Here is a 55,879-nt window from a genome sequence, read left to right on the forward strand (position 1 = left end):
CAGATCGATCCCCTTCTATTAACCGCCCTGCGGTTTACGTTTGCCGCCCTGCCGTGGGTTTTCTTTATCCAACGCCCGGCAGTAGCCTTGCATTGGGTAGCGGCCTATGGCCTGATTTTTGGCGTGGCGATGTGGGCGCTGATCAATCTGGGCATCGCGTTTGGCGTGCCGCCCGGCAGCGCCGCCTTGCTTATCCAGCTCAGCGCCTTTTTTACCCTGGGCTGGGGTGTTCTGCTGTTTGGCGAACGCCTTACGCGCCCGCAGCGCTGCGGTATTGTTCTGGCGACGGCGGGGCTGCTTGGCGTGGTGCTGGATAGCGCCGGCAGCGCAACGCTAACCGGGTTGATACTGATTGTGATCAGCGCGCTGGCCTGGAGCGCCGGGAACATCATCATCAAACTTTCCGGCGTGAAAGAGATCTTTGCTTTTGTGGTGTGGGCCAGCCTGTTTCCCCCTGTGCCGCTGGTGCTGCTGACCTGGGCCTGGCACGGTTCCGCGCCCTTCACTTCGCTGGCGCAGAATATCGATAAACAGGCCGTGTTTTCGCTGCTGTTCCAGGTTTATGCCGCCACGCACTTCTGCTACTGGGGCTGGAATACCCTGCTTCACACATACCCGGCTTCCCGCGTGGCACCGCTTTCTCTGCTGATCCCGGTCTTCGCTATGCTCAGCTCGGCGCTGATTCTTGGCCAGGTTCCCGATCTCACCAGCGCGCTTTCGCTGGCGGCGATCCTGCTGGCCTTGGCCATCGGCATGAAAAAGGAGCGCCCGCTCAGCCGCTAGTTATGCAGCGTCACGCTGTCGTCCACGCTCTGGCGCCACATGCGAACCTGAGCAGAAGGCGCGTCCGGATCGGCATAGCCGAAGGAGATCCCGAACAGCAGGCGATACTCGTCCGGCACGCCAAGAATTTTACGCGTCGCATCGGCATGGAAGCCGAGCAGCGTTTGCGGAATTCCGGCAAAACCGCGCGCTGCCAAAGACAGAAGGAAGCTCTGCCCGTACATACCGATGTCGGACGCCACGCGCACGTTGTCGCCAAACGACGGCATAAACAGGAACGCTACATGTGGTGCACCGAAGAAGTTGAAGTTACGCAGATACGCTTCGCGGCGCTTCTCTTTATCGTCACGGGCGATGCCAAGCGCATCGTAATAAACCTTCGCCTGGCGCTGGCTACGCTCGTAATAATCTCCGTGAAAATCGTCATAGCTGAAGCTGAAATCTGGCGTGACGTTACCCGCCGTATCGTTCTCAATCATCATCTTTTGCAGCGCATCTTTGGTTGTGCCGGAGGCAATATGGACGTTCCACGGCTGCGTGTTGCAGTTGGACGGCGAATGCTGGGCATCCTGCAAAACATCCCGAATTTGTGCCTCAGTCAGCGGCGTAGGCAGAAACGCTCTGGATGAAAAACGCTGACGTACGGCTTCGTCAAAAGCCAAAACTGTATTGCTCATACCATCCTCTCTGTGCTTGCCCGGCGAAACCGGACATCGTTACTTGCCGGGGAGGATAACGCTGCCGGACGTAGCGAAAAACCGTATAATCCATTAAGGACTTTTGCGGAAATTGCACAAATGAAAGATCTGAGCCAGATAAATGCGCGCTCAATGCGCCTCTTCCTTGCCGTTATCAGCGAAGGCAGCTTTTCAGAAGTGGCCCGCCAGGAGAACCTTTCCCCCTCTTCCGTTTCCCGTACCGTAATTCAGCTTGAGCAATCGCTGGAGACACAGCTGCTTTACCGCAACACGCGAGCCGTGGTTGCCACCGAGGCGGGGAATATTTACGCCGCAGCGTTCAGGCAAATGCTGAGCCAGCTTGAGCAGGCGCAAAACCAAATTGGCGAGCGCCGCCAGCAGCCCGGCGGCGTGCTTCGCTTCAACGCGCCGGTGTCTTTCGGCCTGCGTCACATCGCCCCGTGGATTGCTGAATTCAGCGAACGTTATCCGGCGCTGCGGCTGGAGCTAAACCTGACCGATAACTACATCGACCCGCTGGCGGACGGCACCGATCTGCTGCTGCGTATCTCGCCGATGCAGGACAGCTCGCTGCACGGGCGTTTTATTACCCGCCAGCGCGCTTATCTGGTCGCCAGCCCGGCCTATCTCGCACGCTACGGCACGCCGCAAAAGCCCGAAGAGTTGCACAGCCATAAACTGCTGGCTTACCGCGGCCTGATGGGGCTACAGCGCTGGTATTTCACGCAGGGCGAAGAAAAAGTACAGCTCACGCCGGAGCCTAAAATCATCTCCGGCAACGCTGAAATGCTGGTGAAAGCGGCAGAAGATGGCGCGGGGATCGTGCTGTTCCCGGACTGGCAAATCAGCGATGCGCTGCGGGCCAGGCTGCTTATCCCGATGATGACGGATTACACCGCGTCCTACAGCGCCACCGACCATTCACTCTATATGCTCTACCCCGGCGGGCGTTTTCCTTCGCTCAACACCCGCACCGCGATAGACTTTTTTATGGCGAAGTTTGGCTCTCCGCCCTACTGGCAGGACGCTTAACTCGTTTATCGCCAATCCATTGCATAAACTCTCCGACGTGATTAGCCCACAGATCCGGGCGCGTCATGGTGAAATGCCCCGGCGATGTTGGCGTGCCTGCCTGCACCACGTAGCGGCCCTGTTTTAGCTTCGGCACTTCGGTTTCCAGCACTCGCAGGCCGTCCGGATTGAACTCGTCATCCGAAAAGTTCAGCGCATACAGTTTGGTGGTGATTTTGTTCAGGTCAGGCTGCGGGTTATAGCTGAAGGAGGATTTGAGCGAATAAATCACATCGTTGGTGTCGATATGGTTGGCGGTGAAACGGTTGTTCGCCAGGAACTTGTCCGCCGCGGCCTCGTCCGGGATCGTTCTTTGCAGATCCGACGCGCTGTCGATCATCATTCGCAGGATGTTGTAGCCCTGAAGCCAGCTCTCGGGTGCCTGAGTATAATTGCCGTTGTGCCAGGCCGGATCGGCTCGTACCGAGTCCACGATCATTCTGCGCCACAGCAGATTACGCCCGGAAACTTTGATCGGCAGCGACACCACCGGCATGACGCCGTCCATCATGTTCGGATATGCCACCGCCCACTGCCAGGCATTCATGCCCCCCATCGACATCCCTATCACGGCATGCAGATGTTTAATGCCCAACGTTTCGGTCACCAGCTTGTGCTGCAAATCAACCATATCGCCGTAATCGTAGTTGGGGAATTTTGCCTTTAAGCCGTCACTCGGCTTGCTCGACTGGCCGTGACCAATGCTGTCGGCAAAAATCAGGTAGTAGCGACTCGAGTCCAGCGGGCGGCCTGGTCCGTAAAGGGATTTAGTCCAGACCGGACTCAGCAGTGCCCGGCTGTCCGCCCCCGTCCAGTGCAGCACGAGGATCGCATTATCAATCTCTCCCTGCGCATTTCGGTGTGCCTTCCCGAGCGTGGCGTAGTGTAACTTCACCTGAGCCAGCGTTTCACCATCCCGAAACTTGTAGTCATTGAATACGGCATTGGCCTGATGTGCCGCCTGGTTGAGCTGAGTATCCCAGGGCGCCGCGGGGGCTGCTGCGGGGGCGGCAAATACGGGGCTGGAGAGCCCGGTACCGGCCAGCAAAAGGCTTAACAACAGACTGATTTTCGTAAGGGTACACGTAGATTTCATCAAGATTCACCTGGGTAAATGAGCGACGGTTCTCTGGCATCGGGCTGTTTAAAACTTGCCCTTTCACCATTAACTCTTATAATAAGAGTAACAATAAAAAGATCAACTGCAGCGTAACCATTGGCCGGAGGCAGAGATCCGGCTATAGACTGTTACCGGGTCCACGTTGATGAAAAATAAGGAACGCTATGCGCTCGAAAGGTTTTGAAGGTATGACCTGCTCCATCGCCTGCGTGATGGGAGCCTTAGGCGACCGCTGGGGAATGCTAATTATGCGGGACCTGTTTTTAGGCCTCCGCCGCTACGACGATTTTCGCCGCTCCAGCGGCATCACCAATGCTACGCTGTCCGACAGGCTAAAAGTGCTTGAAGAGCAAGGGTTAATTACCCGGCAGCGCTACCAGACGAGACCGGAACGCTACGAATATTTGCTCACCGAAAAAGGGCGGGATATCGGGCTGGTGCTGCTGAGCATGATGCAGATAGGCAGTAAGTGGAATATCCCGGGCCTTGTGGGGCCGTCGCTTTTTATGGTGGACGGCAGCAGCGGCCATAAAGTGAAAGTTGCCCTCGTGGATACCGAAACCGGGCAGCAAGTTTCGCCGCAGGACGTCATGGTGGAGTTGGGGCCAGGCGCCGACGACCTCACCCGCTGGCGTTCGGCGGGTCGAATCAGAAACCCCGAACCCAGCGAAAGCTAAGTCGGATAATATCAACGTAAACTCAGCGAGAAAAGTAATGAAAATACTGGTGGTTGGGGCAGGTGCAATCGGGGGTTATTACGGCGCAAGGCTGATTCAGGCCGGCGCTGACGTGACTTTTCTCGTTCGGCCAAAACGGGCTGAGCTGCTGGCAAAGCAAGGGCTACGGCTGGAAAGCAGTTTGGGCGATTTTAACGCCCCGGTTAACGCAGTCACCCGGGAGAGCCTCCGGCCGGACTACGATCTGATTTTGCTCAGTTGCAAAACGTACGATCTGCAGGCGGCTATCGAGGACATTACGCCCGCAGTTGGCCCTTCTACCGCCATTTTGCCTTTCCTCAATGGCCTCTCGGTTTACGACGAGCTTGACGCTCGCTTTGGCCGCGACCGGGTGCTCGGCGGCGCGGCTTATATTGCCACCACGCTTAACGCCAACGGCGAGATCAAACAAATGGGTGCGGCGGATCAAGTTGTTGTCGGCGCGAGATCGCCCGCAACGCTTGATGTAGCAAAAGCGGTTTACGCGCTTTTAGCCTCTTCCGCAGGCGCACGCGCCCTGTCAGATAACATTATGCAGGCGCTCTGGAACAAATGGGTGATGCTGGCTTCCGGCGCGTTAATGAACTGCCTGATGCGTGGCACGGTGGGAGATATCATGGCGACACGGGACGGAGAGGCGCTGATGAAACAGGCGATTTCGGAGAGCCTGAGCGTCGCCGCAGCGGAAGGCTATGCGCTGCCGCAGACGGAAATCACCAGCATCGAAAACGCCTGCTGGATCCACAATCCGCCTGGGCCGCCTCGATGAGGCGCGACATTGCCAGCAACGCGCCACGCCTGGAAGGTGATGCCATCGTCGGCGATATGATTACCCGCGCCACTCGACACGGCCTGAACGTCCCCCTTTATCGGGCTGCGTACTGCCATCTCCAGGTTTACGCCCACCAGCACACGCCAGGCGCGGCGGCCCAGCAGCCGTTCAAATAACGAGGTCATATGGAGCTTCTCGCCAACGAGTGGACACAGTTCGTCGCGGCGCCGTCGCAGGGGCTCCAGGGCCTGCACGCCCATTTTAATAAGCACCGCTACGAGCGCCACTCCCACGATTACTTTGTGATCGGCACTATGGACGTCGGGGCCTCTAAAGTGGGGCTGGGCCGCGGCTCGATTATCGCGCCTGCCGGCAGTGCGATGATCGTGAATCCGGGGGATGCCCACGACGGCAGCGTTTATTCCGAGCAGGGCTACACCTACAGCATGCTCTACGTCCAGCCCTGGGTTGTGGACGGCATTGCCCACGAGCTGGAACTGGATCCCGGCCACGGACTGTGCTTCACCAGCCCGATCCTGAGCGATCCTGATATCGTCGCCAGGCTGCAAACGCTACACCGCACGCTGTTTCAATCGCAGGATAACTTAGCGCTGGAAGTGCTGCTGATTGACGCGTTGAAGCCGCTGCTAAGCCGCTATTCCACCCGCCGGTTTACGCCGCAGGAAGAACGCCGCGAGCCGCGAATTGCCAAAGTCCGCGACCTGATTCATGCCAGCTTTGCCTCCCCGCTAACCACGGAAGATATGGCGCAGGCATCCGGCCTGAGCCGGGTTCGGCTGAACCAACTATTTCGCGCCGCTTATGGCCTGTCGCTGCACGCCTACCTCAACAGAGTCCGCATGGACTCCGCCAGGCAAATGCTCCGCGCGGGCCAACCTGCTTCGGACGTCGCCACCGCCGTTGGCCTGTTCGATCAAAGCCATTTGATTCGCCGCTTCAAAGGCTGCTTCGGCATCACGCCCGCACAATTTGTTAGCGCACACTTTTCAAATATCCAATACCGCCGCCGCTGACCTTTTCATACTCCTGCGTTTTAAGGTTCTTACTTTCTTCGGAGCAGAGTATGTCTCATTCCACGGATTCACCGTCCGTCAGCCAGGCCAGCGCGCGAGTGTCCGCCTGAGTCATGATTGTGATTGGCGCGGGAAGCGTGCTGTCGTCGCTAGACCTGTTTGTCGTTAACCTCGCTTTCCCGGCTATTCGCGATAGCTTTGCCGGGGCCACTAACCAGGCGCTGTCCTGGGTGATCAGCGCGTATTCCATTGCCTTCGCTGCGTTTCTGGTGCCCGCAGGCCGAATAGCGGATATTTACGGCCGCAAGCGTATCTTCAAGGCAGGTCTGGCGGTGTTTTCGGTGGCGAGCATAGCCTGTGCTTTTGCCCCGGATGTTATCTCGCTGATTTGCGCTCGGGGCCTGAAAGGCATTGGCGCAGCGCTGATGATCCCCACTAGTCTGGGGCTGCTGCTGGCGGCGTACCCAAAAGAGCGCCATAAGCAAATGGTAGGGATCTGGGCCGCTACCGGCTCAGTTGCCGCCGCGCTTGGCCCAATGCTCGGCGGGGCGCTGGTGAATATCGACTGGCGATTGATCTTCCTGATCAACCTGCCGGTGGCAATCCCGACGCTGTGGCTGAGCAAGCACCTGACGGAAACGGAGGTCGTAAAGAGCCGTTTCCCGGATATTCTCGGCTCGCTAATGCTGGTTGCGGGGCTTGCGCTGCTGGTGGCCGGGATCTCCTGGGCCAGCGACTGGGGCTTCGCCAGCGCCAGGCTATGGACGGTGTTGGGCGGGGCGTTCGTCTTCCTGACGCTGTTCGTTCGTCGCTGCCTGACGCAGCCCGCCCCGGCGCTAAACCTGCGGGTATTCCGCGTGCCTGCGTTTACCCTGGCCACGCTGGGCATGGCCTTTTTCTACATGGGATTTGCCATCATGCTGCTGGGCGGTAGCCTGTATCTGACCCAGGTCTGGCACTGGCCGACCATCGAGGCAGGCGCCGCTTTTGGCCTCGGCCCTGGCACCGCCGTTGTCGCGGCGTTGATCGCAGGCAAAACGGGGGTCTCCCCTAAAAAACTCACCATCGCCGCCGGTATTTTGTATGTGATAGCCGGCCTCTGGTGGTACAGCGCCCTTAGCGCCGAACCGGACTATCTGCTGGCCTATCTGCCTGCGCTGGTGCTGACCGGAGCCGGAGCGGGTATCGGCCAGACGGGGTTTATCGCAGGCGGTACGGCGGCGCTCCCGGCGCAGCAATATGCCACCGGCACCGGGATCATTAACACCTCACGGCAAATTGGGGCCGCCATAGGCGTGGCGGTGTTTGTGGCCGTGTCCGGCAGCGCCGTTGCCAGCGAGCAGTACCACACCGCGTGGCTGCTGATGTCACTCTTCGGGCTTATCGCCTCGCTGTCAGCGCTGCTGCTAAGCGCGAAGCGGTAGCGCTTATTTTTCCAGTAAGCCCAGGCGAATAAAACTTTCGGCGGTGGCCACAATCGCTTCTTCCGGGGAACGCGGTGCCCAGCCGAGCAGGTTCACCGCTTTCGCGTTGGTCACGTTCATGTCCACGCCCAGCAGAGTCAGCGATCCTTTCATGCCCGGATTTTTGTGCGCAGCCAGGCGCACCATCCAGTCGGGCAGCGCGAGGGTAGCGACTTTGCTGGCGGCTTCGCCGAGGTGTTTACGCAGGATTTTCGCCACCTCAACCATCAGCAGGCTGTGGCCGGAGCTGGCAAGGAAGCGCTCGCCGTTGGCGGCAGGGTGCGTCATCGCCAGCCAATGCAAATCGGCCACGTCGCGCACATCCACAAAACAAGAGTTGATGTTCGGATTGCCTTTTTGCCCATCCAGCATGTTTTTCACCAGCCGCGTGGAATGGGAAAAATCAGGCCCCAATACCGGCCCCATTACCGCCACCGGGTTCACCGCCGACAGCTCCAGGCCACGCCCTTCTTTCTCCACAAAGTCCCAGGCGGCTTTTTCCGCCAGCGTTTTCGATTTTTGATAGGGCCACACTTTGCCGGACACATCGCTCCAGTCCGTTTCATCAAACGGGCGGCGATGGGTTGCCGGGTGCCCGACGCCAACGGCCCCAAAGGCTGAGGTGAGGACGACGCGCTTAACCCCGGCAAAGCTTGCGGCGCGGAGCACTCGCAGGTTGCCGTCCACCGCAGGTTTGATCCAGTCCTCGTCGGTGGCGTGGTTGCCGGAAGGCGTCGGCGATGCGCCATGCATCACATAACGGCACCCGGCCATCGCTTCAGCCCAGCCTTCATCCGCCATTAAATCAGCGATGAAAAAGGAGAGGCGCTCCCCGGGCTCACAGCCGCCCTCTTTCAGGTTTTGGAGCACTTCTGCTTTGCGGTCAGCGGAACGTACGGTGGTGCGAACTTCATAGCCTTTTGCCAGCAGGGTAATGATGCAGTGCTGGGCAATAAATCCGGTTCCACCGGTAACTAATACAATATCTTTTGTCATGCTTTGGTCCTCTGTGGCCTGGCAAGCAGGCGGCATACGTTCACTTGCTGCGCAGAATAAAGCCGGTCAGCTGGATTTTGAATGCTTGATAGTCCGTTCTACTTGCGCGATAGTACGGAAATGCACACCGATCCTTTTTCTGAAATCCTCAAATTTGCCGACGCCGAGTCGCTGGTCACCGGCGGCTTTACCGCGGGCGGCGACTGGGCGCTTCACTTCCCACCTCCGGACAAAATTAAGTTCTTCGCCATCGTCAAAGGCAGTTGCTGGGTGATGCTCGAAGGCCAAGCGGAACCGATTTATTTTTGCACCGGCGATGTCGGCCTGCTGAATGCCAGGCGGGCGTTTATTGTCGCCAGTTCACCAGAGATCAAACCGGTCGATGCGATGAGCGTTTTTAAGGCCGGGGAGCGGAATTACGCCGCTCTGGGAGAAGGGAAAGAGTTTGAGTATATGGGCGGCCACGTCCTGCTGGATCCGCATCGCGGGCAGATGCTTGCTCAGGTGTTGCCGCAGTGGATTCACATCCCGGCCGCATCCCCGCAGGCGGCGTCTTTCCGCTGGCTGCTCGATCAGCTGATTGCGGAAAGAGAAACGGCCCAGCCCGGCACCCAGCTCGCCTCCGCGCAGCTTTCGCAGTTGCTGTTTATTCAGATCCTTCGTGCCCATTTGCAAACCAGCAGTTCGCTTCCGGCAGGTTTGCTACGCGCATTGGGAGATGCCCGCCTAGCCCCGGCGCTGCAGCTTATCCACGCCAACCCGGCTCGGAGCTGGCGCCTGGAAGATCTCGCCCAAGCCTGTGCGATGTCGCGCACCACATTTGCGGAGTATTTCCGTAACGTATCGGGCATTACGCCTGTGGCTTATCTTACCCAGTGGCGTATGCGGCTGGCGGAGAAAGCACTGCGCGAGCAGGCAGACCAAATTGCCATGGTGGCCCAGTCCCTCGGCTACACCTCCGAAAGCGCTTTTAGCAACGCCTTTAAGCGCGAAACCGGGCTGTCACCCAAAGCCTGGCGTAACGCCGCTCGCAACACGGTAAGTTGAGAATAAAAAAACGCCGCACAGTGGCGGCGTTCAAACCGCCCTAACGTGGACCACTTTTATTTAGCAGTTAAAAACCGTATTTCAGTACAACAAATAAACCATCACCAAACTTAAACAGCCTCAAGAATGTCTATCTGATGTCACGCAGATGAGTCGCAATCCCCCATTTGGCCAGGCTGATACATTCCCCTTCAATATCCACGATGCTATAACTGCAGTTTTGATGTCCATATTGTCTGAGATCGTCGGTAATTAAAGCGCCTTTCAATTGCCAGAGGACAATTTCCAAAGCATGGCCGTGAGTCACAATAATCACCGTGTCGTTCCGGTGGCGTTCATTCAAATCGTTCAGGCAGGAAAACAGGCGGCGACTAACGTTATCCAGGCACTCCCCTTCAGGAGTCACCCGATGTGGCTCGCCCGATAGCAGGGTATTAAACAGCTCGGGATGTGTTTTTTGCGCCTCGATAACATTTAGCCCCTGGAGTGGGCCAAAATCACGTTCCTGTAGACGTTCATCCACGGTTGTCTGGCTGCGCAATTCACTGGCCAGCACATTAGCCGTGCCCTGTGCACGCAGCGCCGGTGACGTATAAATATGGGGGACGGATAAATCGGCCAACTCGGCAGCCAGCGCAAAGCTCTGCCGGAGCCCCCGCGCCGTGAGCTGGCTTTCCAGCCTTCCCTGAATAATCCCCTGTTGATTCCCCTCACTTTCGCCATGCCGTACCAGAATTGCCCGCACGCTCTTTCCTTTGTTGAAAATTTAATTTAGCATTTACTAAATTTAGAGTTATCTAAAGTAAAAATCATGACACCTGAACTTTCCCAGCTTCAGTCCAGTGCGGACGAAGCCGCCAAATTGCTAAAAGCCATGAGTAATCCCCGGCGTTTGCTGATCCTCTGCCTGCTGCTCGACTCCCCAGGCACCGGGGCCGGAGAACTTGCCGCCGCCGCAGGATTGAGCCCCTCAGCGACCTCCCAGCATCTGGCGAAAATGAAGGATGAAGGGCTCATAGCGCACCAGCGTAATGCTCAGCGTGTGCTCTATTTCATCAAAAATAGCGCGGTACGCGAAGTGATCGCGACGCTGAAAACCATTTACTGCCCCTGAGGAACATCATGACTATTTCATCCATCTTGCCAGAAGAAGCGAAAAAGCTCATTGCCGGCGGTGCCGCGCTGATCGACATCCGCGAACCGGATGAACATGCCCGTGAGAACATTCCAGAGGCGCATCTGATGCCGCTTTCCGCCATTGAAAACGGCGCCAGGCTGGGGCCGCTAGATCCTCACGACGTGGTGATTTTCCACTGTCAGTCCGGAATGCGTTCTTCTCAGCATGCCCAAAAGCTGGCGGCGCTTGCCGAACCGGCCCAGGTCATGCTGCTGGCCGGGGGCCTCGAAGCATGGAAAAAAGGCGGGCAGGAGATTCTGGCGGATAAAAGCCAGCCTCTGCCAATCATGCGGCAGGTACAAATTGTGGCGGGGACGTTAATCCTGCTTGGGGTCGTGCTCGGGTACAGCGTTAATAGCGGATTTTTCCTGCTTTCCGGCTTTGTTGGAGCAGGTTTGTTGTTCGCAGGTATCAGCGGATTTTGCGGTATGGCACGTCTACTGGCCTGGCTGCCGTGGAACCGGCGCTAGCGTATCTTACTTTATCCGCCTCGATTTCTGATCTATGGTTATCAGGCGGCAAAACCGCATTAAATTCCCTTAGCATTCAGAGGTTTTTCTATGTTCAAACCAGGTGATGTGGTGCAGCCCAAACAGGGCGGCCCTAAGCTACAGGTGGTTGAGGTTCAGGGAGAAGATTTGATTTGCGTCCCGGCCGCGACCTTAGGTGCGGATCAACTGACGCTGAAAGCAGATTCGGTTTCGCTGTACCAGGAAGAAGGCGATTTCGGCGTTTGCTAAGCAACAAAAAACGGCGTGAGGTTAATCACGCCGTTCTTCTCAATAAAAGTGCCCCTATCCTTGTCGTCGCCATTCATAAACAACCGGGCACGGCGGCAATCCAGGCCAGCAATCAATAGCCCTTCTCATAACCCGCAAAGAAACATCGAACCACAACGTCCGCGTTGACCTCTTTCAGAAAGTCAGCCACAGACTCTTTATCCAGCTGATAGCGGCGAGTTAACACCCCGGCTTCCCAGGCTGCACGCTGGCGATCGCCGGTCTGCTCGGCCATATGGTGAGTAAAGCCCAGCACAAAGCCGCGTTTGTAATCCGCGCAGAAACGCTCCACGTTAACTGCGCTGTCGGCCTGTCGGGCTTTCATTCCGGCCATCAGGCCCTTACCAAAATGGTTATCCATCAGCGACTCCTCATCACTCGCTATATAAATAATTATATAACGATTCTAAGCGCGATGGATATCCCTAAAACCCGGAGTTTTTGGGGGATGTTGTGCATTAAGACGTAATTAAATCATCTCGTTGATAATCAATAAGAAATTAAAAACGGAACCACAAAATCAGGAAATGCCAGCGGCAAAGTGTGTTTCAACGCACTTTATCGACAAAAAACCTATAAATAAAAATTTATAGCTAATTGATGAAAACATTGCAGTGACATACTCTACGCCCAGTGATTTACATGTTTTATAACACCAATAATTAACCATAAAAGTAGCGCAAGCGACTACTTTTAAACCGGAGTCAACATTATGTTTTCCCCTGAGTCACGCTTACGCCATGCCGCCGCAGATATTTTTGCAATGGTAGTGTATTGCTCGGTAGTGAACATGATGATTGAGATCTTCCTCTCAGGCATGACCTTCGAGCAGTCGCTCTCTTCCCGCCTGGTCGCCGTGCCGGTCAACATTATTATCGCCTGGCCCTATGGCTTCTACCGCGATGCCTTTATGCGTACCGCGCGCCGCATGACCCCGGCGAGCTGGGCGAAAAACCTGGCTGACGTGCTGGCTTATGTGACTTTCCAGTCCCCGGTTTACGTGCTGATTTTATGGAGCGTTGGCGCTGACTGGCACCAGATTGTGGCTGCCGTGACCTCTAACCTGTTGGTGTCGATGATGATGGGTGCCGCTTACGGCTACTTCCTGGATTTCTGCCGCCGACTGTTTCGCGTCAGCGGCCAGATGGGCGTGAAAGCGGGCGCCTGAGTCCCGACATGCAAAGGCGACTGGCCTGAAGCCAGTCGTTCACTTATTCAGACTCGCCAAATAACCCTGTCAGATATCTTTCCAGCGCAATACGGGAACTGAAACCATGCGGAATACCGTAGTGCTCGTGCGTTTCGCCGGCAAGATAGAGCGGGAACTGCTGGTAGTGATCGCAGGTTTTCATCTCTGAAGCCGGTTCGGCCAGCGACTGGCTGCGCTCTCTCAGGGTAGGGTGAATAATCAGAGCGGTGCGCCCCATGCGCGCTTCGCGGTTAACATAAACGTAATTCTCACCACGACGGTAGCCGTAGGTTTTTGCCGTTACCACATCCATGGTAAAACCCGATTTCTCAAGCACTCGGGCCACCTCATCCGGTCGTAAATACATAGATTTTCCTCGTCATCATTTACTGCATCGCAACCATACAATAAGCAGCATTGGCAACGCTTTCGGAATTGTCCAGAAAGGCCGGCAAAGGCTTTGAGCCGGCCCATAACTAAAATCCATGGTCTACACTTAGCGTTACATCTTAAAAAGGGAGACAATAATGGCTAGCCGAGCAAACAAAAATAACGTTGACGATCAGGTAGACGAAATCAATAACGATGTCAGTCAGCTGGCAGATACGCTGGAAGATGTATTGAAATCCTTCGGTAGTGATGCGAAAGATGAAGTTGATGCCGCACGTAAAAAAGCCGAAGCGCTTCTGAAAGAGACCCGTGCAAGGATTAACGGTAATCAGGGCCGAGTGACGCAAGCCGCGCGAGATGCTGTTGGCTGCGCAGATTCCTATGTTCGCGATAAACCCTGGCAGAGCGTGGGGATTGGCGCAGCGGTAGGTATTGTCCTTGGGGCATTGCTGGTGTCACGCCGCTAACCCCAGGCGTTTAACAGTCGATAAATGAGACTAAATGCGCGTTGTAACCCCGGCCCCATTCGCCGGGGTTTTTACTTTATGGCCAACCGCAGTTGAAGCGCATAGCGCTGGGCCATTTCATACGAACTGATATTGGTAAAACTCAGCAGCAAACCACCGGGCCCATGATGTTCAATTCGCCAGTGGCTGAGTGCCTGGACGGCAAGTCCTGCGGCTCTGGCTTTGCCCTCGATAATCAACTCGTCACCTTCGACTTGCATCACCATCTGAATGCCGCCTTCCTGAGGCACAACCGTAAACCCTTGCTCACGTAGCGCCTCCTCGAGCCATAACCGGCGTTCGGCGTAGCACTGACGCATTTTTTTTAAGTGCCGCCAGAAATGCCCTTCCCGCAAGAAGTCGGCGATAGCCTGCTGAATAAGTATTGGAGCGGTACAGGGTTGCCTGCGAGCCTGACGCTGAAAATCTTCTACCGCGTGGGAAGGCACCACCAGCCATGCAACACGCAGGGCCGGAAACATCGACTTACTGAAAGTCCCCGCGTAAATAACCCTCTGCGGGCTGTCCAGACTTTTTAGCGGCGGCAAGGGCTTGCCGTGGTAGCGAAACTCGCTGTCGTAATCATCTTCAATGATCCAGCTTTGTTCCCGACTGGCCCATTCCAGCAGCGCGTGTCGCCGTGAAAGAGAGAGCGCCACGCCTGACGGGCTTTGGTGCGCAGGCGTCAAAAGTGCAAAACGGGCATTGGGAAAATGGTTCACGCCGTAATCAACCTGCATGCCCTCATCGTCCACGGGGATCGCCCGGATCGCCATCCCCGCTTTTACAAAATCAGGCCGAACAAAGCGGTAGCCCGGATCTTCCAGCCAGATGCCATCCCCGGGCCGTGCAAGCGTGGCGAGGATCAGGGCAATACCAGCCTGGAAGCCGGGGGTAATAAAGATTTGCTCCGGCTGGCAGTCAATGCTGCGGGAGAAGCGCAGGTAATCCACAATCGCCTGCTTCAATGAGGCTTCCCCGCTGGGTTCCGGCAGCATCAGGTCAAAACGAGTTTGCTGCCGCAAACGCCGCCCCACAAGCCTCGCCCAAATAGCCCGAGGGAAGAGATCCAGCGCGGGCAGCCCCATCTGAAAAGGCCTGTGCGCGCCCTGCGGGTGAGCGGCCGAAATGTTTTGACCACCGGGATCGTGCTTCACCGATGGACTCACAAAAGTGCCCGCCTGCCCACGTCGCTCCAGCCAGCCCTGAGCCACCAGGTCGCCATAAGCGTTCTCAACCGTGGCTCTGGCAACCCCCAGTTCTAGCGCCAGCGTCCGGCTGGACGGCAGGCGACTCCCTGCCGCCAGTTCACCGCTGTTTATCGCCTGCTTTAGCTGACGGGCAATTTGCTGGTAGCGCGGCTGAGCGGGATGAGAGGTCACGGTAAGCGGCGCAAATTTTTGTTTCATGGTCTGGTTTTTTAGTTAATTTATGGCTCTCTTTGATAGTCCATCATAGTGGTAAATTGCCCTCACACCAACCTGAGGAGCCACACCATGATCGAATTACGTCAGCCTTACTATGAACTCTCCCCCAACGTGATCAAACCGATGCGGCAGGCGCTGCAGGGGCTGGAAAATGGCCCCTTGAGCAACGAGCTGATCGAGCTGGTTTTCCTGCGTGTGTCGCAGATTAACGGCTGCGCCTATTGCCTGGAGATGCATGCCAAAGCGCTGCGTAAATCCGGCGTTGACCAGGTGAAGCTGGATTCACTGGCGGGCTGGAAAGTCAGCCACCAGTTTACGGAGAAAGAACGTGCGGCGCTGGCATGGGCAGAAGCGCTCACCCTGATTGCCGACAGCAATGCCGAAGATGATGTGTACCAGCCGCTGCTGCAGTTTTTCAGCGCCGAGGAGATTGTAGATTTGACCCTGGCGGCCAGCATGATGAATGCGTTTAACCGCGTTGCGATTGGGATGCGGCAGTAAGAGATTTTTTTGTCTTTGAGACACAAACACGTTCTATGTAGCCTGGAGAATATTACGTTCACTTCCAGGCCTGTTTGATATGCAGCCACTGTACCGGTGAACGTCTTAGGGGAGTCACCGTCACTCCCCTAAGAACCCGGACTCCCGGCGAAATAAATCGACCGCTGAAGCGGCAGACCTCCGTTTTATCTCCCAGTCCTGGGTCGCCTGAGATGCGTTCCCGACGTCCGGACCCTGGCCAGTCGGAGAGAAAACAGAGGCGATTTAAGCCGGAGCCGAGCCTCGCTTTTAACCTGCAGCCACACGGGACGTTAACGTTGCTGCAAGTCTTACAGCCACGCCCTTGTTCCCGGCTCTCAGCGCCCCCGGTTATGACCCAACTCAGACGGGGTTGAGCTGTCGGGAACGAATCGCGAACGACCCCGAATATTTGGGTGATAACCGGTGGGTTTACCGCTTCAGCGGCGATGAGATCGCCGGGCGCCGGGGGTTGTCAGGGGGCATGGCGTAATGCCACCTGACACGTTCACGTGCTTTGAACGTGCAGAGGAAACAGGATTACAAGTGAACGGAATCTCAACCGTTCTTTCATAGATAAAGCTCTTTCTACTGAAAAAGATCCCCCTTCCCCTACACTTTTCAACCCCCTACAAAAAATCACAGAAACACTATATCTTGCGTGGTTGCAAATTTTAAAATCAACATCTAGTATTCCTTTCAGTACGAACACACCACCCGCTGTCCACTTTATGCGGCGTTCCATTATTCTAAAGGGAAATACGAATCATGCGCATTACTATTTACACTAAAGATGACTGTGTTCAGTGTCATGCTACAAAACGGGCGATGGAGAGCCGGGGTTTTGCCTTCGACATGATCAACCTCGATCAGTATCCGGAAGCGGCTGACGACCTGCGGGCCAAAGGCTTTCGTCAACTGCCGGTGGTGGTGACCGAAGCCGAAAGCTGGAGTGGTTTTCGCCCGGATATGATCAATCGCCTGTGCGTTGCTGCCAGCGCATGAGCACCCTCGTCTACTTCTCCAGCGAGTCGGAAAACACCCTGCGTTTTATCGAACGCCTGGGACTGCCCGCCTTACGCATTCCCCTGGAGGTAAAAGCGCGCCTGGAAGTGACGGAACCCTACATTTTAATCGTGCCCAGCTATGGCGGCGGCGGCATTGCCGGGGCGGTACCGCCGCAGGTGATCCGCTTCCTGAACAACCCGAACAATCGCGCGCTGATCCGCGGCGTGATCGCCAGCGGTAACCGCAGTTTTGGCGAAGGGTTTTGCCGGGCCGGGGACGTCATTTCACAAAAATGCCAGGTGCCTTACCTCTACCGTTTTGAGCTACTGGGCACCCCGCAAGACATCGACAACGTGCGTAAGGGAGTAAGCGAATTTTGGCAACGACAGAAGCAGTCCGTTTAGCAACGGAAAGCGTGGACTACCACGCCCTGAACGCCATGCTCAACCTCTATGACAAAGAGGGAAACATCCAGTTTGATAAAGATAAACAGGCCGTGGAAAGCTTCTTTGCACAGCACGTCTTACCGAACACCGTTAGCTTCCCTAGCCGGCAGGCGAAGCTGGACTATCTGGTGGCCGAGCACTATTACGACGATGCCGTGCTAACCCGCTATTCGCGCCCGTTTATCCTTGAACTGTTCGACAGAGCGCACGGCAGCGGCTTTCAGTTCCAGACCTTTTTAGGCGCGTGGAAGTACTACACCAGCTACACCCTGAAAACCTGGGACGGAAAGCACTATCTGGAACATTTCCCGGACCGTGTTTGCATGGTGGCCCTGACCCTGGCGCAGGGAGATGAGCCGCTTGCCACACGCCTGATGGAAGAGATGCTCAGCGGCCGTTTCCAGCCTGCCACGCCAACGTTCCTCAACTGCGGTAAGAAGCAGCGGGGCGAGCTGGTTTCCTGCTTCCTGCTGCGGATTGAAGACAATATGGAGTCGATTGGCCGCGCGGTTAACTCGGCGCTCCAGCTGTCCAAACGTGGCGGCGGCGTTGCCTTCCTGCTTTCCAACCTGCGTGAATCCGGGGCGCCCATCAAACGCATTGAAAACCAGTCATCGGGCGTGATCCCGGTAATGAAGATGCTGGAAGACGCGTTTTCCTACGCCAACCAGCTTGGCGCACGCCAAGGCGCGGGCGCGGTTTATCTCAACGCGCACCACCCGGATATCCTGCGCTTTCTCGATACCAAGCGGGAAAATGCCGATGAGAAGATTCGCATTAAAACGCTGTCGCTCGGGGTGACTATTCCGGATATCACCTTCCAGCTAGCCAAAACCAATCAGCAGATGGCGCTGTTTTCGCCTTACGACGTGGAAAGAATCTACGGCAAGCCGTTTGGCGACATCAGCGTCAACGATCTTTATCAGCAAATGGTGGAGGACGATCGGATTCGTAAGAGCTGGATCAACGCTCGCGACTTCTTCCAGACGCTGGCGGAGATCCAGTTTGAGTCCGGCTATCCGTACATCATGTTTGAGGACACGGTTAACCGGGCCAACCCGATTGCCGGGCGTATTAACATGAGTAACCTCTGCTCGGAAATTTTGCAGGTAAACAGCGCCTCGACCTACGATGAAAACCTGGATTACGCGCAAACGGGCAAAGACATATCCTGCAACCTTGGTTCGCTGAACATCGCCCATGCCATGGACTCTGAGAATTTTGGCCGCACCGTGGAGACCGCCATTCGCGGCCTGACGGCGGTGTCTGATATGAGCCATATTCGCTCGGTGCCGTCGGTTGAAGCCGGGAATGCCGCCTCCCACGCTATTGGCCTCGGGCAAATGAACCTGCACGGCTACCTTGCGCGCGAGGGCATTGCCTACGGCTCAGCCGAAGGGCTGGATTTCACCAATATCTACTTCTACACCATCACCTGGCACGCGCTTCGCGCTTCCAACGCTTTAGCCCGGGAGCGACAGCAGCGTTTTGCCGGTTTCGAACAGTCGCGCTATGCCAGCGGCGAATATTTCCGACAGTATCTCGAACAAACGTGGGAGCCAAAAACGGAGAAAGTCCGGGCGCTGTTTGCCAAAGCAGGGATTGCGATTCCAGGGCGCGAACAGTGGCAGCAGCTATGCGACGACGTACGCGAGCACGGCCTGTATAACCAGAATTTGCAGGCTATCCCGCCGACGGGATCAATCTCTTACATCAATCACGCGACTTCGAGCATCCACCCGATTGTCTCCCGGATCGAGATCCGTAAAGAGGGTAAAACCGGGCGTGTGTACTACCCCGCCCCGTTTATGACCAACGACAATCTTGAGTTTTACCAGGACGCCTACGATATCGGCCCGGAAAAGATCATCGACACCTACGCCGAGGCCACCCGACACGTTGACCAGGGGCTTTCGCTGACGCTGTTCTTCCGCGATACCGCCACCACCCGCGACATCAATAAAGCGCAGATTTATGCCTGGAAGAAAGGTATTAAAACGCTCTACTACATTCGTCTGCGGCAGCTGGCGCTGGAAGGCACCGAGGTGCAGGGCTGCGTGTCCTGCGCGCTATAACGCAAAGTACCAGGCTAAAGGACAAGGAAAGAAAATGACGCAACTGACGCGCGTAAGCGCCATCAACTGGAACAAAATCGAGGACGATAAAGACCTCGAGGTCTGGAACCGCCTGACCAGTAACTTCTGGCTGCCGGAGAAAGTGCCGCTCTCTAATGATATTCCGGCCTGGCAATCGCTCAGCGAGCAGGAGCAGCAGCTCGTTATCCGCGTGTTTACCGGACTGACGCTGCTGGACACTATTCAGAATACCGTGGGTGCCCCCGCGCTGATGGCCGATTCGCTGACGCCACACGAAGAGGCGGTGATGTCGAATATCAGCTTTATGGAAGCGGTGCATGCCCGTTCCTACAGCTCGATATTTTCCACGCTCTGCCAGACCAAAGATGTGGACGCCGCCTACGACTGGAGCGAGCAGAATGAAGCCCTGCAGCGTAAAGCCTCGATTATTCTGGGCCATTACCGGGACAACGACCCGCTGAAGAAGAAAATTGCCAGCGTGTTTCTCGAGTCCTTCCTGTTTTACTCCGGCTTCTGGCTGCCGATGTATTACTCCAGCCGCGGCAAGCTGACCAACACCGCCGATCTCATTCGGCTGATCATCCGCGACGAGGCGGTGCACGGCTATTACATCGGCTACAAGTACCAGAAAGCGCTGGCGCAGCAGAGCCGCGAGCGCCAGACCGAGCTGCAAAACTTTGCCCTCGATCTGCTGATGGATCTCTACGATAACGAGCTGGCGTACAGCGAAACGCTTTACCGTGAACTGGGCTGGGAAGACGAAGTGAAGGCGTTTCTGAGCTACAACGCCAATAAAGCGCTAATGAACCTGGGCTACCAGGCGCTGTTCCCGGCGGAGATGGCGGAAGTTAACCCGGCCATTCTCGCGGCGTTGTCCCCCAATGCCGATGAGAACCACGATTTTTTCTCCGGCTCAGGCTCCTCCTACGTAATGGGCAAGGCGGTGGAAACCGAGGACGAGGACTGGGATTTCTAGTAATCTGGCCGTTGAGCATTTTGCGAGGTGGCCTATGTCGTTATTTCGTTGTTCTGTTTTGGCGCTGCTTTGCGGCAGCGCACCGTTAGCCTTTGGCGCCCCGCTGTTGCTGGACACGGCACAGCTGGCGCACAGTAAGCAAGAGATTAGCCAGCAAAACCCGGCCCTGATGCCCGCCTGGCAAGCCCTTAAGCATAAAGCCGACCAGGCGCTAATTCATCCGCTCTACAGCATCACCCAAAAAAGCCCCGGCGCACCGGCAGGCGATCCTCACGACTATTACAGCTTTTCTGACTACTGGTGGCCCGATCCTAAAAGCCCCGACGGCCTGCCGTGGGTGCGAAAAGATGGCCAGATCAATCCCGTCGCCGTCGGCAAGCAAAGCGATAAAGCCCGCCTGAACAGCATGACCGATGACGTATGTAATCTGGCGCTGGCCTGGCAGCTATCCGGTAAAGATACCTACGCGGATAAAGCCCGCCAGCAGCTGGTGAATTGGTTTATCACGCCGGAAACCCGGATGACGCCGAATCTCGCTCACGCCCAAACCATTCCCGGGAGAAAAGGCGTGCGCGGCACTGGTATTCTCGACGGACGCGGCTTTGTGCGGCTTATCGATGCCATTGAGCTGCTGCACGACGGCGGAAAGCTGGATGATAAAACCTGGCGCTCGCTCAGGCAGTGGTACCGGGATTATTACCAGTGGCTGACCACCAGCGAAAACGGCCAAAAAGAGGCTGCGGCTGAAAATAATCATGGCACCTGGTACGACGTTCAGGCCGCCGCGATTGCCCTGTGGCTGGGGGATAAGGTCGCGGCCAAACAGCGTTTGATTTCTGCCACCCAGCGCATTCCGGTGCAGTTTGACGCCAAAGGCGTGCCGGTGACGGAAATTGAGCGCACGCGTTCCTGGCACTACAGCAACTTTATTCTCGATGCCTGGAACCCGTTAGGGCTGTTGGGTGAAAAAGTTGGGGTCAACGTCTGGCAGGCCAAAAGCGGTGAACACAGCCTGCAAAATGGCTACCTGTACATCGCCCAGTTTGTCGATAGCCAAACCCCGTGGCCGTACCCCAATATCGAGCCGTTCAAGCCCGATGAGGCGCTGGAAAATATGGTGACCGCCGCACATGCCTGGCGGGAAAATAATACATTTAAAGACAAAGCCCAATGGCTGCTTAACCGGAATAAAACTGCAGTCATTAATTTAATTGCTCAACCGTAATACGCCTGTCATTTCAGCCTGAATCACCCAAATTCAGGTTGAATATTCACCTCATTGACAAAAAATATTCCACCGCACTTATTCGCTCTCAGGCCAGTGCTCATGGGAAATTTCTCCCACATTCATCGCGCGGATATTTTGACATCACAGAATCGAGGGTTGCCTCAGATTCTTAGTATGTTAGGGTATATACCGGTCATTATTTCCATCAGGAATCATCTATAAATAAATTAAATACAGGAAGCCGTTTATTGCATGGCAATTAAATTAGAAGTGAAGAATTTATATAAAGTATTTGGCGAACATCCACAGCGCGCGTTCAAATACATTGAGAAGGGCATTTCCAAGAGTGAATTACTGGAAAAAACGGGTCTGTCGCTTGGCGTAAAAGACGCCAGTCTGGCCATTGAAGAAGGCGAGATTTTTGTCATCATGGGGTTGTCCGGCTCAGGAAAATCCACCATGGTTCGCCTTCTCAATCGCCTGATTGAACCCACCCGTGGACAGGTACTGATTGACGGCATTGATATTGCCAAAATATCAGACTCAGAACTCCGCGAGGTGCGCAAAAAAAAGATCGCAATGGTCTTCCAGTCCTTTGCTTTAATGCCGCATATGACGGTGTTAAATAATGCCGCTTTCGGTATGGAGCTTGCGGGAATTCCGGTCAAAGAACGGCATGAAAAAGCGTTGGATGCGCTACGTCAGGTCGGACTTGAGAATTATGCCCATGCTTACCCCGATGAATTGTCCGGCGGGATGCGCCAGCGCGTAGGTCTAGCCCGTGCGCTGGCCATAAATCCAGACATATTACTTATGGATGAAGCCTTCTCCGCGCTTGACCCCTTAATTCGGACCGAAATGCAGGACGAATTAATTAAGCTGCAGGCAAAACATCAGCGCACCATCGTGTTTATTTCCCACGATCTCGACGAAGCCATGCGTATTGGCGATCGCATTGCCATTATGCAGGGCGGCGAAGTGGTGCAGGTCGGTACGCCGGATGAAATCTTAAATAATCCGGCCAACGATTACGTGCGCACCTTCTTCCGCGGCGTGGACATCAGCCAGGTCTTTAGCGCCAAAGATATTGCCCGCCGCAGCCCGGCTGGGTTACTGCGTAAAACCAGCGGCTTTGGCCCTCGTTCGGCGCTGAAACTGCTGCAGGATGACGACCGAGAATATGGCTATGTCATTGAGCGCGGACAAAAATTCCTTGGCATCGTCTCCACCGATTCGCTAAAAGCGGCACTGGCGGCAGGCGAAGGTCTGGACCATGCGTTCCTGGCTTCCCCAGAGGCGGTTTCCGCCGAAACCTCGCTGAGCGATCTGCTCTCTCATGTCGGCCAGGCTCCGTGCGCGGTGCCGGTGGTCAGCGAAGAGGGGCAGTACGTGGGCATCATCTCAAAAGGGGTGCTGCTGCAGGCATTAGATCGTGAGGGGGCAAGTCAATGAGTGACGCAACTAATCCATGGGATACCGGCAGCGCGGCAACAGACGCCGCAACCAGTCAGGCAACAGGTTCTGCAGACGCATGGGGCGCTCCGGCGTCGGATGCGGCCACCAGCGGAGGCGCTGACTGGCTGAATTCGGCCCCGGCAGCCGCGCCTGAACATTTCAATATTCTGGATCCGTTCCACAAAACGCTGATCCCTCTCGACAACTGGGTGACGGAGGGGATCGACTGGGTGGTGACCCATTTCCGCCCGGTGTTCCAGGGCATTCGCGTGCCGGTGGATTATATTCTCAGCGGCTTCCAGCAGCTGCTTTTGGGGATGCCCGCGCCGGTCGCGATTATCGTCTTTGCGCTGATTGCCTGGCAAATGTCCAGCCTCGGCATGGGCGTCGCCACGCTGATCTCGCTGGTCGCCATTGGCGCGATTGGGGCCTGGTCGCAGGCGATGGTCACTCTCGCGCTGGTGCTGACGGCCCTGCTGTTTTGTATGGTGCTCGGCCTGCCTCTCGGGATTTGGCTGGCGCGCAGCGAACGTGCAGCGAAAATCGTTCGCCCCTTGCTGGATGCCATGCAGACCACCCCGGCGTTTGTTTACCTGGTGCCTATCGTGATGCTGTTCGGCATCGGCAACGTGCCTGGCGTGGTGGTGACGATTATCTTTGCCCTGCCGCCTATCGTGCGCCTGACTATCCTGGGCATTAAGCAGGTGCCGGAAGATTTGGTCGAAGCGGCGCGTTCATTCGGTGCCAGCCCGCGCCAGATGTTGTTCAAAGTGCAGCTTCCGCTGGCGATGCCAACCATTATGGCCGGCGTTAACCAGACGCTGATGCTGGCGCTGTCGATGGTGGTTATTGCGTCGATGATTGCCGTGGGCGGGCTCGGCCAGATGGTTCTGCGCGGCATTGGCCGTCTTGATATGGGTCTGGCTACGGTCGGTGGCGTGGGGATCGTGATCCTGGCCATTATTCTCGACCGCCTGACTCAGTCCATTGGGCGCGATTCCCGCTCCCGTGGCAACCGCCGCTGGTATACCACCGGCCCGCTGGGTCTTGTGACCCGTCCCTTCATGAAATAAGCCTGGCGGCGGCTTCGGCCGCCCCTCGCCCCATCACCATTAAAAAGGAATAACGATGCGACACAACGCTATTTTAGCCACAGCTCTTGCGACACTCGTTACCACCAGCGCTTTTGCCGCAGACCTGCCGGGCAAAGGCATTACCGTTCAGCCGGTACAGAGCACCATCGCCGAAGAAACCTTCCAGACGCTGCTGGTCAGCCGCGCGCTGGAGAAAATGGGCTACACCGTGAACAAGCCAAGCGAGGTGGACTATAACGTAGGCTACACCTCTATCGCTTCCGGCGACGCCACCTTCACCGCCGTTAACTGGCAGCCGCTGCATGATGATATGTACGCCGCTGCGGGCGGGAGCAAGAAATTCTACCGGGAAGGCACCTTCGTGACCGGCGCGGCTCAGGGCTACCTTATTGATAAGAAAACCGCTGACCAGTACCACATCACCAATATCGAGCAGCTTAAAGATCCGAAAATCGCCAAACTGTTCGACAGCAACGGCGACGGCAAAGCTGACATGATGGGCTGTACGCCAGGCTGGGGCTGCGAGGCGGTGATTAATCACCAGAATGAAGCCTATAAGCTGGCGAATACCGTGACCGTGAACCACGGCAACTACTCGGCGATGATGGCCGACACTATCGCGCGCTTCAAAGAAGGTAAGCCGGTGCTGTATTACACCTGGACACCGTACTGGGTGAGCGATGTGCTGAAGCCGGGCAAAGACGTGGTGTGGCTGCAGGTGCCGTTCTCTTCCCTGCCGGGCGAGCAGAAAGATATTGATACTAAACTGCCTAACGGGGCGAACTACGGCTTCCCGGTGAACACCATGCACATTGTCGCCAACAAGGCCTGGGCCGAGAAAAACCCACAGGCGGCGAAGCTGTTTGCCGTCATGAAATTGCCGCTGGCGGATATCAATGCCCAGAATGCGATGATGCATAACGGTAAGTCTTCTGAGGCCGACATTAACGGCCACGTCGACGGCTGGATTAAGGCGCACCAGGCGCAGTTTGACGGCTGGGTGAAAGAGGCACTGGCGGCGAAATAAACCGCCCCTCACCCTGACCCTCTCCCCTGTACACCCCAAAGGGGAGAGGGGATAAACAGACAAACACCTTTTCTCTTCTCCTTCTTTTCTCCCTCTCCTTTCCTGGTAAAGACCATCGCTCTTCCCAAAAGGGAGAGGGAATAAACAGACAAACACCTTTTCCCTTCTCCTTCTTTTCTCCCTCACCCTTCCAGGGAGAGGGCCGGGGTGAGGGTCAATAACCGCACGATCCGACACCCACCTTCGCTTCTGCTGTCATCATTTTTCGCTATTATTCAGACCTCTCTTTGGCAAGTTGAAGATAATAATGAAAAACAATACTCACGGACTCAGCCCGGCGCTGATCGTCCTGATGTCCGTCGCGACCGGCCTCGCGGTTGCCAGCAACTATTACGCGCAGCCGCTGCTCGACACCATCGCAAACGCCTTTTCGCTCTCGGTGAATCAGGCCGGATTTATCGTTACCACTGCACAGCTCGGCTATGCCGCAGGGCTGTTGCTGCTGGTGCCGCTTGGGGATATGTTCGAGCGCCGGGGGCTGATCGTCTTTATGACGCTGCTGGCAGCCGGTGGGATGCTGATCACCGCCACCAGCCAGTCCCTGTGGATGATGATTCTGGGCACCGCGCTGACCGGGCTCTTCTCCGTGGTCGCGCAGATTCTTGTGCCGTTTGCCGCGACGCTCGCGGCACCGGAAAAGCGCGGGAAGGTTGTCGGGACTATCATGAGCGGGCTGCTGCTCGGGATTCTGCTGGCGCGAACCGTCGCGGGTTTATTGGCAAGCCTTGGCGGCTGGCGCACCGTTTATTGGGTTGCCAGCGTGCTGATGGCGCTGATGGCGCTGGCCCTGTGGCGCGGGCTGCCGCAGGTGAAGCAGGACAGCCACCTCAACTACCCGCAACTGCTGACCTCAATCTTCAGCCTGTTTATTAAAAACAGCCTGCTGCGCACCCGCGCCTTGCTGGGCTGCCTGACCTTCGCCAACTTCAGCATTCTCTGGACGTCGATGGCGTTCCTGCTGGCCTCGCCGCCGTTTAACTATTCCGAAGGGGTTATCGGCCTGTTCGGCCTTGCGGGAGCCGCTGGCGCGCTCGGCGCTCGCCCCGCAGGCGGGCTGGTTGATAAGGGCAAAGGGCACCACACCACCACCATTGGTCTGCTGCTGCTGTTACTTTCCTGGGCCGCAATCGCTTTTGGTCAGTTCTCTGCCCTCGCCCTGATTGTGGGTATCCTGGTGCTGGATCTCACCGTTCAGGGCGTCCACATCACCAACCAGAGCCTGATATACCGCATGATGCCGGAAGCCCGTAACCGACTGACCGCCGGGTACATGACCAGCTACTTCATCGGCGGCGCGGCGGGTTCTTTGATTTCAGCGAGCGCTTACCAACATGCCGGCTGGAACGGGGTGTGCATTGCCGGCGCCAGCGTCGCCCTACTAAATTTGGTAGTGTGGTGGCGCGGATACCAGCGGCAGGCCGATTAGCGCAATATTGTCGCTTCCCGTAAGGGAAATTGAAGATGTAATGGCGGGGACAGTCTGTTAAGGTTGTCCCCGTTTACTAATTCGAGTGACATTAACGCAGGTTATTTATTAACACCCTATATGGATAGACCCGCAACTGTTTCAGCCGACAACCGCCACGGGGCGGAATTGTTCTTCAGTCTGAAAGCAGCCTTTCCATTGCCATTTCTCCTGTCCTCAAGGCACAAAGCCTCCGGCTTCGCTGCCGTTAAACGCCGTTATACCACTCGAAACCCATTTTCTCTCCCCACGCTGCTTAGCACTCTGGGCTACGGCTTAGCGTGGTTTACGCCGATGGTGGCAACAACCAAACGTATATAAACGTATACAAACGTATAAATAATACATTTACTTTATTTGTCACCATCGTTACTATATCGGCTGCAACTAATGAGGTTATGCCAAAATGGATAGTTCGTTCACGCCCATAGAACAAATGCTGAAGTTCCGCGCCAAACGTTATCAGGAGTTCCCGTACCAGGAAGTTCTGTTGACGCGTCTTTGTATGCACATGCAGGGTAAACTGCTGGAAAACCGCAATAAGATGCTGAAGGCGCAGGGGATCAACGAGACCTTATTCATGGCACTCATTACCCTTGAGTCCCAGGAAAATCACAGCATCCAGCCTTCTGAGCTGAGCTGCGCGCTGGGTTCATCCCGCACCAACGCCACGCGTATTGCCGATGAGCTGGAAAAACGCGGCTGGATTGAGCGCCGTGAAAGCGACAATGACCGCCGCTGCCTGCATCTGCATTTGACCGAAAAAGGTCACGAATTCCTGAGACAGGTCCTGCCACCGCAGCATAACTGCCTGCATCAACTGTGGTCCGCTCTGGATGCTGACGAAAAAACACAGCTGGAAACAATCACCCGTAAGCTGCTCAACCGCCTCGACCAGATGGAAGAGGACAAAGTGATCCTTGAAGCTCTGAGCTAAGCTTTTACCGTCTGTACGTCTGACCACAATCCGATTTCAAAACAACGCTCAGGCCAGCAATCTCCTTGCTGGCCTGTCAGGTCTAACAGGTCGGCTCAGCTGACCGGAAATAATAATAACCAGGTGGAGATTAGCATGAGCGCAAATGCGGAGACTCAAGCCCCGCAGCAACCGGCTAACAAGAAGGGGAAACGTAAAAGCGCCCTGATCTTGTTGACCTTGCTCTTTGTCATTATTGCTGTGGCATATGGAATCTATTGGTTTTTGGTGCTGCGTCACTTTGAAGAGACCGATGATGCTTATGTGGCAGGCAACCAGGTGCAGATCATGGCCCAGGTCTCCGGTAGCGTCACCAAAGTCTGGGCGGACAATACCGATTTTGTGAAACAGGGTGATGTGCTGGTCAGCCTCGACCGCGCCGACGCCGAACAGGCGTTTGAAAAGGCCAAAACCCAACTGGCCTCCAGCGTGCGGCAGACTCGCCAGCTGATGATCAACAGCAAGCAATATCAGGCCAATATCGAACTGCAGAAAACGGCTCTGGCGCAGGCGCAAAGCGACCTGAACCGCCGTATTCCGCTGGGCAGCGCCAACCTGATTGGCCGCGAAGAACTGCAGCACGCCCGTGATGCCGTCACCAGCGCTCAGGCTCAGTTGGATGTGGCCGTGCAGCAATACAATGCTAACCAGGCCATGATTCTCGGCACCAAACTGGAAGAGCAGCCCGCGGTTCAACAGGCGGCGACCGAAGTGCGTAACAGCTGGATGGCGCTGCAGCGTACCACCATCGTCAGCCCAATGACCGGCTATGTTTCCCGCCGTGCCGTGCAGGTTGGCGCCCAAATTAGCCCGTCCACGGCGCTGATGGCCATCGTACCGGCCAGCGGTATGTGGGTTGACGCTAACTTTAAAGAAACCCAGCTGGCGCATATGCGCATTGGCCAGTCGGCCACCATCGTCAGCGATATCTACGGCGACGACGTGAAGTACACCGGGAAAGTTGTCGGCCTGGATATGGGCACCGGCAGCGCCTTCTCGCTGCTGCCAGCACAGAACGCCACCGGGAACTGGATCAAAGTGGTTCAGCGTCTGCCGGTACGTATTGAACTGGACGCCAAACAGGTTGAACAGCATCCGCTGCGTATCGGCCTGTCCACGCTGGTGAATGTGGATACCAGCAACCGCGACGGGAGCGTACTGTCCTCTCAGACCCGCACCACGCCGGTTTACGAAAGTAACGCGCGTGAGCTGAATCTGACGCCGGCTAACCAGCTTATTGACCAGATTATTCAGGCCAATGCGGGTTAATAAAGCGGAGGGTGTATGGCACAACAAAAACCGCTAGAAGGCGCCCAGCTGGTCATTATGACCATCGCCCTGTCGCTGGCGACCTTTATGCAGGTGCTGGACTCCACCATCGCTAACGTGGCTATCCCGACGATTGCCGGTAACCTGGGCTCATCCCTGAGCCAGGGGACGTGGGTTATCACCTCGTTTGGGGTGGCAAACGCCATCTCAATCCCGATCACCGGCTGGCTGGCAAAACGCTTCGGGGAAGTGAGGCTGTTCCTGTGGTCGACCGTGCTGTTTGCTATCGCCTCCTGGGCGTGCGGCATGTCCAACAGCCTGACGATGCTGATCTTCTTCCGCGTTATCCAGGGGATCGTTGCCGGGCCGCTGATTCCGCTGTCCCAGAGCCTGTTGCTGAGCAACTACCCGCCCGCCAAGCGCAGCATTGCGCTGGCGCTGTGGTCGATGACGGTGATCGTGGCGCCGATTTGCGGCCCGATTCTGGGCGGCTACATCAGCGACAACTATCACTGGGGCTGGATCTTCTTCATCAACGTGCCGATTGGTATCGTCGTGGTGCTGATGGGCCTGCAGGCCCTGCGAGGCCGCGAAACCCGCACAGAGCAGCGCCGCATTGATGGCGTAGGGCTGGCCTTGCTGGTGCTGGGGATCGGTAGCCTGCAGATCATGCTCGACCGGGGTAAAGAGCTGGACTGGTTTAACTCGACGGAAATCATCGTGTTGACGGTGATTGCGGTGGTCACCATCAGCTTCCTGATTGTCTGGGAGCTGACCGACGATAATCCGATAGTCGACCTCTCGCTGTTTAAGTCGCGAAACTTTACCATCGGCTGCCTGTGTATCAGTCTCGCCTACATGCTCTACTTCGGCGCGATTGTGTTGCTGCCGCAGCTGTTGCAGGAAGTGTATGGCTATACCGCAACCTGGGCCGGGCTTGCGTCCGCGCCGGTGGGGGTCATCCCGGTGCTGCTGTCGCCGATTATCGGCCGCTTCGCGCACAAGCTCGATATGCGCCGTCTGGTGACCTTCAGCTTCATTATGTATGCGGTGTGCTTCTACTGGCGCGCGTATACCTTTGAGCCGGGGATGGACTTCGCCGCGTCGGCCTGGCCGCAGTTTATTCAGGGCTTTGCGGTGGCGTGCTTCTTCATGCCGCTGACCACGATTACCCTGTCTGGCCTGCCGCCGGAGCGCCTTGCCGCGGCGTCGAGCCTGTCGAACTTTACCCGTACGCTGGCGGGTTCGATTGGGACGTCGATAACCACCACGCTGTGGACGAACCGCGAGTCGCTGCACCATGCGCAGCTCACGGAGTCTGTGACGCCGTATAACCCGAACTCGGTTGAAACCTACAACCAGCTTCAGGGCTTGGGCATGTCGCACCAACAGGCTTCCGGCTACATCGCCCAGCAGATCACCAACCAGGGGCTGATCATCTCCGCCAACGAGATTTTCTGGTTCTCGGCAGGGGTATTTATTCTGCTGCTTGGGCTGGTTTGGTTTGCCAAACCGCCTTTCGGGGCCGGCGGTGGCGGCGGTGGCGCACACTGACATTCCTCCCTAAAGGAGCCTTCGGGCTCCTTTTTCTTTGCCTCAACCTGGCGGTTTCGCCACACAGGTTGTCAGCTTTGCGCCAGCCCCTGCCCAGATTATTCGCCAGGATAAACAGACCACATGACCTGGAGAATCCTGATGCTGACCAACCCATCGCAAAAATACCTCGCCCATGCGCCGATTCAGTTACCCGACCGACAGTGGCCGGATAGAACCCTGACGCACGCTCCTCGCTGGCTTTCCACTGACCTGCGCGACGGCAATCAGGCGCTGGCCGAGCCGATGGACGCGGCCCGCAAGCTGCGCTTCTGGGATTTACTGCTGAAGTGCGGCTTCAAAGAGATCGAGGTCGCCTTCCCTGCCGCCTCAGAAACCGACTTCCAGTTTGTGCGTCAGCTGATTGAAGAAAATCGTATTCCTGAAGATGTCACCATTCAGGTGCTGACCCAGGCGCGCAGCGACCTGATTGAACGCACCTTTGCATCCCTGGCAGGCGTACACAGCGCCACGGTGCATCTGTACAACGCCACCGCCCCACTGTTCCGCAGGCTGGTCTTCCGCCAGAGCAAAGAAGAGATCGTTCAGTTGGCGGTCACCGCCACGCGCCAGGTGCGAGCGCTGTGTGAGGCTAACCCGCAGACGCGCTGGCGCTATGAATATTCCCCGGAAACCTTTTGCTTCACCGAACCGGACTTTGCCCTGCAAATTTGTGAAGCGGTGGCGGATGTCTGGGAGCCATCTCCCGATCGACCAATGATTATCAATTTGCCCGCCACCGTGGAGGTGAACACGCCCAACGTCTATGCCGACCAGATTGAGTATTTCTGCCGCCATTTCTCCCGCCGGGATGCGGTGTGCATCAGCGTACATCCACATAACGATCGCGGCAGCGGCGTGGCCAGCGCCGAACTCGCGATCCTCGCCGGTGCAGATCGGGTGGAAGGCTGCCTGTTTGGCAACGGCGAGCGTACCGGGAACGTCTGCCTGGTCACGCTGGCGATGAATCTTTATAGCCAGGGGATTTCGCCGCAGCTGGATTTCAGCGATATGAAGCAGGTGGTGGAACTGGTTGAACAATGCAATCAGTTACCGGTGCACCCTCGCCATCCTTACGCCGGGAATCTCGCTTTTACCGCTTTTTCCGGGTCGCATCAGGATGCCATTAAGAAAGGTTTTACCGCGCGGGGCGAGTCCAGCTCAGCGCGGTGGGAAATGCCCTATCTGCCCGTTGATCCGAACGATATTGGCTGCAGCTACGAAGCCGTGATCCGCGTCAACAGCCAGTCCGGGAAAAGCGGTGCCGCGTGGATGCTGGAGCAAAACCACGGCCTGGTGCTGCCGCGCGGTTTACAGCAGGACTTTAGTCGCCACGTCCAGGCGCAAACCGACAGGGAGGGGAACGAGATGACGCTGAGCGCCCTGTGGCAGCTGTTCCGCACACTGTACGGCCCGCATCAAACCGCCCCGCGTCAGTTGCTGGATTACCGGACGGAGAGCCAGGCCGATGGTTCACTCCGGCTGTGGGCCCACGTTCAGACGCACGGCGGCGTTATCGCTCTGCAGGGCAAAGGCAACGGTTTACTTTCCGCCGCAGCCGATGCCCTCAAATCTCGTTTTAACCTGGTATTTTCTATTGAGGATTATCATGAGCATACGCTCGGCAGGCACAGCGAAAGCCGCTCGGCGGCTTATATCCGCTGCACCTTCAGGGAAGGCGTGAGCCGCTGGGGAACCGGCATTGATAACGATGTCTCGCGCGCGTCGCTCCAGGCGCTGTTAAACGCGCTGCCCGAGGGTTAATCAGAGAAGAAATATTCGCTCGGTGAAACGCCGAGCGTTCGCCGAAACATAGCGCTGAAGGCGCTGTGGCTTTCATACCCCAGATCCAGCGCAACGCGCAGCACGGACTGCCCCTGGGCAAGACGCTCAAGCGCCGCCATCAGCCTTGCCCTGCGCAGCCATTCGCTAAACGCCAGACCCGTTTGCTGACGAAAATGGCGCAGCAAGGTTCTCTCACTGACGTTAAGCCGTTCAGCGGCCAGCGCGTTTGTCCAGGGCTGACCGGGTTCCGCCTGAATCTGGCGACACAGCGCCAGTAGCCCCGGTGACTGCGGCTCCGGAAGATTAAACGGCAGCGCGTCGGTGCCCCTAATCTCATCCAGGATAAGCTCGTAAATTCGCTCTGCCCGACTTCCCGCCGGGTAAGCTTCCGGTAACTGGAGCGAGCAGATAATCAGCTCGCGCAGTAAAGTGGATATCTGCACGACCTGGCAAACCGACGGTAAGTCAGCCCGTGCAAACGGATCAATAAACAATGTGCGCGCCGCTACGTGGCCGATGATTTGCAGGCGGTGCTGAGTGCCAGCGGGTAACCAGACGCCGCGCCCCGGCGGAACCACCCAAATCCCCTGCCCGGTTTCGACGCGCACAACGCCGCTCAGCGTATGCAGCAGCTGGGCGCAGTCGTGACTGTGCCAGGGCTCCGAGGCACCATGGCTGTAATCATGGGCAAAAGGAACCAGCGGCCGCGTGGCAAAACTGAATTTCAGGCTGGTGGACATAGTTCGTTTCGTGAGCAAAAAGATGACGATAGCATACCGCAGGCGTAAAAAAAGGAGCCATATGACTCCTTTTTACTGTGTACACAAAACTAGATGTGCAGTTCCTGCAGCTTCTCTTTCGGCAGAGCCAGCTCATCATTGCTGTTGACGCTGACGCCATGCTCAATGATGTGGCGCGCGATATCCTGCGCTTCCTGCAGAGAGTGCATCTGATAAGTCCCGCACTGGTAAACGTTCAGTTCTGGGATCTGGTTTTGCTCTTTCACTTTCAGCACGTCCTGCATCGCCGCTTTCCAGGCATCCGCCACGCGCTGCTCTGCCGGGACACCGATCAGGCTCATGTAGAACCCTGTGCGGCAGCCCATTGGGGAGATGTCGATGATCTCTACCCCGTTCCCGTTCAGGTGGTCACGCATAAAACCGGCGAACAGGTGCTCCAGAGTATGGATCCCTTTTTCCGGCATCACTTCCTTGTTCGGGACACAAAAGCGCAGGTCAAACACCGTAATGGTGTCACCGTGTGGCGTGTGCATAGTTTTGGCTACACGGACTGCAGGCGCACCCATACGAGTATGGTCGACTGTGAAGCTATCCAACAACGGCATCTGGTCACCTCCGATAAAATGATTTTTTTTAAAAATAATTGAAACTATTTTTACGCACGCGAGTCTGAGTATATGAAAGACGCGCATTTGTTATCATCATCCCTGTTATTCAGAGATGAATATTTGGCCACAAGTATGTGGCCATTTTCTTTTCTGTCAGGCATTCTTTTCCAGCCAGCTATCGAACGACTCCGTATCCGCCGCCTCAATATCCCGCTGACGCTGCCATGAAGCATCATGCTCTTTCTGCAGGGCATCCGCGGTTAAAATCTCCAACGGCTCCTGAATCAGCATCTGACGGTATTGTTCCGCCAGCGCAAGGCCGGTGCCACCAATCCCGTTATCAATCATAGAACGTAAAATACGTGCTGAATACGTTAATTCTGGATCGTCAAAGCTGGCAACCAGTTGGTCACAAACTTGCTGGTATTCCTGGCTGTCGGTCATGCCGTCCAGCGTTTCCGCCACGCGGCGTAAATCGGTGAACAGATCTTTGCCTACTTTTGACAGCGGGTGCTGAGCCGTTTCACAGCCAATACCAAGGGTAAGCCCAGGTTTACGCCCTTCCAGAATCACTCGGTTCCAGTTGGTGCGGGTGCACAGCAGCTCGTCGCTGCTCATCTCCGGCGCATCCGCCAGTACGCACCAAATCATAAACAGGTCGAGGAAGCGAACCTGCTGCTCATCCACGCCGATTGGCGAGAACGGGTTGATATCCAGCGAACGCACTTCGATATACTCGATGCCGCCGCGCAGCAGCGCATCCGACGGCGATTCTCCGTCACGCGTCACGCGCTTTGGACGAATCGGCGCATAGAGTTCGTTTTCAATTTGCAGCACGTTGGTGTTGAGCTGCAGGTGCTTGCCGTCCTTCATCAAACCAATCTGAGCGTACTCTTCCGACGGGGTTTTAATCGCCCGCTTCAGCGCATCGACATAGGTGTTCAGATCGTTGAAGGTAATGCCCAGATTGCTCTGCGACTTGTTGGTGTAACCCAGATCGCTCAGGCGTAATGACGTGGCATACGGCAGGTAATACATGCCGCATTCGGTTTTCTCAAACGGCAAGGCGCTCTCTTTGCCCTGCAGGAATGAAGAGCAAATAGCCGGAGAAGCACCGAACAAATAAGGGATAACCCAACCAAAGCGGTAATAGTTGCGGATCAGGCGGAAATAACCGGCAGAAATGGCCTCTTTGCCACTTTCTGCGTCCTGTACGCCGCATTTTGCCTGCCAGAAAGCCATCGGCAGGGAGAAATTGTAATGCACGCCGGAGATGGTCTGCATCAGCGCGCCATAACGATTTTTCAGCCCTTCGCGGTACAGCGTTTTAAAGCGCCCCGCATTAGAAGAACCGTACTGGGCCAGCTCGATGTTCTGACCGTCGTCGATGTAACACGGCATACTTAGCGGCCACATACGTTCCTCGCCCAGTTCACGCGCCGTGTGGCGATGAATGTCACGCAGGAAGGTCAGCATATGGTCAATGTCACCATCAACCGGGGTAATAAATTCCAGGAGGGCTTCGGCGAAGTCCGTGGTAATCCATTTATGTGTAAACGCTGAGCCAAGGCTTTCAGGATGCCCGGTGGTGGCTAAATCGCCTTCTGGCGTCACGCGCAGCGTTTCACGCTCAAGACCACGGCAAATGCCTTTTACTGCTTCAGGGTGTTTTTCCAGCCAGGCCAAAGCCTGTGATACGTCCGGGATCAAATTGACCTCCCGCCTGTCGAATTTATTTTAATAAGCATAATTGTTTTCGCCGGTGATGAAGACTCATCCCACGCAATTAGTGCCACCACGCCATGCCTTGTACCGTTGCAGCCGCGACAACGATGTAGCGTAGCGCTTTGCCAAGGCATAAAAAGAATATCACCGGCCCCCAGCTCAGGCGTAACCACCCGGCCAGCAGGCATAACAGATCGCCTATCAGCGGCATCCAGCTCAGTAACAACGTCGCTGGGCCAAAACGAGTCAACCAGTCGGTCGCTTTCCCCTGCCAGCGCGATTGTATACGCTGCGGGAAAAAGCGCCCCAGAATAACGTTAGTCATACCGCCAAGGCTATTACCGATTGTTGCTATTATCACAAGAACCGATACCGGGCCGCTACCGGCAACCAGAAGCGCCACAAGTACCGCTTCTGAGCTCCCCGGCAGCAGCGTCGCGCTCAGGAAACTGCTGGTGAACAGTGAAAGGAGCGATAGCGTGTCGCTCACAGTAGGCGCACGTCCACAACATCCATTCCCGCGCTACGCGCCGCCTGAAGACCAAAATCAGCATCTTCAAATACCACACATTTTTCCGGCGCCACGCCCATCAGTTCGGCGCAGCGTAAGAAGGTATCAGGTGCTGGCTTATGGTGTTTAACATGATCTGCTGCCACGACCGCCGCAAAATACTGACGTAAACCAAGATGCTTAAGCAGCGCTTCTGCAATATCGCTTTCGCTACCTGTGCCGACCGACATCGGACGGCGGCCATGCCAGGCTTTCACCACTTCAATCAGCGGCAGCGGACGCACGGTATCAAGCAGCATGGCTCGAACGGCAACAGTTTTTTCAGCCGCCAGACTGTGGGGATCGAGATCGGCATTGTGCCTTTCGATAATTGCAGCAGCAATTTTCCAGCTTGGCGCGCCATTCAGGGCAACCATCGCCTGCTCGTCGAAGCTCATGCCATAGCGGCCAAGGGTTTCATGCCAGGCTTTACGGTGAGTCGGCTCCGTATCAAGGATCGTGCCGTCCATATCAAAGATTAAACCGTCATAGCGATCGTACATCTCACCCTCACTTCACTGAATGTCGAGGCGGTACTTTAGCGTAAATGGCTGAAATTGTCGCTGTCTGCGGGTAGAGGCGATATTGCGAATAAGGAGTATGAAAAGCTGAACGGTATGTTTGTAACAGGGGAATTTAAATGAAGTTTGAAGGGGTGGGTCGTGCTGGTGAGAAAGTAACTTTCTCTTTCACACCGTCATCGCTAATGATGAGGAAGAAAATGGTGCATCCGGGAGGATTCGAACCTCCGACCGCTCGGTTCGTAGCCGAGTACTCTATCCAGCTGAGCTACGGATGCATCGGGATTACTGCTTTTACTGCTGACTCAGTACTACCTACACTATCAGGCAATACCGGAGAAGAATGGTGCATCCGGGAGGATGACTCACCGAAGGCTCGCCCTAAAGGGCCGTTGCTGAAGCAACGTTATCCTCCCTGGTGCTTGCGGAGAAAGTAACTTTCTCTTTCACACCGTCATCGCTAATGATGAGGAAGAATATGGTGCATCCGGGAGGATTCGAACCTCCGACCGCTCGGTTCGTAGCCGAGTACTCTATCCAGCTGAGCTACGGATGCATCGGGATTACTGCTTTTACTGCTGACTCAGTGTCGCTCATCATGCCGCAACACTGATGAAGATGGTACATCCGGGAGGATGACTCACCAAAGGCTCGCCCTAAAGGGCCGTTGCTGAAGCAACGTTATCTTCCCTGGTGCTGGCGGAGAAATTAACTTTCTCTGTCACACCGTCATCGCTAATGATGAGGAAGAATATGGTGCATCCGGGAGGATTCGAACCTCCGACCGCTCGGTTCGTAGCCGAGTACTCTATCCAGCTGAGCTACGGATGCAAAATGGCGGTGAGGCGGGGATTCGAACCCCGGATGCAGCTTTTGACCGCATACTCCCTTAGCAGGGGAGCGCCTTCAGCCTCTCGGCCACCTCACCACACGCCTCTTTCGAGTGCTTCGAGTTACTCGTAAGAGCTTCTCGTCGCTGCGTGGCGCACATATTACTTTCTGGGACTTATAAGTCAAACAATTTTTCCCTACTCGCTATCGATTGCACAAATCACGCTCGATTAGCGTAATTTGGAGACAAAAAGAGTGTTTTATCAACAGGCAAACGGCAATACGCGCGCAGAAACGGCACGCTGATAAGCGAAGCAAAAATGACGTTAACGGGAGAGAAAGGAAACAGCAGGCAGAAGAGGTGCGCCTCGCTGTAGATTTCAGCGAGGCGCGATATTTTTAGAAATTCGTTTGCTGGGATTTTTCAGCCTGGATACGTTGGTAGATTTCTTCGCGGTGTACAGAGACTTCCTTCGGGGCGTTAACACCGATACGGACCTGGTTGCCTTTTACCCCAAGCACAGTCACGGTCACCTCATCCCCAATCATAAGGGTCTCACCAACTCGACGAGTCAGAATTAACATTCTTTGCTCCTTGAAAGATTAAAAGAGTCGGGTCTCTGTATCCCGGCATTATCCATCATATAACGCGAAATCGTAACGAATGACAAATAGATAACACGCACTCTGTCATAGCATTACACTCTGTTATATCTAAGTTTAGCCGATATACACAACTTCAACCTGACTTTATCATTATTGATAGTGTGTAAATGGTAGTACGCCATAACTGAGAACAGTTATGGCGCAATTACACTTTTAGTTATTTTCAGAGTTTTGCCGTAACCCAGGCCTCAACGCCGGCCAGTGCGCCCGGCAATGCCGCTGCGTCTGTACCACCCGCCTGAGCCATATCAGGACGACCGCCCCCTTTGCCGCCTACCTGCTGTGCAACCATCCCCACCAGTTCCCCCGCTTTCACGCGGTCGGTCACCTCTTTGGAGACACCAGCAATCAGAGACACTTTCCCTTCTGCCACGGTGGCCAGAACAATTACGGCGGAGCCGAGCTGATTTTTCAGGTCATCGACCATGGTGCGCAACATCTTAGGCTCGACGTTGCTCAGCTCGCTTACCAGTAATTTAACGCCTTTTACTTCAACCGCTTTGCTGGAGAGGTTTGCGCTCTCCTGCGAAGCCTGCTGTTCTTTCAACTGCTGCAGCTCTTTTTCCAGCTGGCGGGTACGTTCCAGCACCGAACGGACTTTCTCGTTCAGGTTCTGGCTGTCGCCTTTCAGCAGTTGAGCGATGTCGTGCAGCTGGTCGCTTTGCGCATGGAGATTGGCCAGTGCACCTTCGCCAGTCACGGCTTCAATACGACGCACCCCAGCCGCCGTACCGGACTCCGCAACAATGCGGAACAGACCGATGTCGCCCGTACGGGATGCGTGAGTACCGCCACACAGCTCGGTGGAGAAGTCCCCCATGCTCAGCACACGCACGTGGTCATCATATTTCTCGCCAAACAGCGCCATTGCGCCCTTCGCTTTCGCTGCTTCGAGATCCATTACGTTGGTCTCAACAGGCAGGTTACGGCGAATCTGCGCGTTAACGATATCTTCTACGGCGCGGATTTCAGCCGGCTTCATCGCTTCAAAATGAGAGAAGTCGAAGCGCAGGCCTTTGTCGTTTACCAAGGAGCCTTTCTGAGCAACATGGGTACCAAGTACCTGACGCAGCGCGGCATGCAGAAGGTGCGTTGCGGAGTGGTTCAGACGAATACGAGCGCGACGAGCTTCATCAACTTTCGCTTCCACGCTGTCGCCGACTTTCAGCACGCCGGAAACCAGCTTGCCCAGGTGGCCGATGGCCTGGCCGTATTTCTGAGTATCGCCAACCGCGAAATCAACGCCGTTACCTTTGACGGTACCTTTATCGCCAACCTGGCCGCCGGACTCACCATAGAATGGCGTCTCGTTCAGCACCACGACAGCATCCTGACCAGCAGTAATCTGGTCAACGGATTTGCCGTCAACGAACAGCGCGGTCACTTTCGCGTTCAGGTCGAGACTGTCATAGCCTTTAAATTCAGACGCAGAATCCACGCGGATCATGCTGTTGTAGTCTGCGCCAAAACCGCTGGACTCGCGCGCGCGACGACGCTGCTCTTCCATTGCCGCTTCAAAGCCGGCTTCGTCAACTTTGATGTTGCGCTCGCGGCACACGTCAGCCGTCAGGTCCACAGGGAAGCCGTAGGTGTCATACAGGCGGAAAGCGGTTTCGCCATCCAGCGTGTCGCCCTTCAGCTTCGCCAGTTCGTCATCCAGCAGTGCGAGACCACGCTCCAGCGTGCGGGCAAACTGCTCTTCTTCGGTTTTCAGAACCTGCTCAACCAGCGCCTGCTGTTTGGCCAGCTCTTCGCCTGCGGAACCCATGACTTCGACTAGCGGGCCAACCAGCTTATAGAAGAAGGTGTCTTTCGCACCCAGCATGTTGCCGTGGCGAATAGCGCGACGAATGATGCGACGCAGAACGTAACCGCGGTTTTCGTTAGAAGGCGTTACGCCATCCGCGATCAGGAATGCACATGAACGAATGTGGTCCGCAATAACGCGCAGGGATTTGTTCGACAGATCGGTCGCGCCGGTCACTTCGGCAACGGACTGAATCAGCTTTTTGAACAGGTCGATATCGTAGTTGGAATTAACGTGCTGCAGAACAGCTGCAATACGCTCCAGACCCATACCGGTATCTACAGAAGGTTTTGGCAGAGGCAGCATCGTGCCGTCGATCTGACGGTTGAACTGCATGAACACGATGTTCCAGATCTCAATATAGCGATCGCCATCTTCTTCAGGACTTCCCGGAGGGCCGCCCCAGATGTGATCGCCATGATCGTAGAAAATCTCGGTGCAAGGACCGCAAGGGCCAGTGTCACCCATCTGCCAGAAGTTATCGGATGCGAAGGCTGCGCCTTTATTATCGCCAATGCGAATAATGCGCTCCCGCGGCACACCCACTTCCTTTTCCCAGATCTCATAGGCTTCGTCATCGGTTTCGTAGACGGTCACCCACAGGCGTTCTTTCGGCAGCGCAAACCAGTTTTCGCCGGTCAGCAGTTCCCAGGCAAAGTTAATCGCATCGTGTTTGAAATAGTCGCCAAAGCTGAAGTTACCCAGCATCTCGAAGAAGGTATGGTGACGCGCGGTGTAACCGACGTTTTCCAGATCGTTGTGCTTGCCGCCTGCGCGGACGCAACGCTGAGACGTTGTAGCGCGGGAATAGTTACGTTTGTCGAGGCCCAGGAAAACATCCTTGAACTGGTTCATCCCGGCATTGGTAAACAGCAAAGTCGGATCGTTGTTCGGGACCAGGGAGCTGCTCGCTACAACCTGGTGGCCTTTACTATGGAAAAAATCGAGAAACGCCTGACGGATCTCAGCGGTGCTCTTGCTCATAATTATCCTGGAATCAAGCTAACGAAGAGTTGTAAAGCTGCCATGACGGCCGTAACGCAGACGGCTCAGGCCAGCTTACCTGGAAAAAAGTGGGAATAAGATAAGTTTTCTGGCGAGGGAAGTAAAATCCAGTGTGGCCCTAATCAGCAAAATTTCGCCAGATCTCCTGAATGTCTTCCATAAAGAAGCCACGATAGAGAAGAAAACGCTGCACTTTAGCCTTCATCTGCCACTCTGTTGGCAGCGGCGAGCCAAACTTGCGTTCGGCCAGTTCGCGCGCCAGCGGCGGCCAGTCAATTTCACAGGCTATCATCGCGGACTCCCCAATGGCCCGTTCGATGCCCTTTTGCTTCAGTTCTTGCCGAATACGCTGCGGTCCATACCCTTTCCGACTGCGGCTGGCAATAAAACGTGACGCAAACTGCACGTCGTCCAGCCAGCGGTGTTCGTAACACCAGGCAATAACCTTATCAATGTCTTCCTGAGTGACCTCAGGTTCGTCCTCTTTAGCAAATTTTGCCGTAAAGGCAGAAGGCGTTGCCAGCTTACGGCGCAGCTCATATTCGCTGTGGTCACGCATGGCAAGAATACGGGTCGCCTTATCCAGAAGGCGGGCAAAAGGGCTGCGGCGGGGAGAAGTGATGTTGTCGGACATAGGGTCGGGTGGCAAAGATCGATATCAGGAGAGAAAAAGCACAAAGGGCCGCGTTAGCAGCCCTTTATCTTGTTTTAGAAGTCTTCGTTAGTTTCGACCGCGTCTTCGTCGTGGTCATCAACAGTGAAGTCCGGCGTGCTGTCCTGGTTATTCAGCAGCATTTCGCGCAGTTTCTTCTCAATTTCTTCCGCCATCGGCTTATTCTCTTTCAGGAAGTTGCTGGCGTTTGCCTTGCCCTGACCGATTTTTTCACCGTTGTAGCTGTACCATGCACCCGCTTTTTCAATCAGCTTGTGCTTCACGCCCAGGTCAACCAGCTCACCGTAGAAGTTGATGCCTTCGCCGTAGAGAATTTGGAATTCAGCCTGTTTAAATGGCGCGGCAATTTTGTTTTTCACGACCTTCACGCGGGTTTCGCTACCGACGACGTTTTCGCCATCCTTCACTGCACCGATACGACGAATGTCGAGACGGACAGACGCGTAGAATTTCAGCGCGTTACCGCCGGTCGTGGTTTCCGGGTTACCGAACATCACGCCAATTTTCATACGGATCTGGTTGATGAAGATCAGCAGCGTGTTGGACTGCTTCAGGTTACCCGCCAGCTTACGCATTGCCTGGCTCATCATACGTGCCGCAAGGCCCATATGAGAGTCGCCGATTTCACCTTCGATTTCCGCTTTCGGCGTCAGCGCCGCAACGGAGTCAACGATGATGACGTCAACCGCACCAGAACGTGCCAGCGCGTCACAGATTTCCAGCGCCTGCTCACCGGTATCCGGCTGGGAACACAGCAGGTTGTCGATATCAACACCCAGCTTTTTGGCATAAACCGGGTCCAGCGCGTGCTCAGCATCGATGAACGCACAGGTTTTACCGCTTCGCTGTGCGGCCGCAATAACCTGCAGGGTCAGCGTTGTTTTACCGGAAGATTCAGGCCCGTAAATTTCTACGATACGGCCCATTGGCAGGCCGCCGGCGCCCAGCGCGATATCCAGAGAAAGTGAACCGGTAGAGATCGTTTCCACGTCCATGGAGCGGTCTTCACCCAAGCGCATGATGGAGCCTTTACCAAATTGCTTTTCAATCTGGCCCAGTGCTGCCGCTAACGCCTTCTGTTTGTTTTCGTCGATAGCCATTTCTACTCCTGTCATGCTGAGTGATGCGATAATTCGCAACCCCGCGTTCTCAATACTGTTTCGTTGAGGCAATTATACTGTACAGTCATACAGTATCAAGTTTATTTTTTAGAAAATCGTCCCACAGGCTCTGCAGGGCGAATTCCGTGGCCTGGCGGCGAACGGCATCGCGGTCGCCGTCAAAGCGCTGCACTTTTGCCAGCGTTCTGCTGTGCTTATCCGCAAACCCAAACCACACCGTACCGACCGGTTTTTCTGGCGTGCCGCCATCTGGCCCGGCGATACCACTGACAGAAACCGCATAATCCGCTTTCGCGGCGGCAAGCGCTCCCTGAGCCATCTCAAGCACCACGCCTTTACTGACGGCGCCATAGGCTTCCAGCGTGGTTTCGTTCACGCCGATCAGCTGATGTTTGGCTTCATTGCTGTAGGTCACAAAGCCCCGCTCAAACCAGGCTGAGCTGCCGGCAACGTCAGTAATCACTTTCGCGATCCAGCCGCCGGTACAAGATTCTGCAGTAGTCACGGTGGCCCCAAGCTGCCCAAGGCCATTCCCTACCCGCTGGCTTAGCTCAAACAATGCGCTGTCTGTCATGCTGGCTCCGATTGTAGACATATCATTAGCCAACACGATAGCACTTTACGGACGTTGCAGGGGATTACATCGGGATACTCGGGAAGGATTCCAGAAATGGAACGGCCAGCGAAAGCTGGCCGGGAGAAAAACTACTTCATGCTGTTGGCGATGGTGTTCACGTTGTGCTTGAACGCCTTTTCGTAGGTACTTGCCGGGCCGCCAGGGCCTGAAAGCGCCTCAGGATAAAGCTCACCGCCGGGCTTAGCGCCGGTCGCGCTGGCAATTTGCTTCACCAGACGTGGGTCGGTCTGATTTTCGATGAAGTAGGTGGCGATATGTTCATCTTTCAACTGTTTAATCAGAGATGCAACGTCGCTGGCGCTGGCCTGAGCTTCAGTGGAAAAGCCCACTGGTGCCAGGAACGTGACGCCGTAAGCCTCACCAAAGTAGCCAAATGCATCATGGCTGGTCAGTACCTTGCGTTTAGCCTGCGGCACATCCGCAAAGCGTTTTTTCGCCCAGCCGTCTAGCTGCTTCAGGCGAGCTGCATAGCTATCGCCGCTTTTACGGATAGCCGCTGCATCCTGTGGGTCGGCAGCAACCAGCGCTGCAGCGATATTTTCCGCGTAGATTGCCCCGTTTGCCGCGCTGTTCCACGCATGTGGGTCAGTGATTGATTTACCGTCTTCTTCCATGCTGCGGGTGTTAATTCCCTGGGAAGCCACGATAACTTTGCCCTTGTAGCCGGACGCCGTCACCAGGCGATCCATCCACCCTTCCATGCCGAGCCCGCTCACAATCACCACATCCGCATTACGCAACGCGACGCTGTCTTTCGGCGAGGGTTCAAAGCTATGCGGGTCGCCATCCGGCCCCACCAGGCTGGTGACTTTGACGTGCTCGCCGCCAACCTGTTTAGCCATGTCGGCCAGCACGGTAAAACTTGCCACTACATTCAGCGTTTTCGCTGCAGCCATCTGGCTGGAGAGCGCCAGAGCCAGCGCAATACCAATCCCTAAACGTTTCATTTAACCCCCTTTATGATTGCCAATTTCCTACGCAGCAGGCTCCCTGCAAGCACGCTGCGCGGTCCGAAAAGTATTGAGATAAAGAATGCGACGCTCGCGGTAAGCACAATGGCCGGCCCGGCGGGTAACGAGGCGTAGAAAGACCACACCAGCCCTAACCAGGCACAAATCAGGCCACACACCACGGCAAGAGCGATCGAGCCCGGCAATGTCTTAGCCCAGCAGCGCGCGGCAATGGCGGGGAGCATCATCAGGCCAACGGACATTAATGTGCCGAGGATTTGGAAACCGGCCACCAGGTTAAGCACCAGCAGCGCCAAAAACGTGCCGTGTATCAGCGACGGCAGCAGCCGGTTGTTCACCTGTAAAAAGCTGCGGTCAAACGACTCCAGCACCAGGCCGCGATAAAGCAGCGCCAGTGCAATCAGCGTCACGCTTGCAATGAGCCCCACAAACTTAATAGCCTCACCATCCACGGCGAGAATTGAGCCAAATAGCAGGTGCAGCAGGTCAACGCTTGAACCGCGCAATGATATCAACGTCACGCCGAGTGCCAGCGACCCAAGGTAGAATCCGGCAAAGCTGGCATCTTCTTTTAACGGCGTCCGGGCGCTAACCCAGCCGGAAAGTAAAGCCACCAGCACGCCAGCGACAAACCCACCAATGCCCATTGCCACCAGAGACATACCGGCAACCAGATAACCCACGGCAACGCCGGGTAAAATGGCATGAGAAAGCGCGTCACCCACCAGACTCATACGACGAAGCAGAAGAAAAATGCCGAGCGGAACGGTACTCAGAGAAAGCGACAGGCAGGCCACCAGCGCGCGGCGCATAAAGCCGTAAGCCACAAACGGCTCAATAAAAAGGTGATAAATCATGCTGTTTGTACCAGGCGTGGGCGAAAGGAAGCATATTGCGCTAAGGCTTCGTCGGCGTTACCCCACTGGTAACCCTCCGGGGTGAGCAGCAAGACTTCAGGAAAATGCCGGCGTACCAGCTCGTTGTTATGCAGCACGCTGATAAGCGTCTTGCCATCCCGGTGCATCTGGCACATCAGTTCCATTAAAAATTCACTGGTCTGTGCATCCACGCCGGTGAACGGCTCATCGAGCAGGACCAGCGGTGCGTCCTGAACCAGCAGGCGAGCAAACAGCATGCGTTGAAACTGTCCCCCTGAGAGCACATCAATCGGCCGCAGGTAATGCTCACTTAATCCCACGCGCTCAATCGCTTCCGTCACGCGTTCACGGTGCTGCCGACGAAGGCCGGAAAACAGCCCGCGTCCCGGCCAGCTCCCCATACAAACCACGTCATAAACCGTGGCGGGAAATTGCCGATCCATCTCCCCTAACTGCGGCAGCCAGGCAATGCGCGGGCGCATATTGTCCTGAAACTTTACGCTGCCAGAAATGGGGGGCAGTAGCCCGGCCAGGGTTTTTAACAACGTCGATTTACCGCAGCCGTTCGCCCCAATCACCGCCGTCATGCTGCCGCGCTGAAACTGGCCGCTGAGGGCCGACACAACCACGTTGCCGTAATAGCCCAGCTCGAGATTCTGCAGTTCGATCATGGCAGGATAACCGCCCAATGAATGGCGCCCCACAGGCCGAGGATCAGCAGCGCGACAAGGGCCGCGCGAAATAGCCCGGAAAGGCTAAACAGTGAAGAGGGAACTGCAACAGACATACCGGCACCAATATTGTTTCGTTATAACATAACATAATCTACCCAGTAGTCCTTGTAAATTCCTGTTTTACACCTCGGCATAAACGAACCCTCAATCAAGCCCCCTTTTCCCTTCCGTTAATCAGAACGTCATTTTTTCACCTCTTTCACCACCCAATAATCTTTCAAACTGATAGATTTATATTTCACAATGAGATCTAAATAACATATTTACGCATTTCAAAATGATTAATATGAGCCACCACCGGGAACAACGGTGAGCAGATAACCCTACAGGAGACAGAAATGATCGACATGATTACCCACGGGGCGGAGTGGTTTATTGGCCTGTTTCAGAAAGGCGGAGAGGTCTTTACCGGTATGGTGACCGGCATTCTCCCTCTGCTGATCAGCCTGCTGGTGATAATGAACGCGCTGATTAACTTTATCGGCCAGCACCGCATTGAACGTATGGCGCAGCGCTGCGCCGGCAACCCCGTTTCGCGTTACCTCTTGCTGCCCTGCATCGGCACTTTCGTGTTCTGCAATCCGATGACGCTAAGTCTGGGACGCTTTATGCCTGAGAAGTACAAACCGAGCTATTACGCCGCCGCATCGTATAGCTGCCATTCGATGAACGGTTTGTTTCCCCACATCAACCCTGGCGAACTGTTTGTTTATCTGGGCATTGCCAGCGGGTTAACGACGCTGGGCCTGCCGCTGGCCCCGCTTGCAGTGAGCTATTTGCTGGTTGGGCTGGTTACCAACTTCTTCCGCGGCTGGATAACCGATCTCACCACCTCGATTTTCGAGAAAAAAATGGGCATTGAGCTGGAACGCCAGGTCCGCCTCTAAGGAAAAATCATGACTCAAAGCATTCGTATTGAAAAAGGCCAGGGTGGATGGGGCGGGCCGCTGATCGTCCCGGTCGATCCGAGCAAAAAGATCGTTTACATCACGGCGGGTACGCGCCCGGCAATCGTCGATAAGCTGAGTGAAATGACCGGCTGCCAGGCGGTAGACGGTTTTAAAGACGGCGAGCCGCCGGAGGCAGAAATTGCGCTGGCAATCATAGACTGCGGTGGCACGCTGCGCTGCGGGCTCTACCCTAAACGCCGCATCCCGACGATCAATATCCACGCCACCGGCAAATCAGGTCCCCTGGCGCAGTACATTGTTGAAGATATTTACGTCTCAGGCGTCCGGGAAGAAAACATTAGTTGGGCAGATGGCGAACCGCAGATCGAGCGCAAACCTGCGCCAGCGCGGGACTACGACGCCAGCAAAAAAATTACCGAACAAAGCGACGGCCTGCTGGCCAAAGTCGGTATGGGAATGGGTTCAGCCGTCGCCGTGCTGTTTCAGGCGGGGCGCGACACTATCGACACGGTTCTGAAAACGATTCTGCCTTTTATGGCCTTCGTGTCGGCGCTGATTGGCATCATTATGGCCTCCGGGCTGGGCGACTGGATTGCCCACGGCCTGGCCCCGCTGGCCAATAACCCTCTCGGTCTGATTACGCTCACGCTGATTTGTTCCTTCCCCCTGCTCTCACCTTTCCTTGGCCCTGGGGCGGTGATTGCGCAGGTCATCGGGGTGCTGATTGGGGTGCAGATTGGCCTCGGACATATCCCTCCTCACCTGGCGCTGCCCGCGCTGTTCGCCATTAACGCCCAGGCCGCCTGCGATTTTATTCCTGTTGGCTTGTCTCTGGCGGAAGCGCGCCAGGAAACGGTGCGCGTCGGCGTGCCTTCTGTGCTGGTCGGGCGCTTTTTAACGGGCGCCCCTACCGTGCTAATTGCCTGGCTGGTGTCCGGCTTCATCTACCAATAAAGGAAAGCCCCATGCAAACCATTTACCAGACCACCATCGTCCAGATTGGAGAGTGCGCTCGCGAGGCGCTGGCAGACAACATGCTTATTACCTTTCGGGAAGGCGCCCCGGCGGATATTCAGGATTACTGCTTTATCCACTGCCACGGCGAGCTGACCGGCCAGCTAAAGCCAGGTATCCACTTTGAACTCAATGGCCAACATTACGCCGTTACCGCAGTCGGCGACGTGGCCCAGCAAAACTTGCAGGAGCTCGGGCACATCACCCTGCGCTTCGATGGTGAAGCACGGGCGGAATACCCTGGCACCGTACACGTCGCTGGCCCGCTGCCTCAGGGCATTGAACCCGGCTGCCAGCTGAAGTTTGTTGCATAAACATTGTCATTTAATCAAAGGAGTAAAACATGAATCAGGTTGCCGTTGTCATCGGTGGAGGGCAAACGCTCGGGGCGTTTCTCTGCCATGGGCTGGCCCAGGAAGGCTACAAAGTTGCCGTGGTGGATATTCAAAGTGAGAAAGCGGCCCGCGTCGCGCAGGAAATTAACGACCAGTACGGGCCGGGTTCTGCCTGGGGATTTGGCTCGGACGCCACCAGCGAGCAAAGCGTTACCGCGCTGGCTCACGGCGTGGACGAGATTTTCGGCCAGGTCGATCTGCTGGTTTACAGTGCGGGCATCGCCAAAGCGGCGTTTATTGGTGATTTCGCTCTGGGGGATTTTGACCGTTCGCTGCAGGTAAACCTTGTGGGGTACTTCCTGTGCGCCAGGGAGTTCTCCCGCCTGATGATTCGCGACGGGATTAAAGGCCGCATCATCCAGATTAACTCAAAGTCCGGCAAGGTCGGCAGCAAGCACAACTCCGGCTACAGCGCGGCGAAATTTGGTGGCGTGGGGCTGACGCAGTCTCTCGCCCTCGATCTGGCGGAATACGGCATCACGGTGCATGCGCTCATGTTGGGTAACCTGCTCAAGTCGCCAATGTTCCAGTCTCTGCTGCCGCAGTACGCGGAAAAACTCGGCATTCCTGCTGACGAAGTAGAGCAATACTACATCGACAAAGTCCCCTTAAAACGCGGCTGTGACTACCAGGATGTGCTTAACACGCTCCTGTTTTACGCCAGCGATAAAGCCTCTTACTGTACCGGACAGTCGATCAACGTCACCGGCGGGCAGGTTATGTTTTAACTCTCGGGTCACCGGTTGCCTCTGGCCCTCAGCCAGAGGCTGCCCAAAGGAGGATGCATGATGAATGCACTGATCGCCCTGGCGGCGATCGCCTGGCTAAGCCAGCTACTGCTCGGCGGCTGGCAAATTCGCCGTTTTAATCGGGCCTTTGACCGTCTCTGCCAGCAGGGTGCCGTTGGCGTAGGCCGTTCATCCGGGCGTTTTCGGCCCAGAGTGGTCATTGCCCTCGCCTTTGATGAGCGGCAAAACGTCCGCGACAGCCTGATAATGAAAGGCCTGACGGTTTTTGCCCTCCCACAGCCAGTAATGCAGCTACACGGCATGAATCGGCAGGAATTGCAGCCCGATGTGATCTTTCCCCATGATCGTGATTGTCAGAATGCTCTATCATTAGCGCTTAAACTGAAACAGGGTTAATTTCGTTTCGAATGCTTATTGCTTGCGAAATTACCGAATCGAAATTTATTGCAAGGTAATAAGAGCCTATGAAACCACGTCAGCGGCAGGCGGCGATCCTGGAACATCTGCAAAAGCAGGGAAAATGCTCGGTGGAAGATCTCGCCCAGCATTTTCAAACCACCGGCACCACGATCCGTAAAGATTTGGTGCTGCTTGAAACGGCTGGCACCGTGCTTCGCACCTATGGCGGCGTAGTGCTCAGTAAAGACGAACCCGATCCGCCCATTGACCACAAAACGCTGATCAATACCCAGCAAAAACAGCAAATTGCCGAGGCGGCGGTCAAGTACATCCACGATGGCGATTCCATTATTCTGGATGCGGGCAGCACCGTTTTGCAGCTGGTCCCGCTGCTCCAGCACTTCAATAACATTACGGTGATGACCAACAGCCTGCATATCGTCAACGCGCTGTCTGAGCTGGACAACGAACAAACCATCCTGATGCCCGGCGGCACCTTCCGTAAGAAATCAGCCTCGTTTCATGGCCAACTGGCGGAAAACGCCTTCGAACACTTCAGCTTTGACAGGCTCTTTATGGGCACCGATGGCATCGATCTCACCGCCGGGGTCACAACCTACAACGAGGTTTATACCGTCAGCAAAGCGATGTGCAACGCGGCGCGCGAAGTGATCCTGATGGCCGACTCCTCAAAATTTGGCCGTAAAAGCCCGAATATTGTCTGCGGACTGGAGAGAGTGGATACGATCATCACCGACAGCGGCATTAGCCACGAATTCCTCACCGCGCTGCGTGAAAAAGGCGTGAAAGTGATTGTTACCGGAGAAGAAGATGCATCAGCGAATGATTGACGCCGCACGAGAAACCCTGCTGCTGGAATTACAGGAAGCGAGCCGCCTGCCGGACAGACTTGGCGAAGATTTTGTCGCCGCCGCCAACGCCGTGCTCACCTGTCAGGGGAAAGTGATTGTTTCCGGCATGGGCAAGTCCGGGCATATCGGGAAGAAAATTGCCGCCACCTTTGCCAGCACCGGCACGCCCGCCTTCTTCGTTCACCCCGCCGAAGCGTTACACGGCGATTTGGGGATGATCGAAAGCCGCGACATCCTGCTGTTTATCTCCTATTCCGGCCATGCGAAAGAGCTGGATTTAATTATTCCTCGCCTGCAGGAAAAGGCCGTTAAGCTGATTGCGATTACCGGCAAAGCTGAGTCGCCGCTGGCGAAAGCGGCCTTTGCCACCGTAGATATTTCGGTAGAGCGTGAAGCCTGCCCGATGCGCCTTGCGCCGACCTCCAGCGCGGTTAATACATTAATGATGGGCGATGCACTGGCCATGGCCGTCATGCAGGAGCGCGGCTTTAACGAAGAGGACTTTGCGCGTTCCCACCCTGCCGGTGCGTTAGGTGCCCGTTTGTTAAATCGGGTTCATCATCTGATGCGCACCCACGAGCAGCTCCCACAGGTGGCGGACAGCGCCTCCGTCATGGATGCCATGCTGGAGCTAAGCCGCACAGGCCTGGGGCTGGTTGCCGTCTGCGACAAAGCGCAGCAAGTTGCCGGCGTCTTTACCGATGGCGACCTGCGCCGCTGGCTGGTGGGCGGCGGTAAGCTGGAAGCCGGGATCAAAGATGCCATGACGAAGAATGGCACGGTGCTGAATGCCGAAACCCGGGCGATAGATGCCAAAGAGATGCTGATGAAAAAACGCATTAGCGCGGCGCCGGTCGTGGATGAAAACGGCAGGCTGCTGGGGGCAATTAACCTGCATGATTTTCACCAGGCAGGTATTTGAGAACCGCCTTTATCGCCCCCAAGCGGGGGCGATAAAACGTATTACTGAACGCGAGCCAGCGCGACGGCCTGCCCTAATTGCCAGACCGCCATCGCATAATGGGTGCTGTGGTTGTAGCGGGTAATGGCGTAGAAGTTTGGCAGCCCGTACCAGTACTGGTAACGATCGCCCATATCCAGGCGCAGCAGGCTCACTTCCTGATGGTTGCCCAAAGCGCCCTGCGGGCTCAGGCCGGACTGGCCCAGCGCCGCCACGGAGTATTTGGTGTTGAAGCCGTTAGCCAGCCCCGGTACCTGCCCATTGGCCGGCACGGCAACCATGTCGCCCTTCTCCCAGCCGTGTGCTTTGAAATAGTTCGCCACGCTGCCGATGGCATCTTCCGGATCCCACAGGTTCACGTGCCCGTCGCCGTTGAAGTCCACCGCGTACTCTTTAAATGAGGAAGGCATGAACTGCCCGTAACCCATTGCTCCGGCGAAGGAGCCTTTGAGCGCCAGCGGATCGTCCCCTTCATTACGCGCCATCAGCAGGAAGGTTTCCAGTTCGCCCGCAAAGTATTGCGCGCGGCGCGGATAGGCAAAGGCAAGCGTCGCGAGAGCATCCACGATGCGTGTTTTACCCATCACGCGGCCCCAGCGGGTTTCAACCCCGATGATCCCGACGATGATTTCCGGCGGCACGCCATAAACCTGATAGGCGCGGTTCAGGGCCGATTCATACTGGTTCCAGAACTTAACGCCGTTCTGTACGTTATCCGGCGTGATGAATTTAGCGCGATAGCGTAGCCATGCCCCGTTCGGCCCGGCAGGCGGCGCGGTCGTCGGTGCCTGCTGATCCATCAGGCGCAGCACGTAATCCAGACGTTTGGCCTGGGACAACACTTCATGCAGCTGGCGACGGTCAAAGCCATGCTCATTCACCATTTTGTCGATAAACTTCTCTGCTTCCGGGTTGTAAGCAAAATCACCGGTTTGCATAAAGACATCGTGCTGTGGCTGGAGCAGGAAACCGCCAGACGGCGTGCCGCTGGTCGTCTGCTGTTCGGCGGTTTTCGGCTTACTGCTACAGGCAGAGAGTAAAACCAGCATAGGAAGAAGTGCTGCGGCTGAATAACGCATCTGATGGGCTGTCCCTGTGAATGTTCGCGAAAGTTTCGCAATAATGGTAATCCATAATTACTCATCTGAATATGTCTCTCTGGCCCCTCACGTCATACTCGACGGGTCTCTGGTCGCGACTTATTGGCAGCCCGGAGATGAATCTTCCCTCTGCCAAACCGCCGCAATGCGTTACCAGAAGCGTCGGCAGGGCATATCATTTAAAAAAGTGATCTAAATTGATATAACCGTTCAAAATAGCGAACAATAAGCCCTGAGATGAACAATAAATTTCAAGCGATGGAAGTCTTTGTGCAGGTGGTTGACGCCGGCGGATTCAGTCGTGCGGCGGAAGCCATGAAGCTGCCCAAAGTGACGGTGTCGACGCTGATTAAGACGCTGGAGACAACGCTGGGGGTCAGGCTGCTGAACCGTACCACACGTCACTGCAGCGTCACCGCGGACGGTGCCGCCTACTACGAACATTGTTTACGCATTTTGACGGAGATTCGCGTAGCGGAAGAATCGCTCTCAAGCACCAGACTCAGTCCAAAAGGACGGCTGCGGGTCGATGCCCCCACCGGTCTTGCCAGCGAAGTTCTGGTGCCCGCCCTGCCTGATTTCTTTGCCCGTTTCCCTGACATCAGGCTAGAACTGGGCTGCAGCGATCGCTCAGTCGATCTGATCGAGGAGGGCGTAGATTGTGCCGTGCGGGTCGGCGAGCTACGCAACTCTAGCTTGATTGCACGTCGCGTGGGCGTTATGCACTACATGACCTGCGCGGCCCCGTCCTACCTGAAGTGTCATGGCCGCCCCCTGCACCCGGACGATCTGGTGCATCATCAATGCCTGAATTATTTTTCGCCCCGCACTGGCCAGATTTTTGATTGGCATTTTTCCCGTGAGGGGGAACGTATCAAGCGTACTCTCACCGGCCCCATCGCACTGAATGACAGTTATGCATATACCGCGGCTGGCTTATCCGGCCTGGGCATCGTGCAAATGGCGGCGTTCCTGATGGAACCCATGCTGAAAGATGGCCGTTTCGAGTTGATACTCGACGACTGGAGCAATGATCCGATGCCTATTCATGTGGTGTATCCGCAGAATCGCCATCTATCGACCAAGGTCCGCGTTTTTGTGGAGTGGATTGTCGAGCTTTTTGCGAAGCATCCAGGTATGGCCCCGGCGACAGCCCGTCGTGCCCGTCGCACTTAACTTCTCATGTCATGGCGTTGAGTTGCCGCTGGCCCCCACTTCTTCGAAAACGATCCCACCTGCCTTGACCCCGCCCCGCACATCCCAGCTAGCTTGAAGCCGGAGCCATAGCCCTACCCGGGAGGGTAACCCGACCGGGAAACTCTCCTGCCGGCTGGACATATCTTGAAGCTCGAGCCCCGAATTGGCTGCCTGTCATTGTTCGCTATTTCGAACAGTCATATCCATTTACATGGCTTTTTCCGACTACAGGCCATGTTTAAGATGGCCGCAAGAAAGCCGCCAAAACGGCAAGGCAATCTGACTTTGACAACCAGCCGCAGAGCGGCTTCTGGAGGATCATATGATGGGCAAAACCGTAAACGGTATCAACGTCGCCGACCTACAACAATTCGCCCAGGACGTGCGCGACAACCCGGCCAGGGGCGCAATCCGCTTCAACGTTAAAACGAAATGGCAGGGCCAGACGCGGACGGTAGCGAGCGTCGATCATTACGAACTGGGGGGCGAGAAACACGCACGCCATTTCGAGATTGCCGCCGACGAACCGGCCCAGCTGCTGGGACAGAATACCGCGCCTAACCCACAGGAACTGCTGATGGCAGCGCTAAACGCCTGCATGTCAGTCGGCTATGCGGCGAATGCGGCCGCCATGGGCATCACCCTCCACAGTCTTGAAATCGAAACTGACGGTGAACTGGACCTGCGAGGTTTCCTGGGCCTGGATGACAGCGTGAATCCCGGCTATGACGAAATCCGGTATGTGGTGCGCCTGCGCACTGATGCCACCCGCGAGCGGGTTGAGGAATTACACGCCCAGGCGACAAGAACGTCGGTCAACCTGGCGAACTTCTCCCGGGCGATCCGCATGGTCGAAACGCTGGAAATCCTCGAACCATAACCGCCAACAAGCTCAACATTAAATCTGAGGACTCATGAAACTCTATTACTCCCCTGGCTCTTGCGGGCTTTCCCCGGCCATCGCGCTGCGCGAGGCGTGCCTTGCCTTCGATCTGGTCAAAGTAGACTTCGCCACGAAGACGACTGTCGAGGGCAATTATCTCGATGTGAACCCGAAAGGCTTCATTCCGATTCTGGTGCTCGATAACGGTGACTTGATTACCGAAGGTGCAGTCATCCTGCAGTGGATCGCCGACCAGAACCCCGGCCTTAACCTGCTGCCCCCCTTCGGCACGCAGGAGCGCTATCGCGCGCTGGAATGGCTCAATGTTATCGCGACCGACCTTGCCAAAGGGATGTCGACGATGTTCCAGCCCTTTTTCGACGATGCGGCGAAAAACCGCTACGCCGAAGGATTCCTCAAAGGTCGGTTCGCCTTTGTTGAAGAGCATCTGTCGAACAACGACTATGTGCTCGGCAACGAATTTTCGGCACCTGATGCCTATCTCTATAACGTACTGAACTGGCCGCCCCGCGTTGGGATCGACATGTCCGTTTACCCGGCCATTGAGCGATTCATGCGGCGCATGGAACAGCGCCCCAGCGTTCAGGCCGCACGCGCGGCAGAAGGTCTGCCCCCGCGCTGAGCAGTAAGTAGATCGCAAGCCGCCGGCCAATACCCGGCGCCGGCGGCAGCGGTTATTCATTCGGGGTTCAATGCCTCAGCGGCGCTCTAATTTCCCATCAAACAGCGCCGCGCTTTATTGTTTCCAGGAGTCCAGGATGATCGTTGAAAAGTGCAATGGGTTATCGGTGCAGATCCTGCCCGTTCTCGAAGATAATTATATTTTCCTTATAGAAGATTTACGGACAGGTGCCCTGGCCGTCGTTGATCCAACCGAGGCCAGTCCGGTACTGGATGTGCTTGAAGGGAGGCGCGTAGATCTGATCCTTAATACGCACCATCATTGGGACCACGTTTTAGGCAACACGGAGATCAAGCGAAAAACAGGGGCACGCGTCATTGGCCCGGCGGCCGAAGTGGATGATATCCCGGGTATCGATCGGGGCGTGATCGGAGGCGATACGGTAGCATTGGGGGAGCATATTGCCCTGGTTATCGACGTGCCGGGGAATACGAGCGGGCACATCGCCTTTTGGTTCAAGGAGGCCGGGCTTCTCTTTTCCGGCGACACCATCTTTCATCTTGGCTGCGGGCGTGTCCAGGAAGCTATGCCGGCCCAGATGTGGACTTCGATCGATAAAATAAGATCGCTGCCGCCGGAAACGCTCATCTATTCCTCGCACGAATACGCCGCCGACAATGCCCGCTTCGCGCTCACAATCGAACCAGACAACGCCGATCTGCTGAAGCAGATCGCGCTGATAGAGGACAAGAGGCAAGCGGGCATGCCGACCGTTCCATCGACACTGGCAACGGAGCTCGCGGCCAATCCGTTTCTACGCGTCGATCGGGCTTCCATACGTTCCCGATTGGGTTGTATGGAGAGCGCCAACTGGGAAGTCTTTGCCAAACTACGCCGTATGAAAGACGCTTTCCGGGAGCTAAAAAATCTGTGAATGGTTTCGGAAATTTTTAGCTCACGTCGATATAACAGGCTAAACGAGATAGCTAAAGCTCTGTTACGTCCAAAAGTGGCGTAACAGATGCATAAGCCGGTTATTAAAAACCGCCACTCGTTGCCCAATGCCAGCCGGTTGAAGTTTCCTGGGAGGGAAGATTCAAAGACACACAGGCGGAAAGTAAAA

59 protein-coding genes and 4 tRNA genes (1 of these 63 running past the window's edge) are annotated in these 55,879 nt (G+C 55.9%); 38 read left to right on the plus strand and 25 right to left on the minus strand.

The annotated features are described in order from the left end of the window. Positions 1 to 783: the 3' portion of an amino acid metabolite efflux pump gene (locus A936_RS12235; protein ID WP_008458204.1), read on the plus strand. The gene continues 84 nt to the left of window position 1, outside the view; the window shows 783 of its 867 coding nt (coding positions 85-867); its start codon lies off the left edge, out of view; it ends in the stop codon at positions 781 to 783. On the opposite strand, the gene A936_RS12240 is transcribed toward A936_RS12235, so the two are convergent. After that, positions 780 to 1,460: a nitroreductase gene (locus A936_RS12240; protein ID WP_008458205.1), complete on the minus strand. Its 681-nt coding sequence runs from the start codon at positions 1,458 to 1,460 to the stop codon at positions 780 to 782. The genes A936_RS12235 and A936_RS12240 overlap by 4 nt on opposite strands. A gap of 120 nt (positions 1,461 to 1,580) precedes the next feature. Here A936_RS12240 and A936_RS12245 point away from each other — a divergent pair, with 120 nt between their 5' ends. Further along, positions 1,581 to 2,513, plus strand: coding sequence for a LysR family transcriptional regulator (locus A936_RS12245; protein WP_008458206.1), 933 nt, complete (start codon positions 1,581 to 1,583; stop codon positions 2,511 to 2,513). Here the strand turns inward: A936_RS12245 and A936_RS12250 are convergent. After that, entirely contained in the window at positions 2,470 to 3,648 is a 1,179-nt protein-coding gene (locus tag A936_RS12250) for an alpha/beta fold hydrolase (RefSeq protein WP_008458208.1), read from the minus strand. The two genes, A936_RS12245 and A936_RS12250, sit on opposite strands and share 44 nt — an antisense overlap. A 188-nt stretch (positions 3,649 to 3,836) precedes the next feature. On the opposite strand from A936_RS12250, the gene A936_RS12255 reads away from it, so the two are divergent. From A936_RS12255 to A936_RS12270, 5 genes are all read left to right on the plus strand, one after another. After that, on the plus strand, positions 3,837 to 4,349 hold the full coding sequence (locus tag A936_RS12255) for a winged helix-turn-helix transcriptional regulator (RefSeq protein WP_008458210.1): 513 nt from the start codon (positions 3,837 to 3,839) through the stop codon (positions 4,347 to 4,349). A 37-nt stretch (positions 4,350 to 4,386) separates the two neighbouring features. After that, positions 4,387 to 5,157 (plus strand): 2-dehydropantoate 2-reductase, encoded by a 771-nt coding sequence (locus A936_RS12260; protein ID WP_202801384.1) that lies wholly within the window; start codon positions 4,387 to 4,389, stop codon positions 5,155 to 5,157. Beyond that, the gene (locus A936_RS23915; RefSeq protein WP_202801385.1) at positions 5,154 to 5,336 is read left to right on the plus strand and encodes a ketopantoate reductase C-terminal domain-containing protein; all 183 of its coding nucleotides are present in this window, start codon (positions 5,154 to 5,156) and stop codon (positions 5,334 to 5,336) included. The genes A936_RS12260 and A936_RS23915 overlap by 4 nt, the downstream gene beginning before the upstream one ends. A 9-nt stretch (positions 5,337 to 5,345) precedes the next feature. Then, the gene (locus A936_RS12265; protein ID WP_008458211.1) at positions 5,346 to 6,194 is read left to right on the plus strand and encodes an AraC family transcriptional regulator; all 849 of its coding nucleotides are present in this window, start codon (positions 5,346 to 5,348) and stop codon (positions 6,192 to 6,194) included. A 113-nt stretch (positions 6,195 to 6,307) separates the two neighbouring features. Beyond that, positions 6,308 to 7,618, plus strand: a complete 1,311-nt coding sequence (locus A936_RS12270) for an MFS transporter (protein WP_008458212.1) — start codon at positions 6,308 to 6,310, stop codon at positions 7,616 to 7,618. A 3-nt stretch (positions 7,619 to 7,621) separates the two neighbouring features. Here A936_RS12270 and A936_RS12275 read toward each other — a convergent pair whose 3' ends face one another. After that, the gene (locus A936_RS12275) at positions 7,622 to 8,653 is read right to left on the minus strand and encodes an SDR family oxidoreductase (protein ID WP_008458213.1); all 1,032 of its coding nucleotides are present in this window, start codon (positions 8,651 to 8,653) and stop codon (positions 7,622 to 7,624) included. 81 nt (positions 8,654 to 8,734) lie between these two features. Here A936_RS12275 and A936_RS12280 point away from each other — a divergent pair, with 81 nt between their 5' ends. Next, positions 8,735 to 9,700 carry an AraC family transcriptional regulator gene (locus tag A936_RS12280; RefSeq protein WP_008458214.1) on the plus strand — a complete coding sequence of 322 codons (966 nt, stop codon included), beginning with the start codon at positions 8,735 to 8,737 and terminating at the stop codon, positions 9,698 to 9,700. A gap of 130 nt (positions 9,701 to 9,830) precedes the next feature. On the opposite strand, the gene A936_RS12285 is transcribed toward A936_RS12280, so the two are convergent. Next, positions 9,831 to 10,445, minus strand: coding sequence for a histidine phosphatase family protein (locus A936_RS12285; RefSeq protein WP_008458215.1), 615 nt, complete (start codon positions 10,443 to 10,445; stop codon positions 9,831 to 9,833). A 66-nt stretch (positions 10,446 to 10,511) separates the two neighbouring features. Here A936_RS12285 and A936_RS12290 point away from each other — a divergent pair, with 66 nt between their 5' ends. The 3 genes from A936_RS12290 to A936_RS12300 all read left to right on the plus strand — a co-directional run bounded on the left by A936_RS12290 (position 10,512) and on the right by A936_RS12300 (position 11,617). After that, positions 10,512 to 10,814 (plus strand): metalloregulator ArsR/SmtB family transcription factor, encoded by a 303-nt coding sequence (locus A936_RS12290; RefSeq protein ID WP_008458216.1) that lies wholly within the window; start codon positions 10,512 to 10,514, stop codon positions 10,812 to 10,814. Between the two features lie 8 nt (positions 10,815 to 10,822). Next, the gene (locus A936_RS12295) at positions 10,823 to 11,347 is read left to right on the plus strand and encodes a rhodanese family protein (protein WP_008458218.1); all 525 of its coding nucleotides are present in this window, start codon (positions 10,823 to 10,825) and stop codon (positions 11,345 to 11,347) included. Positions 11,348 to 11,437: 90 nt separating this feature from the next. Further along, a complete protein-coding gene (locus A936_RS12300; protein WP_008458219.1) occupies positions 11,438 to 11,617 on the plus strand; it encodes a GDFGVC terminal motif YodC-like protein in 180 nt (59 codons plus the stop codon). 112 nt (positions 11,618 to 11,729) lie between these two features. On the opposite strand, the gene A936_RS12305 is transcribed toward A936_RS12300, so the two are convergent. Then, a complete protein-coding gene (locus A936_RS12305) occupies positions 11,730 to 12,017 on the minus strand; it encodes a DUF2623 family protein (RefSeq protein ID WP_008458220.1) in 288 nt (95 codons plus the stop codon). Positions 12,018 to 12,368: 351 nt separating this feature from the next. Here A936_RS12305 and A936_RS12310 point away from each other — a divergent pair, with 351 nt between their 5' ends. After that, complete coding sequence (locus A936_RS12310; RefSeq protein ID WP_008458221.1) at positions 12,369 to 12,824, plus strand: L-alanine exporter AlaE; 456 nt, start codon at positions 12,369 to 12,371, stop codon at positions 12,822 to 12,824. A 43-nt stretch (positions 12,825 to 12,867) separates the two neighbouring features. Here the strand turns inward: A936_RS12310 and A936_RS12315 are convergent, their stop codons facing one another. Continuing rightward, the gene (locus tag A936_RS12315; RefSeq protein WP_008458222.1) at positions 12,868 to 13,212 is read right to left on the minus strand and encodes a DUF2002 family protein; all 345 of its coding nucleotides are present in this window, start codon (positions 13,210 to 13,212) and stop codon (positions 12,868 to 12,870) included. A gap of 160 nt (positions 13,213 to 13,372) precedes the next feature. On the opposite strand from A936_RS12315, the gene A936_RS12320 reads away from it, so the two are divergent. Further along, entirely contained in the window at positions 13,373 to 13,702 is a 330-nt protein-coding gene (locus A936_RS12320; RefSeq protein WP_008458223.1) for a DUF883 family protein, read from the plus strand. 71 nt (positions 13,703 to 13,773) lie between these two features. Here the strand turns inward: A936_RS12320 and pdxR are convergent, their stop codons facing one another. Continuing rightward, positions 13,774 to 15,150, minus strand: a complete 1,377-nt coding sequence (pdxR, locus tag A936_RS12325) for a MocR-like pyridoxine biosynthesis transcription factor PdxR (RefSeq protein ID WP_008458224.1) — start codon at positions 15,148 to 15,150, stop codon at positions 13,774 to 13,776. A gap of 87 nt (positions 15,151 to 15,237) precedes the next feature. On the opposite strand from pdxR, the gene A936_RS12330 reads away from it, so the two are divergent. The 14 genes from A936_RS12330 to leuA all read left to right on the plus strand — a co-directional run bounded on the left by A936_RS12330 (position 15,238) and on the right by leuA (position 32,144). Further along, the gene (locus tag A936_RS12330; protein ID WP_008458225.1) at positions 15,238 to 15,669 is read left to right on the plus strand and encodes a carboxymuconolactone decarboxylase family protein; all 432 of its coding nucleotides are present in this window, start codon (positions 15,238 to 15,240) and stop codon (positions 15,667 to 15,669) included. A 786-nt stretch (positions 15,670 to 16,455) separates the two neighbouring features. Then, a complete protein-coding gene (gene nrdH / locus A936_RS12335) occupies positions 16,456 to 16,692 on the plus strand; it encodes a glutaredoxin-like protein NrdH (RefSeq protein ID WP_008458226.1) in 237 nt (78 codons plus the stop codon). Further along, on the plus strand, positions 16,689 to 17,099 hold the full coding sequence (gene nrdI, locus A936_RS12340) for a class Ib ribonucleoside-diphosphate reductase assembly flavoprotein NrdI (RefSeq protein ID WP_008458227.1): 411 nt from the start codon (positions 16,689 to 16,691) through the stop codon (positions 17,097 to 17,099). Before nrdH ends, nrdI begins: the two co-directional genes overlap by 4 nt. After that, positions 17,072 to 19,216 carry a class 1b ribonucleoside-diphosphate reductase subunit alpha gene (gene nrdE, locus A936_RS12345; RefSeq protein ID WP_008458228.1) on the plus strand — a complete coding sequence of 715 codons (2,145 nt, stop codon included), beginning with the start codon at positions 17,072 to 17,074 and terminating at the stop codon, positions 19,214 to 19,216. The genes nrdI and nrdE overlap by 28 nt, the downstream gene beginning before the upstream one ends. A 34-nt stretch (positions 19,217 to 19,250) precedes the next feature. Further along, a complete protein-coding gene (gene nrdF / locus A936_RS12350) occupies positions 19,251 to 20,213 on the plus strand; it encodes a class 1b ribonucleoside-diphosphate reductase subunit beta (protein ID WP_008458229.1) in 963 nt (320 codons plus the stop codon). A gap of 34 nt (positions 20,214 to 20,247) precedes the next feature. Next, complete coding sequence (locus A936_RS12355; RefSeq protein WP_008458230.1) at positions 20,248 to 21,438, plus strand: alginate lyase family protein; 1,191 nt, start codon at positions 20,248 to 20,250, stop codon at positions 21,436 to 21,438. Between the two features lie 255 nt (positions 21,439 to 21,693). Further along, positions 21,694 to 22,893: a glycine betaine/L-proline ABC transporter ATP-binding protein ProV gene (proV, locus tag A936_RS12360; protein WP_008458231.1), complete on the plus strand. Its 1,200-nt coding sequence runs from the start codon at positions 21,694 to 21,696 to the stop codon at positions 22,891 to 22,893. Further along, positions 22,890 to 23,969, plus strand: a complete 1,080-nt coding sequence (proW, locus tag A936_RS12365) for a glycine betaine/L-proline ABC transporter permease ProW (protein ID WP_008458233.1) — start codon at positions 22,890 to 22,892, stop codon at positions 23,967 to 23,969. The genes proV and proW overlap by 4 nt, the downstream gene beginning before the upstream one ends. A 55-nt stretch (positions 23,970 to 24,024) precedes the next feature. After that, positions 24,025 to 25,017, plus strand: a complete 993-nt coding sequence (gene proX / locus A936_RS12370) for a glycine betaine/L-proline ABC transporter substrate-binding protein ProX (protein ID WP_008458237.1) — start codon at positions 24,025 to 24,027, stop codon at positions 25,015 to 25,017. 307 nt (positions 25,018 to 25,324) lie between these two features. Next, positions 25,325 to 26,503, plus strand: a complete 1,179-nt coding sequence (locus A936_RS12375) for an MFS transporter (RefSeq protein WP_008458239.1) — start codon at positions 25,325 to 25,327, stop codon at positions 26,501 to 26,503. A 445-nt stretch (positions 26,504 to 26,948) separates the two neighbouring features. Continuing rightward, entirely contained in the window at positions 26,949 to 27,479 is a 531-nt protein-coding gene (mprA, locus tag A936_RS12380) for a transcriptional repressor MprA (RefSeq protein ID WP_008458241.1), read from the plus strand. Positions 27,480 to 27,614: 135 nt separating this feature from the next. Continuing rightward, positions 27,615 to 28,787 (plus strand): multidrug efflux MFS transporter periplasmic adaptor subunit EmrA, encoded by a 1,173-nt coding sequence (gene emrA / locus A936_RS12385; RefSeq protein ID WP_008458242.1) that lies wholly within the window; start codon positions 27,615 to 27,617, stop codon positions 28,785 to 28,787. A gap of 15 nt (positions 28,788 to 28,802) precedes the next feature. Then, positions 28,803 to 30,341, plus strand: coding sequence for a multidrug efflux MFS transporter permease subunit EmrB (emrB, locus tag A936_RS12390; RefSeq protein WP_008458243.1), 1,539 nt, complete (start codon positions 28,803 to 28,805; stop codon positions 30,339 to 30,341). Positions 30,342 to 30,482: 141 nt separating this feature from the next. After that, complete coding sequence (gene leuA, locus A936_RS12395; protein ID WP_008458244.1) at positions 30,483 to 32,144, plus strand: 2-isopropylmalate synthase; 1,662 nt, start codon at positions 30,483 to 30,485, stop codon at positions 32,142 to 32,144. Here the strand turns inward: leuA and A936_RS12400 are convergent. The 17 genes from A936_RS12400 to A936_RS12480 all read right to left on the minus strand — a co-directional run bounded on the left by A936_RS12400 (position 32,141) and on the right by A936_RS12480 (position 45,569). Continuing rightward, complete coding sequence (locus A936_RS12400; protein ID WP_008458245.1) at positions 32,141 to 32,905, minus strand: AraC family transcriptional regulator; 765 nt, start codon at positions 32,903 to 32,905, stop codon at positions 32,141 to 32,143. The genes leuA and A936_RS12400 overlap by 4 nt on opposite strands. Positions 32,906 to 32,994: 89 nt before the next feature. Further along, positions 32,995 to 33,510, minus strand: coding sequence for an S-ribosylhomocysteine lyase (luxS, locus tag A936_RS12405; protein ID WP_008458247.1), 516 nt, complete (start codon positions 33,508 to 33,510; stop codon positions 32,995 to 32,997). Positions 33,511 to 33,666: 156 nt separating this feature from the next. Beyond that, positions 33,667 to 35,223, minus strand: coding sequence for a glutamate--cysteine ligase (gshA, locus tag A936_RS12410; protein ID WP_008458250.1), 1,557 nt, complete (start codon positions 35,221 to 35,223; stop codon positions 33,667 to 33,669). 76 nt (positions 35,224 to 35,299) lie between these two features. Then, positions 35,300 to 35,728 carry a YqaA family protein gene (locus tag A936_RS12415; RefSeq protein ID WP_008458252.1) on the minus strand — a complete coding sequence of 143 codons (429 nt, stop codon included), beginning with the start codon at positions 35,726 to 35,728 and terminating at the stop codon, positions 35,300 to 35,302. Then, entirely contained in the window at positions 35,725 to 36,291 is a 567-nt protein-coding gene (gene yqaB, locus A936_RS12420; protein ID WP_008458254.1) for a fructose-1-phosphate/6-phosphogluconate phosphatase, read from the minus strand. The genes A936_RS12415 and yqaB overlap by 4 nt, the downstream gene beginning before the upstream one ends. 219 nt (positions 36,292 to 36,510) lie before the next feature. Further along, positions 36,511 to 36,587, minus strand: a tRNA-Arg gene (locus A936_RS12425). A gap of 201 nt (positions 36,588 to 36,788) precedes the next feature. Next, positions 36,789 to 36,865 (minus strand) — tRNA-Arg (locus tag A936_RS12430). Between the two features lie 198 nt (positions 36,866 to 37,063). After that, a tRNA-Arg gene (locus A936_RS12435) sits at positions 37,064 to 37,140 on the minus strand. A gap of 4 nt (positions 37,141 to 37,144) precedes the next feature. Then, positions 37,145 to 37,237, minus strand: a tRNA-Ser gene (locus tag A936_RS12440). Positions 37,238 to 37,539: 302 nt separating this feature from the next. Beyond that, positions 37,540 to 37,725, minus strand: coding sequence for a carbon storage regulator CsrA (gene csrA / locus A936_RS12445; protein WP_008458257.1), 186 nt, complete (start codon positions 37,723 to 37,725; stop codon positions 37,540 to 37,542). Between the two features lie 244 nt (positions 37,726 to 37,969). Next, the gene (alaS, locus tag A936_RS12450) at positions 37,970 to 40,597 is read right to left on the minus strand and encodes an alanine--tRNA ligase (RefSeq protein WP_008458259.1); all 2,628 of its coding nucleotides are present in this window, start codon (positions 40,595 to 40,597) and stop codon (positions 37,970 to 37,972) included. 139 nt (positions 40,598 to 40,736) lie between these two features. Beyond that, a complete protein-coding gene (locus A936_RS12455) occupies positions 40,737 to 41,240 on the minus strand; it encodes a regulatory protein RecX (protein WP_442892850.1) in 504 nt (167 codons plus the stop codon). Between the two features lie 86 nt (positions 41,241 to 41,326). Next, on the minus strand, positions 41,327 to 42,391 hold the full coding sequence (gene recA, locus A936_RS12460) for a recombinase RecA (RefSeq protein ID WP_008458263.1): 1,065 nt from the start codon (positions 42,389 to 42,391) through the stop codon (positions 41,327 to 41,329). 85 nt (positions 42,392 to 42,476) lie between these two features. Beyond that, positions 42,477 to 42,986, minus strand: a complete 510-nt coding sequence (pncC, locus tag A936_RS12465) for a nicotinamide-nucleotide amidase (protein ID WP_008458264.1) — start codon at positions 42,984 to 42,986, stop codon at positions 42,477 to 42,479. A 131-nt stretch (positions 42,987 to 43,117) separates the two neighbouring features. Beyond that, positions 43,118 to 43,996, minus strand: coding sequence for a metal ABC transporter substrate-binding protein (locus tag A936_RS12470; protein ID WP_008458266.1), 879 nt, complete (start codon positions 43,994 to 43,996; stop codon positions 43,118 to 43,120). Continuing rightward, positions 43,993 to 44,877, minus strand: a complete 885-nt coding sequence (locus A936_RS12475) for a metal ABC transporter permease (RefSeq protein ID WP_008458268.1) — start codon at positions 44,875 to 44,877, stop codon at positions 43,993 to 43,995. Before A936_RS12475 ends, A936_RS12470 begins: the two co-directional genes overlap by 4 nt. Beyond that, positions 44,874 to 45,569, minus strand: coding sequence for a metal ABC transporter ATP-binding protein (locus A936_RS12480; protein ID WP_034809049.1), 696 nt, complete (start codon positions 45,567 to 45,569; stop codon positions 44,874 to 44,876). The genes A936_RS12475 and A936_RS12480 overlap by 4 nt, the downstream gene beginning before the upstream one ends. A gap of 401 nt (positions 45,570 to 45,970) precedes the next feature. Here A936_RS12480 and srlA point away from each other — a divergent pair, with 401 nt between their 5' ends. The 7 genes from srlA to gutQ all read left to right on the plus strand — a co-directional run bounded on the left by srlA (position 45,971) and on the right by gutQ (position 50,894). Continuing rightward, positions 45,971 to 46,519, plus strand: a complete 549-nt coding sequence (gene srlA, locus A936_RS12485) for a PTS glucitol/sorbitol transporter subunit IIC (RefSeq protein ID WP_008458272.1) — start codon at positions 45,971 to 45,973, stop codon at positions 46,517 to 46,519. Positions 46,520 to 46,528: 9 nt separating this feature from the next. After that, entirely contained in the window at positions 46,529 to 47,497 is a 969-nt protein-coding gene (gene srlE, locus A936_RS12490) for a PTS glucitol/sorbitol transporter subunit IIB (protein WP_008458274.1), read from the plus strand. 11 nt (positions 47,498 to 47,508) lie between these two features. After that, positions 47,509 to 47,871 (plus strand): PTS glucitol/sorbitol transporter subunit IIA, encoded by a 363-nt coding sequence (srlB, locus tag A936_RS12495; RefSeq protein ID WP_008458277.1) that lies wholly within the window; start codon positions 47,509 to 47,511, stop codon positions 47,869 to 47,871. A gap of 29 nt (positions 47,872 to 47,900) precedes the next feature. Then, complete coding sequence (gene srlD, locus A936_RS12500) at positions 47,901 to 48,680, plus strand: sorbitol-6-phosphate dehydrogenase (protein WP_008458279.1); 780 nt, start codon at positions 47,901 to 47,903, stop codon at positions 48,678 to 48,680. A 57-nt stretch (positions 48,681 to 48,737) separates the two neighbouring features. Then, positions 48,738 to 49,097, plus strand: coding sequence for a transcriptional regulator GutM (gene gutM, locus A936_RS12505; RefSeq protein ID WP_008458281.1), 360 nt, complete (start codon positions 48,738 to 48,740; stop codon positions 49,095 to 49,097). A gap of 68 nt (positions 49,098 to 49,165) precedes the next feature. Beyond that, positions 49,166 to 49,951 (plus strand): glucitol operon DNA-binding transcriptional repressor SrlR, encoded by a 786-nt coding sequence (gene srlR, locus A936_RS12510; RefSeq protein ID WP_008458284.1) that lies wholly within the window; start codon positions 49,166 to 49,168, stop codon positions 49,949 to 49,951. Beyond that, the gene (gene gutQ, locus A936_RS12515; protein ID WP_008458285.1) at positions 49,932 to 50,894 is read left to right on the plus strand and encodes an arabinose-5-phosphate isomerase GutQ; all 963 of its coding nucleotides are present in this window, start codon (positions 49,932 to 49,934) and stop codon (positions 50,892 to 50,894) included. The genes srlR and gutQ overlap by 20 nt, the downstream gene beginning before the upstream one ends. A gap of 41 nt (positions 50,895 to 50,935) precedes the next feature. On the opposite strand, the gene mltB is transcribed toward gutQ, so the two are convergent. Then, a complete protein-coding gene (gene mltB / locus A936_RS12520; protein ID WP_034809051.1) occupies positions 50,936 to 52,012 on the minus strand; it encodes a lytic murein transglycosylase B in 1,077 nt (358 codons plus the stop codon). A gap of 258 nt (positions 52,013 to 52,270) precedes the next feature. Here mltB and A936_RS12525 point away from each other — a divergent pair, with 258 nt between their 5' ends. The 4 genes from A936_RS12525 to gloB all read left to right on the plus strand — a co-directional run bounded on the left by A936_RS12525 (position 52,271) and on the right by gloB (position 55,690). Beyond that, positions 52,271 to 53,209 carry a LysR family transcriptional regulator gene (locus A936_RS12525; RefSeq protein WP_008458290.1) on the plus strand — a complete coding sequence of 313 codons (939 nt, stop codon included), beginning with the start codon at positions 52,271 to 52,273 and terminating at the stop codon, positions 53,207 to 53,209. A gap of 343 nt (positions 53,210 to 53,552) precedes the next feature. Next, positions 53,553 to 54,110 carry an OsmC family protein gene (locus A936_RS12530; RefSeq protein WP_237717579.1) on the plus strand — a complete coding sequence of 186 codons (558 nt, stop codon included), beginning with the start codon at positions 53,553 to 53,555 and terminating at the stop codon, positions 54,108 to 54,110. A 34-nt stretch (positions 54,111 to 54,144) separates the two neighbouring features. Further along, positions 54,145 to 54,756: a glutathione transferase GstA gene (gene gstA / locus A936_RS12535; protein ID WP_008458293.1), complete on the plus strand. Its 612-nt coding sequence runs from the start codon at positions 54,145 to 54,147 to the stop codon at positions 54,754 to 54,756. 136 nt (positions 54,757 to 54,892) lie between these two features. Beyond that, complete coding sequence (gene gloB, locus A936_RS12540; RefSeq protein ID WP_008458296.1) at positions 54,893 to 55,690, plus strand: hydroxyacylglutathione hydrolase; 798 nt, start codon at positions 54,893 to 54,895, stop codon at positions 55,688 to 55,690. The last annotated feature ends 189 nt before the right edge of the window (positions 55,691 to 55,879 follow it).

It is taken from the genome of Enterobacter sp. Ag1 (genome assembly GCA_000277545.1).
Lineage (GTDB): Bacteria > Pseudomonadota > Gammaproteobacteria > Enterobacterales > Enterobacteriaceae > Cedecea.

Coding starts and splice junctions, on each gene's coding strand:
- csrA (WP_008458257.1), bottom strand. CDS start 37,725: ATGTTAATTCTGACTCGTCGAGTTGGTGAGACCCTTATGATTGGGGAT.
- A936_RS12330 (WP_008458225.1), top strand. CDS start 15,238: ATGATCGAATTACGTCAGCCTTACTATGAACTCTCCCCCAACGTGATC.
- A936_RS12375 (WP_008458239.1), top strand. CDS start 25,325: ATGAAAAACAATACTCACGGACTCAGCCCGGCGCTGATCGTCCTGATG.
- A936_RS12315 (WP_008458222.1), bottom strand. CDS start 13,212: ATGTATTTACGACCGGATGAGGTGGCCCGAGTGCTTGAGAAATCGGGT.
- A936_RS12240 (WP_008458205.1), bottom strand. CDS start 1,460: ATGAGCAATACAGTTTTGGCTTTTGACGAAGCCGTACGTCAGCGTTTT.
- gstA (WP_008458293.1), top strand. CDS start 54,145: ATGAAACTCTATTACTCCCCTGGCTCTTGCGGGCTTTCCCCGGCCATC.
- A936_RS12250 (WP_008458208.1), bottom strand. CDS start 3,648: ATGAAATCTACGTGTACCCTTACGAAAATCAGTCTGTTGTTAAGCCTT.
- gutM (WP_008458281.1), top strand. CDS start 48,738: ATGATGAATGCACTGATCGCCCTGGCGGCGATCGCCTGGCTAAGCCAG.
- A936_RS12300 (WP_008458219.1), top strand. CDS start 11,438: ATGTTCAAACCAGGTGATGTGGTGCAGCCCAAACAGGGCGGCCCTAAG.
- emrB (WP_008458243.1), top strand. CDS start 28,803: ATGGCACAACAAAAACCGCTAGAAGGCGCCCAGCTGGTCATTATGACC.
- gloB (WP_008458296.1), top strand. CDS start 54,893: ATGATCGTTGAAAAGTGCAATGGGTTATCGGTGCAGATCCTGCCCGTT.
- emrA (WP_008458242.1), top strand. CDS start 27,615: ATGAGCGCAAATGCGGAGACTCAAGCCCCGCAGCAACCGGCTAACAAG.
- srlB (WP_008458277.1), top strand. CDS start 47,509: ATGCAAACCATTTACCAGACCACCATCGTCCAGATTGGAGAGTGCGCT.
- A936_RS12355 (WP_008458230.1), top strand. CDS start 20,248: ATGTCGTTATTTCGTTGTTCTGTTTTGGCGCTGCTTTGCGGCAGCGCA.
- A936_RS12525 (WP_008458290.1), top strand. CDS start 52,271: ATGAACAATAAATTTCAAGCGATGGAAGTCTTTGTGCAGGTGGTTGAC.
- A936_RS12475 (WP_008458268.1), bottom strand. CDS start 44,877: ATGATTTATCACCTTTTTATTGAGCCGTTTGTGGCTTACGGCTTTATG.
- pdxR (WP_008458224.1), bottom strand. CDS start 15,150: ATGAAACAAAAATTTGCGCCGCTTACCGTGACCTCTCATCCCGCTCAG.
- A936_RS12470 (WP_008458266.1), bottom strand. CDS start 43,996: ATGAAACGTTTAGGGATTGGTATTGCGCTGGCTCTGGCGCTCTCCAGC.
- alaS (WP_008458259.1), bottom strand. CDS start 40,597: ATGAGCAAGAGCACCGCTGAGATCCGTCAGGCGTTTCTCGATTTTTTC.
- srlE (WP_008458274.1), top strand. CDS start 46,529: ATGACTCAAAGCATTCGTATTGAAAAAGGCCAGGGTGGATGGGGCGGG.
- A936_RS12530 (WP_237717579.1), top strand. CDS start 53,553: ATGATGGGCAAAACCGTAAACGGTATCAACGTCGCCGACCTACAACAA.
- pncC (WP_008458264.1), bottom strand. CDS start 42,986: ATGACAGACAGCGCATTGTTTGAGCTAAGCCAGCGGGTAGGGAATGGC.
- srlA (WP_008458272.1), top strand. CDS start 45,971: ATGATCGACATGATTACCCACGGGGCGGAGTGGTTTATTGGCCTGTTT.
- yqaB (WP_008458254.1), bottom strand. CDS start 36,291: ATGTACGATCGCTATGACGGTTTAATCTTTGATATGGACGGCACGATC.
- A936_RS12265 (WP_008458211.1), top strand. CDS start 5,346: ATGGAGCTTCTCGCCAACGAGTGGACACAGTTCGTCGCGGCGCCGTCG.
- proW (WP_008458233.1), top strand. CDS start 22,890: ATGAGTGACGCAACTAATCCATGGGATACCGGCAGCGCGGCAACAGAC.
- A936_RS12295 (WP_008458218.1), top strand. CDS start 10,823: ATGACTATTTCATCCATCTTGCCAGAAGAAGCGAAAAAGCTCATTGCC.
- A936_RS12400 (WP_008458245.1), bottom strand. CDS start 32,905: ATGTCCACCAGCCTGAAATTCAGTTTTGCCACGCGGCCGCTGGTTCCT.
- A936_RS12245 (WP_008458206.1), top strand. CDS start 1,581: ATGAAAGATCTGAGCCAGATAAATGCGCGCTCAATGCGCCTCTTCCTT.
- nrdF (WP_008458229.1), top strand. CDS start 19,251: ATGACGCAACTGACGCGCGTAAGCGCCATCAACTGGAACAAAATCGAG.
- proV (WP_008458231.1), top strand. CDS start 21,694: ATGGCAATTAAATTAGAAGTGAAGAATTTATATAAAGTATTTGGCGAA.
- A936_RS12310 (WP_008458221.1), top strand. CDS start 12,369: ATGTTTTCCCCTGAGTCACGCTTACGCCATGCCGCCGCAGATATTTTT.
- nrdI (WP_008458227.1), top strand. CDS start 16,689: ATGAGCACCCTCGTCTACTTCTCCAGCGAGTCGGAAAACACCCTGCGT.
- proX (WP_008458237.1), top strand. CDS start 24,025: ATGCGACACAACGCTATTTTAGCCACAGCTCTTGCGACACTCGTTACC.
- A936_RS12305 (WP_008458220.1), bottom strand. CDS start 12,017: ATGGATAACCATTTTGGTAAGGGCCTGATGGCCGGAATGAAAGCCCGA.
- recA (WP_008458263.1), bottom strand. CDS start 42,391: ATGGCTATCGACGAAAACAAACAGAAGGCGTTAGCGGCAGCACTGGGC.
- leuA (WP_008458244.1), top strand. CDS start 30,483: ATGCTGACCAACCCATCGCAAAAATACCTCGCCCATGCGCCGATTCAG.
- A936_RS12480 (WP_034809049.1), bottom strand. CDS start 45,569: ATGATCGAACTGCAGAATCTCGAGCTGGGCTATTACGGCAACGTGGTT.
- A936_RS12280 (WP_008458214.1), top strand. CDS start 8,735: ATGCTTGATAGTCCGTTCTACTTGCGCGATAGTACGGAAATGCACACC.
- A936_RS12290 (WP_008458216.1), top strand. CDS start 10,512: ATGACACCTGAACTTTCCCAGCTTCAGTCCAGTGCGGACGAAGCCGCC.
- srlD (WP_008458279.1), top strand. CDS start 47,901: ATGAATCAGGTTGCCGTTGTCATCGGTGGAGGGCAAACGCTCGGGGCG.
- A936_RS23915 (WP_202801385.1), top strand. CDS start 5,154: ATGAGGCGCGACATTGCCAGCAACGCGCCACGCCTGGAAGGTGATGCC.
- A936_RS12260 (WP_202801384.1), top strand. CDS start 4,387: ATGAAAATACTGGTGGTTGGGGCAGGTGCAATCGGGGGTTATTACGGC.
- mprA (WP_008458241.1), top strand. CDS start 26,949: ATGGATAGTTCGTTCACGCCCATAGAACAAATGCTGAAGTTCCGCGCC.
- luxS (WP_008458247.1), bottom strand. CDS start 33,510: ATGCCGTTGTTGGATAGCTTCACAGTCGACCATACTCGTATGGGTGCG.
- A936_RS12275 (WP_008458213.1), bottom strand. CDS start 8,653: ATGACAAAAGATATTGTATTAGTTACCGGTGGAACCGGATTTATTGCC.
- srlR (WP_008458284.1), top strand. CDS start 49,166: ATGAAACCACGTCAGCGGCAGGCGGCGATCCTGGAACATCTGCAAAAG.
- nrdH (WP_008458226.1), top strand. CDS start 16,456: ATGCGCATTACTATTTACACTAAAGATGACTGTGTTCAGTGTCATGCT.
- gutQ (WP_008458285.1), top strand. CDS start 49,932: ATGCATCAGCGAATGATTGACGCCGCACGAGAAACCCTGCTGCTGGAA.
- A936_RS12270 (WP_008458212.1), top strand. CDS start 6,308: ATGATTGTGATTGGCGCGGGAAGCGTGCTGTCGTCGCTAGACCTGTTT.
- A936_RS12255 (WP_008458210.1), top strand. CDS start 3,837: ATGCGCTCGAAAGGTTTTGAAGGTATGACCTGCTCCATCGCCTGCGTG.
- A936_RS12320 (WP_008458223.1), top strand. CDS start 13,373: ATGGCTAGCCGAGCAAACAAAAATAACGTTGACGATCAGGTAGACGAA.
- mltB (WP_034809051.1), bottom strand. CDS start 52,012: ATGCGTTATTCAGCCGCAGCACTTCTTCCTATGCTGGTTTTACTCTCT.